We start from the raw sequence: 57,671 nt of genomic DNA, 5'->3' as shown, positions 1-57,671 counted from the left end.
CGCAGGCGGTGGGCCCGACGGGGTGCTGCAGCAAGTCGAAGACCTCTGCGGCGGAAATTTCGGGGATATCAGCGAAGTGATCCCGCAGGCGGAGCTGGCCGCCCATGCCGCCAAATACAAATCCATTGCGGGTTTCTCCATCGAGGGGCTGAACGCCCGCCCCGCCACCATCCCGGCAGGCGCCCGCGTCAGCTAGGGCACGCCTGCTGCCAGCCGCGGGTCAAGGGCGGCGCAGCCGCCGTGCCGCAGGCACGGTTTTCCCTTGAGGCGCGGATGGCCGCAAACACACTCGAAAAGGCGCGTTTAGGTGCAGGCCTGCACCTAAACCGCTTCTCAGCAGAAAGAAAAACGCCGCGCGAAGCGCGGCGCCACGCCCAACTGTGAGGCGCATTCTGCGAATGCGGCGGAACAGGCGGGAGTGCCCCGCCCTGCCCCGTTTTCCTGCATTCAGACGCCAATCACCGCCTGCACCGCGCGCTGCCAGCGGGCATAGGCCGCCTCGCGCGCGGTCGGCTGCATCAGCGGCACGAACTGGCGGTCGAGCTTCCAGGTATCGGCAAAACCGGTCTGATCCGGGTAGATCCCGGCCTGCATCCCCGCCAGCCAGGCCGCGCCCAGTGCCGTGGTTTCCTGCATAACCGGGCGGTCGACGGCGGCGCCCAGGAGGTCCGACAGGCTCTGCATGGTCCAGTCGCTGGCGCTCATGCCGCCATCGACGCGCAGGGTCACGGTGTGGTGGCTGTCGTCCTCCCAATCGGCGCGCATCGCCTCATAGAGGTCGCGGGTCTGGTAGGCGACGCTTTGCAGCGCGGCGCGGGCGAACTCCGCGGGGCCGGAGTTGCGGGTGAGGCCAAACATGCCGCCGCGGCACTCGGGCTCCCAGTAAGGCGCGCCGAGGCCGGTGAAGGCGGGCACCAGGATCACGTCCTGGCCCGGGTCCGCCCGCAGCGCCAGCTCGCCCGATTGCGACGCGTGCTCGATGATCCCCAAACCGTCGCGCAGCCATTGCACGGCAGCGCCGGCGATGAAGATCGAGCCTTCCAGCGCATAGGTCGGCTTGCCGTCCAGCTGATAGGCGATGGTGGTCAGCATCCGGTTTTTCGACACGACGGGTTCGTCCCCGGTGTTCAACAGCGCAAAGCAGCCTGTCCCGTAGGTGGATTTCATCATCCCCGGCTGGAAACAGGCCTGGCCGATGGTGGCCGCCTGCTGGTCGCCGGCCACGCCCAGGATCGGAACCGGGCCGCCCAGAATTTCCGGGTCGGTGGTGCCGAACTCCGCGGCGCTGTCCTGGACCTCCGGCAGCATCTGCTGCGGCACGTCCAGCAGATCGCTGATGGTGCCGCTCCAGCGGCCCTTGCGGATATCATACATCAGCGTGCGCGCCGCGTTGGTCGCGTCCGTCACGTGGGAGGCACCACCGGTCAGGCGCCAGATCAGGAAGCTGTCCACGGTGCCGAACAGCAGATCCCCTGCCGCGGCCCGCTCACGCGCGCCCGGGACGGTATCCAGGATCCACTTCACCTTGGTGCCGGAGAAATAAGGATCCAGCAGCAGCCCGGTGCGGTCGGCCACCATTTCCGCGTGGCCGGCCGCGCGCAGTTCCTCGCAGATGGCCGCGGTGCGGCGGTCCTGCCAGACGATGGCGTTATGGATGGCCTTGCCGCTGGACTTGTCCCAGACCACCGTGGTTTCACGCTGGTTGGTGATGCCGATGCCGGCAATATCCTTGGCCGAAACATCCAGATCCGCCATCACCTTGCGGCAGACCGCGACAGTGGTATCCCAGATCTCCTCCGGGTCGTGCTCCACCCAGCCTGCCTGCGGGTAGTGCTGGGTAAACTCCTGCTGTGCGGTACCCGCGACCTGCATCCCCGCGTCAAACAGGATTGCCCGGGTTGAAGTGGTGCCCTGATCAATCGCCAGAATATAGGTCATCCGTTGCCCTCCAGTCTCCTCTGACCGGGGACAATAAACGCAAAGGTGCTACCGCTACCAGCCCCTACTAAGAATTTAGTTGAGGAACCTCGATATTGTCGATCAGCCGGATGCCGTCCATCCAGGCGGCGGCCAGCAGCCGGGCGGGCCGGGAGGGGCTGTCCAGCGCCTCCAGCGTCTCCGCACAGCGCAGGTCGAAATACTCCACGTCTCCAAAACCTGCCTCTGCCAGCGCCTGGCGCGCGGCGGCTTCCAGCGGTGCCCAGGGCGCGCCCGCCGACGCCTTGGCGGCGGCCTCCCGCATTGCGGCGTTGAGGGCGGCAGCCTTGGCCAAAGCCTCCGCAGATAGCCGCAGATTGCGGGAGGACATGGCGAGGCCTGAAGCCTCCCGCACGGTCGGGCAGCCGATCACCTCGATCGGGATATCAAGATCCCGCGCCATGCGGGTCACCACCATCAGCTGCTGGTAATCCTTTTGACCGAAGAACGCCTTGTCCGCGCTGGTCTGCAGGAAAAGCTTGGCGACCACCGTCGCCACCCCGTCGAAATGGCCGGGGCGGAAGGGGCCCTCCATCACAGCCGTGATGCTGCCGCCGACCGAGACATTGGTGGCATAGCCGTCGGGGTAGATCTGATCCGGGTCGGGGACATAGATCAGGTCCGCCCCATAAGGCGCAAGCTTTTCCGCGTCCTCGTGTTCGGTGCGCGGGTAGTTCGCCAGATCCTCGGGGTTGTTGAACTGCTTGGGGTTCACGAAGATCGTCACGATCACCCGGTCGCAAGCCTGCTTGGCTGCTTCGACCAGCGACAAGTGGCCGGCGTGCAGCGCCCCCATTGTCGGCACCAGGCCGATGGTTTCCCCGGCACGGCGCCATTCGGCTGTCTTGGCACGCAGGTCAGACAGGCGGCGCAGAATAGGAGCGGTCATTTCAGCAGTCATCCTTTGGAGGGCGCCTTGGCGGCCGGAGCCTGATCGGCAAAAACATGTTCGGCTGCCGGGAAGCTGCGGGCGCGCACTTCGGCGGCATATTCGGCGATGCCCGCCTCGGCCAGCGGGCCAAGATCGGCGTAGCGTTTCACGAACTTCGGCTTGAAGGCGGTGAAGAAGCCCAGCATGTCATCGACCACCAGGATCTGCCCGTCGCAGCCCGCGCTGGCGCCGATGCCGATGGTGGGAATCGCCACCTCGGCGGTGATCTTGTCGGCCAGTTTCTGCGGCACCTTCTCCAGCACCACCGAGAACGCGCCGGCCTCAGCCACCGCGCGGGCGTCTGCCAGCACCGCCTCTGCCTGTGCATCACGGCCCTGCACCTTGTAGCCGCCCAGCGTGTTAATCGACTGCGGTGTCAGGCCGATGTGGGCCATCACCGGGATGCCGCGCTTGACCAGGAAGCGGATGGTCTCCGCCATCTCGACGCCGCCTTCCAGCTTGACCGCTGCACAGCCGGTCTCGGCCATCAGCCGCGCGGCGTTGCGGAACGCCTGCTGCGGGCCTTCCTCGTAAGATCCGAACGGCATGTCGATGACCAGCATCGCGCGCTCAAGCCCGCGCGCCACCGCCTGGCCGTGCAGGATCATCATCTCCATGGTGACGCCCAGGGTGGAGGTCAGCCCATGCAGCACCATGCCGACGCTGTCGCCGACCAGCACAAAGTCGCAATGCTTGTCCATCAGCCGCGCCATCGGTGTGGTATAGGCCGTCAGGCTCACCAAAGGGGTGCCGCCCTTGCGGGCCCGGATGTCTTCGGCGTTGGGCGCCTGTTTCTTGGCTGTTGCGCTCATGGCTTCCTGTCCGCGGTTCAAGAGTGGACACGAATTACCAATTAACGCCGCGTGCTTCCAGTGCGCGAAATGTCCCTCACCCTTGATTACGCTTGGGAATCGGGGAAACTCGTTTCCAATAGGCGCCGAACACGGCCCGCATATTGTACACGGGGAGTTTTCCAATGGCATTGAGATCACTTGTTTTAGCGGCCGGTTCCGCGCTTGCACTGGCCGCGGGCGGCGCCTGGGCCAAGGACAGCGTCACCATCGCCATGCAGCTGGAACCGCCCCACCTGGACCCAACCAGCGCCGCAGCCCAAGCCATCGACTCGGTGGTTTACAGCAATATTTTCGAGGGGCTGACCCGGTTCATGGGCGACGGGTCGGTGGTTCCCGGCCTGGCTGAAAGCTGGGAGATTTCCGAAGACGGCACCGTCTATACCTTCAAGCTGCGTGAGGGAGTCACCTTCCACGACGGCAGCACAATGGATGCGGAAGACGTGAAATTCTCGCTCGACCGCGCCCGCGCCGAGGACAGCACCAATGCCCAGAAGGCGCTGTTCGAGGGGATAACCGCGGTCGACGCGGTGGACCCGCAGACCGTCCGGATCACGCTGGACGGGCCAAACGGCAGCCTGCTGTTCAACCTTGCCTGGGGCGATGCGGTGATCGTGGCGCCGGAGAGCATCGAAGACATCAAGACCAACCCCATTGGCACCGGCGCCTATACCTTCCAGGAATGGGTGCAGGGCGACCGCATCACGCTGGCGCGCAACCCGGATTACTGGGGCGATCAGCCGGCGCTGGCCTCTGCCACCTTCAAATTCATCTCCGACCCGACCGCTGCGTTCGCTGCGATGATGGCGGAGGATATCGACGCCTTCGACAACTTCCCTGCCCCCGAAAACCTGCCGCAGTTTGAGGCCGATCCGCGGTTCCAGGTGCTGGTGGGATCGACCGAAGGCGAAACGATCCTGTCCACCAACAACAAGCAGCCGCCGTTCGACGATATCCGGGTACGGCAGGCGGTTGCCCATGCCATCGACCGGCAGGCGATCATCGACGGCGCCATGTTCGGCTATGGCACCCCGATCGGCACCCATTTCGCTCCGCACAACCCGGCCTACATGGACCTGACCGGCAACTCCGCCCATGACCCGGAGCAGGCCAAGGCCCTGCTGGCAGAGGCAGGTTTTGCCGAAGGGTTCGAGACAACCCTGCACCTGCCCCCGCCGTCCTATGCCCGCCGCGGTGGCGAGATAATCGCGGCGCAGCTGGCCGCGGTCGGCATCAAGGCCGAGATCATCAACGTCGAATGGGCCCAGTGGCTGGAAACCGTGTTCCGCGGTAAGAATTTCGGCCTCACCATCGTCAGCCATACCGAGCCGATGGACATCGGCATCTACGCCCGCCCCGAGTATTACTTCCAGTATGACAGCAAGGCGTTTCAGGAGCTGATGAACCGGCTGAACGCGACAACGGATCCGGACGCCCGCACGGCGCTGCTGCAGGAGGCGCAGGAGATGATCGCAGCGGATTACGTCAACGGCTTCCTGTTCCAGCTGGCCAAGCTGGGGGTGGCCAAGGCCGGGCTGCAGGGCCTGTGGGAAAATGCGCCCACTGCCGCCATCGACCTGACGGCGATCAGCTGGGCAGAGTAACAGCACTGCCGCGAAGCCCATGCCCGCCGGGCTTCGCGGTTTCACCCTTGTGAAGCGGCAGTTTGAGTATGGTGTTTTCAGGTATCTTTCGGCCTCTCGGCCGCCTTGTGGCTCTGATCCTGCTTGGATTGGCCTGCCTTGCCTGGCCGGCCTGGGCCCAGGCGGAGCTTTCGGGCGGTCTGGAAGGTTTGACCGGACAGTTGGATACCCCGCTGGAAGTGGGCATCGGCATCAAGATCGACCAGATCGTCAACGTCGATCAGAAAGCCGAAAACTATGCTGCTGTTGCGGTCATCCGGGCCGAGTGGACGGATCCGGCGCTGGCTTTCGATGCCGAGGAATTCGGGCGCGATGTCCGCATCTTCCAACCCGATGCGCTGGCGGACTATGCCAAGTCTGCCGGCGCGGTCGTCCCGGTGTTCGTCATCATGAACCAGCAATCCAACCGCTGGATTCACCAATCCGCGGCCGGTGTGCGCTCAGACGGCAGTGTGGTCTATGTCGAAAAATCCTCGCTGACGCTTCAGGCTCCGCATTTTGATTTCAGGAAATACCCGTTCGACACCCAGCGGTTCCAGTTCGAAGTCGCGTCAGTACTGCCTTCGTCATACGTGAACTACTATCCGCTGAACGAATATTCCGGGCTGGGCGGCATGCTGGGCGAGGAAGAGTGGATTCTTGGAAACGCACACCTGATCCAGACCAATACCGAAGGGATTTCAGGCCATGAGAGTGACCAGATCACGCTGGTTTTCGAGGGCAAAAGGCACATCACCTATTACCTAATCCGTGTGTTTCTCCCCATGCTCGTCCTGATCACGGTAAGCTGGTCGGTCTTTTTCCTCGACGAGTACCGGAAGCGGATCGAGATTTCGGGAGCGAATCTTCTGGTCTTTGTTGCGTTCAACTGGGCGATTTCGGCGGACCTGCCCAAGCTGGGATACCTGACCTTCCTCGATTTCATCCTGCAGTGGATGTTCCTCGCCACCGGTGCGATCATCGTCTTCAACGTGGTGCTGCGCAAACTCAAGCTGGCCGGGCGCGAGACCCTGGCCCGGAAGCTGGACAACTATGCGCTGAAGTGGATCTATCCCATTGGCTATGCCGCCATCGTCGGCTTTGCGGTGCTGAAGTTCCTGGTTACATCTTAGGGTCAGGGCCCAGCGCAGCGCTGTTGCTGCGCTAGCCCCCGAGACGCCTGCGCAGCAGATAGGCCACCCGCTCCCGGACCGTCTGACGCACCGGCCCGCCGCGCGGCTGGTCCCTGAGCGTGGTGAACCAGTGCTCCGGCGGGTTGCGGCCCAGCCGGTTGCCGTTGAATTCCAGCCCGCGCAACACCTCTTCGCCTTCTGCGGGCAGCCGCTCCGGCACCTCAATGCCATTCAGCGTGGCCCAGACCCCGGTCCAGAGCCGCCCTACCGACCACGGGTTATAGCCGCCCCCGTCCAGCACCAGATACCGCGGCGCCATCCCCATCAGCGCCCGCACTACCGCCCAATGGGCGTTGTTCGACAAATCCAGATGCGGCAGCGGGTCTTCGGTCACTGCATCCGCGCCGCATTGCAGCACGATGGCGTCGGGCGCGAAGTCTTCCACCACCGGAAGGATCAGCGCGTCGCGGATATGGGCCATTTCATCATCGTTGAATCCGCGCGGCACCGGCAGATTCAGAGCAGAACCACCCGCATCCTCCGTCAGCGTCCCGGTCTTGGGCCAAAGGTTTTCCTCATGCACCGAGATCATCAGCACGTCCGCGTCGCCGGCAAAGCCATGCTCCACCCCGTCGGCGTGATGCGCGTCGATGTCGACATAAGCGATCCGCCGTGCGCCGTGGTGGCGCAGCGACAGCATCGCCAGCACCGGATCGTTCAAATAGCAGAACCCATTGGCCCGGTCCGGCATCCCGTGATGGGTGCCGCCTGCGGGGTTGTAGACAATGCCGCCCTGCGCCAGCAGCTCCCCCGCCAGGATCGACCCGCCCGCGGCGGTGGCCGGGCGGCGGAAGATCTCCGGGAACACCGGGTTGGAGAGGGTGCCCAGATGATGCCGGGCGCGGACCTCATCGCTCACGGCTTGCGTCGCCTCCGCGGCCTGCAGCGCGGCGACGTAGTCCGGCGTGTGCCAAACGGTCAGCGCCGCAGGCTTGGCGCGGGGAGAGTTCACATAGACTTCCTCCGGCAGCCAGCCCAGCGCCCGGGACAGATCCATCACGGTCGAGACCCGCGGCACCCGCAAGGGATGGGTGCGGCCATAGGAAGATCCGCGGTAGATTTCCGATCCGATGAACAGGGGGCGGGACAGCATGGCACAGTGATAGCCTGCTCAGGCCTGCATGCGGAAGCCCCCGCCCGCTGCCATAGCGCCCCGCTCCGGACAATTCCGGCGCAAGCCTTTGACGCTGCGCCTTTTTGCACCCTGCTGCCGTTTTGCCGCCGCGGCCCTCTGGACCGCTGCTTTGTGCGCACCTAACGTAGCCCTGATGCTGCGCTATGCTCTGAAACGCCTCCTGTCGCTGATCCTCAGCCTGGCTGTTGCCTCGCTGGTGATCTTCCTTGTGGTGGAGGTGGCACCAGGCGATCCGGCATCTTTCATGCTGGGGGTCAATGCGCAGGCAGACACGGTGGCTGCCCTCAAGGCAGAGCTGGGGCTGGATCAAAGCAAAGCCGCCCGCTACCTGAATTGGATCACCGGGATGCTGGCCGGTGATTTCGGCACCTCCTACACCTACCGCACACCGGTTGCGGGGATGATCGCAGACCGGATGTGGGTGTCGCTGCCCCTGGCCCTCTATGCGCTGACGCTCTCGACCCTGATCGCCTTTCCGGCAGGCATCTATGCCGCCGCCCGCCGCGGCAAGCCGGGCGACATGGCGGTGATGGGCGCAACCCAGCTGGGCGTCGCGGTGCCGAACTTCTGGTTTGCGATGATGCTGGTCCTGATCTTTGCCATCAACCTGCGCTGGTTCGGCGCAGGCGGCTTTCCGGGCTGGGAGGCCGGGCTAGGCGCCGGGCTCCATGCGCTGACCCTGCCCGCCATCGCGCTGGCGCTGCCGCAGGCGGCGATCCTGACGCGGGTGATGCGGTCGGCCCTGCTGGACATCCTAGGCGAGGATTTCATGCGCACCGCCCGCGCCAAGGGGCTGACACAGCGCCAGGCGCTTTGGCGGCACGGGGTGCGCAACGCGCTGATCCCGGTGCTGACCATCATCGGTTTGCAGTTCTCCTTCCTGCTGGCGGGCGCCATCATCATCGAGCAGGTCTTCTACCTGCCCGGCCTCGGGCGGCTGGTGTTCCAGGCGATCTCATCCCGCGATCTGATCGTGGTGGAATCGGTGGTGATGCTGCTGGTCTTTGCCGTCATCACGGTGAATTTCCTGGTCGATCTCGCCTATTCGCTGGTGGACCCGCGCCTCAGGAGCCGGACATGAAGACAGATGCAACCGTGCAGGCCTGCCGCCAAGGGCCGCGCCCGAGCCTGGGGCGGCGCAACGCGCCCTCCCGTGGGGAGGGTCGGGCGCGGCCCGGCCTTGCGGCCGGACGGATCGTCACAAAGGGTTGCCGCTCATGACCCGCAATCTGATCCTTGGTGCCGTTTTGTCCTCGCTGGTGCTGCTGGCAGCGGCGGTGTCCTTCGTCTGGACGCCCTTCGACCACACCGCAATGAACATCCCCGCCAAGCTGCAAACCCCCAATGCGCAGCACTGGCTGGGCACCGATCATTTCGGGCGCGACCTGATGGCGATGATCATGGTCGGCGCGCGCACCTCCATCGCCGTGGCGCTGGTGGCTGTCGGCATCGGCATGGGCGCGGGCGTGCCGCTGGGGCTGGCGGCGGCGGCGCGCAAGGGATCCTGGCTGGATGAGCTGATCATGCGCGGCAATGATCTGGTCTTTGCCTTCCCCTCGCTGGTGATCGCCATCCTGATCACCGCCATCCTCGGTGCCGGCGCCATCAACGCGATCATCGCCATCGGCATCTTCAACATCCCCGTGTTTGCCCGCATCACCCGCGGCGCGGCGCTGAGCCTTTGGGAACGGGAATTCATCCTGGCCGCCCGTGTGGCAGGCAAGAACGCGGCGCGCATCTCGGCCGAGCACATCCTGCCCAACGTCACGAACCTGCTGATCGTGCAGGGAACGATTCAGTTCTCGCTGGGGATCCTGGCCGAAGCCGGCCTCAGCTATGTCGGCCTCGGCGCGCAGCCGCCCACCCCCAGCTGGGGGCGGATGCTGGCCGATGCGCAGACCATGGTGAGCTTTGCGCCGCATCTGGCGCTGGTGCCGGGCACGGCCATTATCCTCACCGTGCTGGGGCTGAACCTGCTGGGCGACGGGCTGCGCGACTATCTGGACCCGAAACTGCGGGTGGCGCGGACATGACCCTGCTGGATGTGACCCGCCTGTCGCTCAGGATCGGCGCCTTTCAGGTGCTCAAGGACGTGTCGTTCCATATCGAGCCGGGCGAGATCGTCGCCGTCACCGGTGAAAGCGGCTCCGGCAAGTCGATGACCGCGCTGGCGGTGATGCAGCTGCTGCCGGAGCGGGCCGAGGCCAAGGGCTATGTCACGCTGGACGGGATTCAGCTGCTGGACCAGTCCGAAGCGCAGATGTGCGCCCTGCGCGGCCAGTCGGCCGGGATGGTGTTCCAGGAGCCGATGACCGCGCTCAACCCAGTCAAGACCATCGGCGAGCAGGTGATGGAGACCATCCTGATCCACAAGGCGATGCCGCGCGACAAGGCCGAGGCCCGCGCTCGCGAGGTGCTGGAGCGGGTCGGCCTGCCCGAGGACCGCTTTCCGCTCAGCCGTTATCCGCATGAGCTGTCGGGCGGCCAGCGCCAGCGGGTGGTGATCGCCATGGCCATCGCCCTGCGCCCGAAACTGCTGATCGCGGATGAGCCGACCACGGCGCTGGACGTAACCACTCAGGCGCAGATCCTCGACCTATTGAAGGACCTGGTGCAGGACTACGGTATGGGCCTGCTGATCATCACCCACGACCTGGCGGTGGTGGCGGATCTAGCCGACCGGATCGTGGTGATGCGCCACGGCGAGGTGGTGGAGACCGGCCATACTGACTGGCTCTTGCGCAATATGCGCCACCCCTACACGCGAATGCTGTTTGCGGCTTCCAGCCACCAGGTGGCCTTGCCCGAGCCGCCTGCGCCGGCCCCGCTGCTGGAGGTCAAGGGTGCTGTCCGCGACTATAAAACTCCGCGCCCGTCGCTGTTCTCGAAACCCGGACATTTCCGTGCGGTGAATGATGTCTCCTTTACCCTGAACCGCGGTGAGCGGCTGGGTCTGGTGGGGGAGTCAGGTTGCGGAAAATCGACCCTAACAAGGGCGATTCTGGGTTTGGAGCCTCTGCAAGGCGGAGAGATCCTGTTGGACGGCGAACCCGTGTCGACCCATCTTGCGCCAGCACTCCGCCGCAAGATGCAGGTGGTGTTCCAGGACCCGTACGGCAGCTTCAACCCGCGCCACCGGGTGGACCGGCTGATCACCGAACCCTTCCACACTCTGGAGAAGCCCCCGGCCGGAAGCGAACGCGCCGATCTGATCGCCGAGACCCTCACTGCCGTCGGGCTGCAGCCCGGGGATGCACAGAAATACATCCACCAGTTCTCCGGCGGCCAGCGCCAGCGCATCGCGATTGCCCGCGCGCTGATCACAAGGCCAGAGCTGATCATCTTTGACGAGGCGGTCTCCGCTCTCGACGTCTCGGTGCGCGCCCGCATCCTGGATCTGCTGGCAGAGCTGTGCGAGGCCTACAGCCTCACCTATCTGTTCATCAGCCACGACCTGAGCGTGGTGCGGACGATCACCGACCGCTGCCTGGTGATGCAAAAGGGCGAAATTGTCGAACAGGGCGGGACCGAAGAGGTCTTTTCTAATCCCCAGCACCCCTACACACGGCAATTGATCGCCGCTGCGCCGGTGCTGCCCGATCTGGATCAGGGGGCCGCATGACGCTGTCACTGGCGCTGATCATGCCGCGGGAGCAGGCCCTTCTGGCAGCAGCGCTGGCGCCGTATTTTGCCAAGGTGGCCCCCAGTGCCGCCATCGACCCAACGGGCCGCGCGGGCCAGATGCTGCACCGCAAGGACGTGACCGCCTTCTGGATCCGCAACGGCACCGCCCGGATCGGCTTTGCCATCGTGCTGAACCTGCCCGATGACCGGCGCGAGCTGTCGGAGTTCTGCATCCTGCCGCAGCACCGCCGTCAGGGCTGGGGCCATCAGGCCGCCCGGATCATCCTGCGCGAGTTCCCGGGCCGCTGGCGCATGGGGCTTTCGAAATCCTCAGCCGAGGCGGTGGCTTTCTGGGGCACCTGTCTCAGCGCGATGCCCGGCATCCGGGACTTGCGCGAGGGCGCCCCCTTCACCGAACATCAGATCAAAAGCTACAGCTTCGACATCGCAGGAGCGCATGATGACTGACACTTCCCCGCTTTGGTTCGACCCCGCACTTTGCCTCATCGGCGGCGCATGGCAGCCTGCCGCCGGCGGCGGCACCCTGCCCCTGGTAAATCCCTCGGATGGCAGCGAAATCTGCCGGATCGCGCGTTGCGGTGCTGCCGAGATCGACGCAGCCGTGCAAGCGGCAGAAGCGGCGCGGGACGGTGCCTGGGGCGCTATGACCGCTCTGGAGCGGGGCCGCATCCTGACCCGGATCGGTCAGTTCGTGCTGGAACGGGTGGACCTGCTTGCCGCGATTGAAGCGATGGACGTGGGCAAGCCGCTGACCCAGGCGCGCGCTGATGCCGTGGCGCTGGCGCGCTATTGCGAGTTCTACGGCGGCGCGGCGGACAAGGTGATGGGGGAGACCATTCCCTATCTGGACGGCTACACGGTCTATACCCTGCGCGAGCCGCATGGGGTGACCGGCCATATCGTGCCTTGGAACTACCCTATGCAGATCATCGGCCGCTCCGTCGGCGCGGCTCTGGCGATGGGCAACGCCTGTGTGCTGAAACCAGCGGAGGAGGCCTGCCTGACCGCCTTGGCCTTTGCCCATATCGCCATGGAGGCCGGATTGCCTGCGGGTGCGCTGAACGTGGTGCCGGGACTGGGCGCCGAGGCCGGGGCGGCGCTGGCCGGGCATCCCGGCGTGCATCACATCTCCTTCACCGGGTCAGTGAGGACCGGCGCGCTGGTGCAGCAGGCGGCAGGCGCCAATGTGGTGCCGGTGACGCTGGAGCTAGGCGGCAAGTCCCCGCAGCTGGTGTTTGACGATGCCGATCTGGACGCCGCCCTCCCCTTCCTGGTCAACGCGGGCATCCAGAACGCTGGCCAGACCTGTTCCGCGTCCTCGCGCATCCTGGTGCAGCGCGGGGTCTATGAGGAGGTGAAAGCGCGCATGGCCGAAGCCTATGGCGCCCTGACAGTCGGACCGGCGGCAGAGGATCTGCGGGTCGGGCCGCTGATCTCTGCCCGGCAGAAGCAGATTGTCGAGGGCTATCTGGCCAAGGGGGCGGACCTGCCCGTCGCGGCGCAGGGTGAAATTGCCGCCAACGCGCCGGCGAGCGGCGCCTATGTCCGCCCCACCCTGTTTGCCGATGTGCCGCCGGGCCATGCCCTCGCGCAGGAGGAGATCTTTGGCCCGGTGCAGGTGCTGATCCCGTTCGACACCGAAGAAGACGCGCTGCGGATTGCCAATGCCACCGAATACGGCCTGGTCGCCAGCGTCTGGACCCGCGACGGCGCCCGGCAGATGCGGCTGGCGAAGAAGCTGCGGGCGGGCCAGGTGTTCCTCAACAACTACGGTGCCGGCGGCGGGGTGGAGCTGCCCTTTGGCGGCGTCGGAAAATCCGGCCACGGGCGGGAGAAAGGCTTTGAAGCGCTTTATGGATTCTCGCAGCTCAAGACCGTGGCGGCGCATCACGGCTAGGGCGGAGATTCAGGTCAGCAGCTATTACCCAATGTTTCGCGCGCGAAACATTGGGGCATAAACTCTGCCACTAATTGTATCCTCTGCAGGGAAACCCACCCCAAGACCGGCGAAGTCTTATCAAACGATTACCGCCTGACGCTCCTGCTTGCCGACACCGAAAACGCGCTTGTAGCGTTCGATTTCCTCGGCCGGACCCATCGCCTTTTCCGGGTTGTCGGACAGTTTCACCGTCGGCCGCCCATTGGCCGCAACCGCCTTGCAAACCAGCGAGAAGGGAGCCAGCGCATCATCCGGCACCAGCCCGCGGAAATCATTGGTCAGCAGCGTGCCCCAGCCAAAGGACACTTTGGTGCGGCTGGAAAACTGCGCGTGCAGGTCCTGGATCTGCTGCACGTCGAGGCCGTCGGAAAAGATCACCCGCTTCTCCGCCGGATCCTCGCCGCGGTCCTTCCACCAGTTGATCGCCACTTCCGCGCCCTTGACCGGGTCGCCGCTGTCGATGCGGATGCCGGTCCAGCGCGCCAGCCAGTCCGGGGCGCGGTCCAGGAAACCCTTGGTGCCGTAGGTGTCCGGCAGAATGATGCGCAGATTGCCCTCATGCTCGTCGTGCCAGTCGGACAGAACCTCATAAGGCGCCCGGGCCAGTTCCGCGTCGCTGTCCGCCAGCGCCGAATAGACCATCGGCAGCTCATGCGCATTGGTGCCGATCGCCTCCACCTCGCGGCGCATTGCAATCAGGCAGTTGGAGGTGCCGGTGAACTTCTCTCCCAGCCCCTCGATCATGGCCTGCACGCACCAGTCCTGCCACAGGAAGGAGTGGCGGCGGCGGGTGCCGAAATCGGCAATCGTCAGCCCGTCGATATCGCGCAGGCGCTCGATCTTCTCCCAGACCCGGGTCATGGCGCGGGCATACAGCACCTGCAGCTCAAACCGGCCCATCTTGTCCAGCACCGCACGCGAGCGCAGCTCCATCAGCACTGCCAGGGCCGGGATTTCCCACAGCATGACCTCGTGCCACTTGCCCTCGAACGTCAGCTCATACTGATCGCCCTTGCGCTCCAGATGGTAGGGCGGCAGGCGCAGGCCCTCGAACCACTCCATGAAATCCGGGCGGAACATCTGGCGTTTGCCATAGAATGTATTGCCGCGCAGCCAAGTGCTCTCCCCGCGGCTGAGCGACAGCGAGCGGATGTGGTCCAGCTGCTCGCGCAGTTCGCCCTCGTCGATCAGCCGGGCCAGCGGCACATGGGTGGAGCGGTTGATCAGCGAGAAGGTCACCGTGGTGTCCGGCTTGTTGCGGAACACCGACTGGCACATCAGCAGCTTGTAGAAATCGGTATCGATCAGCGACCGGACAATCGGATCGATCTTCCATTTGTGATTGTAGACGCGGGTTGCAATATCCACCGGCGGCCTCGTGCTTAAGGAGTCACTGATTGATAGGATAGCCCGCCAGCGGGGGCAAAGGAAATCAGCCCGCGCGGCGGGCCTGCGCCCGGGGCGCCAGCTGCATCAGCAACTCCAGCAGCTTGCCGCGGTTGATCGGTTTGCTCATGAATTCGTCCATGCCTGCGGCCAGACAGGCCTCCCGGTCGGAGTCGAAAGCGTTGGCAGTCAGCGCCACAATAGCGGGCTGCCGCCGCGCCAAGGTGCGGATCGCGCGGGTGGCTTCCAGCCCGTCCATCTCCGGCATCGACATATCCATCAGGATGATATCCGGCGCAAATTCCTCGAACCGCGCCACCGCCTCGCGGCCATTCTCGGCAAAGGCCAGTTCCACCGGCGTCGGCTGCAGAAATTTCTCTATCAGCACCTGGTTCACGGCGTTGTCCTCCGCCACCAGCACCCGCAGCCCCTCCAGCGTGGCAAAACCGCCCGGTTGCGGTACGGCGCCCGGCACCGCTGCCTGCTCAGCCCGTGGAGGATCCAGACGAAGCCGCACAGTGAAACAGGACCCCAGTCCCAGTTCGGAATTCACCGTAATGCTTCCGCCCATCGCCTCTGCCAGGCGGCGGGAAATGGCGAGCCCCAGGCCGGTGCCGCCAAAGCGCCGGCTGATTGCGGCATCCGCCTGGGAGAAACGTTCGAACACCTTGGAGAGCATATCCCTGGGGATGCCGATCCCGGTGTCCGCCACCGAAAAGACCAGGTCGAAACCCTGCTCTGCCGGTTCGGCATCCAGCGTCACCAGCACCCGGCCTTGCTCGGTGAACTTGATGGCGTTACCGGCGAGGTTCAGCAAAATCTGCCGGATCCGCCGGTCGTCGCCGCGCAGCTGTGCGGGCGCACGATCCTTGATGTCCAGCAGCAGCCCCAGCCCCTTGGAGTCCGCCTGGGCCTTCAGCAGGCAGATGGTTTCCTCGAAACAGGTGCGCGGATCGAAGTTGGTGCGGCTGAGGGTGACACCCTCGACATCCATCTTGGAAAAGTCGAGGACGTCATTGATCAGGGCCAGCAGGGTATCCGCCGAACTGAGAATGGTCCCGGCATAAAGCTCCTGTTCTTCGTTCAGGCCGCTGTCGCGCAGCAGCTGGGCCATGCCGATCACCCCGTTCATCGGGGTGCGGATCTCATGGCTCATCGTCGCCAGGAACTCCGCCTTGGCACGGGCGCCTTCCTCGGCGGCGATCCGCGCCTGCTCCAGCTGCCGGGCGTGTTCCTTGGCGGCGGAAATGTCACGCTCCACCGCGATCAGGGTTTCCAGCTCCCCGGCGCTGTTCAGCATCGGCACCTGGCTGGTCTCGAACCAGATATGCCGCCCGTCCTTGCGCCGGTTGCAGATCTCCACCCGCACCGGACGGGCATCACGGACGCTGTCCTGCAGCAGCCGGATGGTTGCAGGATCGGTCCTGCCGCTGTTCAGCAGGTCACCGGGCAGCTGGCCCAACGCCTCGTCAAAGGAATATCCGGTGAGGCGGGTAAAGCTGTCATTGACCCAGGTAATCCGCCCCTCCCGGTCCATCAGCATCACGCTGTCATTGGCGTTTTCCGCCACCAGCGCCAGGCGCTTGGCCTCCATCTGCTGATCGGAGAGCTCTGCATAGGCGGCTTCCAGCTCCTGCTGCTGCAGGGCCTGGGCCAGCATGTTGCTGCGGGTCCGGCTGAAGTTGCGCCTGACGAAAGCGAGAAACCACAGATAAGACGTATACAGCACCACCAGCCCTGCGAGGTGCAATTCGTACATTGCCGCCGCCGCCGGGGTTTCAAGAATCTCCACCGCCAGAGCCGCAACTGGCAGCACTGCATAGGTGACGAGTTTTGCGATGACGGCCCGGGGGTGATACGGCAGGACCAGCCCGGCATTGATCGCCGCCCCCAGGAGCAGGCTAACCGTAAACAGCGGTTCATTGTGCGCATGCAGCTCCAGGGCCGGAATCTCGATCCAGAAGGGAACCGACGCAGCAGCACAGAGTGTCAGGGCGTGCAGGAAAGCGGTCAGCGCTGTCAACAGCCGCAAAGCCCCCTCGCTCATCCCGCGGCCGGCCAGGCGGTCTGCCCGGCGCAGCAGCAGGCAATCCGCAGCATCCCCGGCAAACGTCACGGCAAAGGCCAGCAGCGCATATTGCAGCGGAATGACCAGCCCAAGAGCAATAAACGCCAGAGCCATGAACAGCTGGCGGCCCCAGAACAAACGCACGCGGCCGCGGGCATAGCGCAGCAGCAGCTCGAGTGAGCCGTAACGCTTGTAGTAACTGGCCAGAGGGCCGGTGGCGGCCCCGTCGGAAATATCCATCAATGCGCCTTGCCGTCGGTGAGTCCGTACAGCTTAGGCAGGCTATTGTTAATAATTCGGCAATTCAACTCAAGATTGAAGAGCAACGCCTGCCTCTTTCATTTGTTCGAGCGCTGCCTGCAGCGAGCCGTTCAGATCAATTGCCCGGCACGCAACCAGATCAACCGTCACTTCAAAGCCAAGCCGCGCCGCGTCCAGCGCGGTGAAGGCAACGCAAAAGTCGGTGGCCAGCCCGGCCAGGGTCAGCCGGGTGATGCCGCGGCTGCGCAAGTATCCTTCAAGCCCGGTGGGCGTGGTCCGGTCATTTTCGAAGAAGCCGGAATAGCTGTCGATCCCGGGGCGGAACCCCTTGCGGATGATCAGGTCGCCATCTGTGCGCAGGTCCTTGTGAAACGCGGCCCCGCTGCTGCCCTGCACGCAATGATCGGGCCACAGCACCTGGGTGCCATAGGGCATCTCCACGGTATCAAACGGTGCCTTGCCCGGGTGCGCGGAGGCAAAGGAGGAATGCCCTGCCGGGTGCCAGTCCTGGGTCAGAATCACCGCGTCAAAACGGTCCATCATGGCGTTGATGGGGGAGACCACCTCATCCCCGCCAGGCACCGCCAGCGCCCCGCCCGGGCAGAAGTCATTCTGCACATCCACAACGATCAGGGCCTGGGTCATCGGCAACTCCTTTGCTGGCTTGCACAATTTGTAACGGGACAAGTGCCGCTTGGGAACTCCCGCTGGCCGGCGGCAGGCGGCCGCAGCTGAACGCAGGCATGCAAAGCCCTTGTTTTATTGGCTCCCCGATGGCGGTTCTTGCTCTTGAAAACCGTGCGCCATGGTTCTAAGGCCGGGGCATGTACACGATTGCTGCCCTCTATCACTTCACCCGTTTCCCCGATCCTGCCGCGATCAAGCCGGCGCTTCTGGACCTGTGCCAGGCGCAAGACGTCAAAGGCTCGCTGCTGCTGGCGCAGGAGGGGATCAATGGCACCATCGCCGGCCCGCGTGCCGGCATCGACGCGGTGCTGGCGCATATCAAGGCGCTGCCGGGCTGTGCCGGGCTGGAGTGGAAAGAGGCGACGGCTGCCGAGCCGCCCTTTGGCAAGATGAAGGTGCGGCTGAAGAAGGAGATCGTGACCATGGGCCAGCCGGACGTGGATCCGCTGGCCTCCGTCGGGCATTACGTCGAGCCGGAGGAGTGGAACGACCTGATCCGGCAGGACGATGTAGTCCTGATCGACACCCGCAACGACTATGAGGTGGCGATCGGCACCTTCGAGGGTGCCATCGACCCCAAGACCGAGAGTTTCCGCGACTTCCCGGCCTGGTGGGAAGAGAACAAGGACCGCTTCCACAACAAACGGGTTGCAATGTTCTGCACCGGCGGCATCCGTTGTGAGAAATCCACCAACTACCTGCTGGGCCAGGGGGTGGAGGATGTCTATCACCTGAAGGGGGGCATCCTGCGCTACCTGGAGGAAATGCCGGCCGAGAACAGCACCTGGGAAGGCGAATGCTTTGTCTTCGACAACCGGGTGTCGGTCGGACACGGGCTGGTCGAAGGCCCGCATGAGCTGTGCCATGGCTGCCGCCGCCCCATCCTGCCGGAGGACAAGGCGCGGCCCGAGTTCGAGCAGGGCGTCAGCTGCCACCTGTGCATTGATCAGACCTCGGAAGAAGACAAGGTCCGGTTCCGTGAGCGGCAGAAGCAAATGCAGCTGGCCCGCGAGCGCGGCGAGGACCACCTGGGCAGCATCCCGCTGTAAGCCCGGGTCAGGACCGTTTCCTGCCGCTCCACCAGCGTAGGAAACGGACACTAAAACAGACACTAAAAAGGCCGCTGCCCATCGGGACAGCGGCCTTTTCTAGTGTTTTTCGGGGCTGGCAGCGTCAGTCGCTGCTTATGCCCAGATAGCTGCGGGTGCTGGCCAGCAGTCCCTCGCCATGGGCCGGCGCCAGCAGGCCCGCATGATCCTCGCCTTCGGCTTCGGCCATGTCTGGCAGCTGGTGGGCAATGCCCTTGTGGCAGTTGATGCAGGTCTTCTCGCCGGTGAACAGGAAGCGCTCATGCGCCTCTGCCGCGCGTTTGGACTGGCGGGTGATGTCCATGGACTCGTCGGAGTGGCAGTTACGGCACTCCAGAGAGTCGTTGGCTTCAAGCCGCGCCCATTCGTGCTGTGCCAGCTCCAGCCGGTGCTCCAGGAATTTCTCCCGCGTGTTGATGGTGCCGAAGATCTTGCCCCAGACCTCCTTGGAGGCCTGCATCTTGCGGGCGATCTTGTTGGTCCAGTTGTGCGGCACGTGGCAGTCCGGGCAGGAGGCCCGAACGCCGGAGCGGTTGGAATAGTGGATCGTCGGCTTCAGCTCCTCGAACACGTTGTCGCGCATTTCGTGGCAGCTGGTGCAGAAGGCCTCGGTGTTGGTGACCTCAAGCGCGGTGTTGAAGCCGCCCCAGAAGATGATCCCCATCACAAAGCCGCCCATGGTCAGGAAGCCGAGCGAGAAGAAGGTGCTGGGGCGCCTGATGATCCACCAGACCCGTTTGATGAAACTCCACATCAGTCCGCCCCGCCCTGCTTCGAGTGCACATAGTCGAGCACCTTGTCCACATCGACGAACTCATTCTCGACCAGCGGCCGGGCGTTGGTCTGCACCACGTGGCACTGGTTGCAGAAATAGCGCCGCGGGCTGACCGCGCCGAGGGTCTGGCCCTCGCGGTTCATGAAGTGGGTGACCGAAATCATCGGCGCCTGGCTGACTTCCACAGCCGTGCGGCTGTGGCAGGTCAGGCATTTGTTGGAGTTCAGGTCGACCTGATAGTTGTCGGTCTTGTGCGGGATCAGCGGTGGCTGATCCGGGTAGTTGCGTACCTGGCGGATGTCGGTGTTGACGACACCGGGGATCTGGGTGGCTTCGCCCTGCTCGTCCAGCGGCGCGGTGTTGCGCAGCGTGGCGACCTGGTTCTGGGCGAAAGCGGCCGAGGCCAGCAGGATCGGTGCGGCCAGGATGGCGAGACGGAGATGTTTCATGACGGACCTCACACTGCTTCGATACGGACTGCGCATTTCTTGAAGTCCGTCTGTTTCGAGATCGGATCGGTGGCATCCAGCGTGACCTTGTTGATCAGCCGGCGCGCATCGAACCAGGGCACAAAGACCAGGCCTTTGGGCGGCTTGTTGCGGCCGCGGGTTTCCACCCGGGTGCGGATTTCACCGCGCCGCGAGATCACCCGCACTTCGGTGCCGCGCCGGAAGCCCATGGCCTTGGCATCGTCCGGATGCATGTAGCACAGCGCGTCCGGGATCGCCTGGTACAGCTCCGGCACCCGCTGGGTCATCGAGCCGGAGTGCCAGTGCTCCAGCACCCTGCCGGTGGTCAGCCATAACGGGTATTCCGCGTCCGGGCTTTCCGCCGGCGGCTCGTAAGGCAGCGCAAAGATCACCGCCTTGCCGTCGGGCTTGCCGTAGAACTCGAAATCGGTCCCCGGGGTCACATAGGGGTCGGAACCTTCCTTGAAGCGCCACTGGGTTTCCTTGCCGTCCACAACCGGCCAGCGCAGGCCGCGTGTTTCGTGGTAAGTTTCGAACGGCGCCAGGTCGTGGGCCTTGCCGCGGCCGAATTCGGCGTATTCCTCGAACAGGCCCTTCTGGATGTAGAAGCCGAAGTCCTCGGATTCGTGGTTGCCGTATTCCTTGGCCTTCTCGGACAGCTCGTACTGGTCGACCTTGCCGTTGGCGAACAGCACCTCGAACAGGGTTTTGCCCTTGTAGTCCGGATTGGCGTCCAGGATTTCAGCGGGCCAGACTTCATCGGTGGTGAAGCGCTTGGAGAACTCCGCCAGCTGCCACAGGTCGGACTTGGATTCGCCCGGCGCGTTCACCAGCTGGTACCAGAACTGGGTGCGGCGTTCGGCGTTGCCGTAGGCGCCTTCCTTCTCCACCCACATGGCGGCGGGCAGGATCAGGTCGGCGGCCTCGGCCGTCACCGTCGGATAGGCGTCCGACACCACGATGAAGTTATCGGGGTTGCGGTAGCCCGGCAGCCCTTCCTCCATCATGTTGGGGGCGGCCTGCATGTTGTTGTTCACCTGCACCCAGTAGCAGTTGATCTTGCCGTCCTTCAGGTCGCGGTTCTGCTTCACGGCGTGGGCGCCGACCCAGTCCGGCACAGTGCCTTCGGGCAGCTTCCAGATCTTTTCGGCATAGGCGCGGTGCTCGGGGTTCTTGACCACCATGTCGGCGGGCAGACGGTGAGCGAAGGTGCCGACCTCGCGCGCAGTGCCGCAGGCCGAGGGCTGGCCGGTCAGCGAGAACGGCGAGTTGCCGGGGGTGGAGATCTTACCGGTCAGCAGGTGGATGTTGTAGATCATGTTGTTGACCCAGACACCGCGGGTGTGCTGGTTCACGCCCATGGTCCAGAGCGACATGACCTTGGTCTCCGGATCGGCATAAAGCTTGGCGATCTTCTCCAGCGTCTCAGCCGGGACACCGGACATCTCCGCCGCCTTTTCAAGCGTGTATTCGGAAACGAACTCGGCAAATTCCTCGAAGGTCATCTCCGAGGCGCCGCCGGCCTTTCCGGCGTTCTCGGCCATCTGCTCGAGCGGGTGCTCGGGCCGCAGGCCATAACCGATGTTCTGGTTGCCGCGCTTGAAGTTGACGTGCTTGGAAACGAAGTCCTCGTTCACCGCGCCGTTCTGGATGATGTAGTTGGCGATGTAGTTCAGGATCACCAGATCGCTGTGCGGGGTAAAGACCGCCGGGATGTCGGCCAGATCGAAGCTGCGGTGGGTGAAGGTCGACAGCACCGCCACCTTCACATGCGGATGGCTGAAGCGGCGGTCGGTGAGACGGGTCCACAGGATCGGGTGCATCTCCGCCATGTTCGAGCCCCACAGCACAAAGGCGTCGGCATTCTCGAAGTCGTCATAGCAGCCCATCGGCTCGTCGATGCCGAAGGTGCGCATGAAGCCGCCCACGGCGCTGGCCATGCAGTGGCGCGCGTTCGGGTCGATGTTGTTGGAGCGGAAGCCCGCCTTCATCAGCTTGGAAGCGGCATAGCCTTCCCAGACGGTCCACTGGCCGGAACCGAACATGCCGATGCCCTCGGGGCCTTTCTCGGCCAGGGTCTTCTTCCACTTCTCGGCCATGATGTCGAAGGCCTCATCCCAGGAGACCGGGGTGAACTCGCCGTTCTTGTCATATTCGCCGTTGGTCTTGCGCAGCAGCGGCGTGGTCAGGCGGTCGGCGCCATACATGATCTTCGACAGGAAGTAACCTTTGACGCAGTTCAGGCCGCGGTTCACTTCGGCCTGGGTGTCGCCATGGGTGGCGACCACGCGGCCGGCCTTGGTGGCGACCATGATCGAGCAGCCGGTGCCGCAGAAGCGGCAGGGCGCCTTGGACCATTTCAGTTCGGTCAGGCTGGCGTCGGTTACGAGGTTCTGCGCTGCCGCGGGGATCGGCAGCCCGGCAGCAAGCGCCGCGGCGGCGGCAGCCTGCGCCTTGATGGCGTCACGGCGTGTAATTCCGGTCATTGGGGGGTTCCTTCTTGAAGGGCGAGTTCCTGGGCATCGCAGGTCTGATGGAAGACAAGCGCCGCGCTGGCGACGCCGTCGAGAAGCTGGATTTTGGCCAGGGCATCGCCAATGGCACGATCACTGTCCGCTTCGAACAAAACGACAATTTTGCCCGAGGGATCCGTTTGCGAAATTTCGGCGTTCGGCATGGCTTTGATGGTGTCCAGCACGGCCTCCATGCAGGCCGGGTCGCTGCGCACCAGCAGGCTGGAAATATGAAGCTCTTGTGTCACCCGGGGCTCCTTTGCTGGCGGGGATCGCGGATCGCGATGGCATTGTTGGGACAGGTTGCAAGGCAGGCACCGCAGCCGGTGCAGGCCTCCGCATCAACCTGGATGGCGCCTGCCGGACGGACCGACAGATCCATCCGAAGGGCGCGCGGGTCGCAGATGTCGGTGCACAGCTGGCAGGTGATGCCCGCGGACAACAGGCAGCTGCTGCCGATTTCCACACTTACCGGCCAGGGTGCGGGCTGCTCCAAATCGAAGACAGGTTCCGGGCAGGCCTCGGCGCAAGCTGCACAGAAAGTGCATTCGCCGCCCCGGAAGCTGATCCGCGGGCGGTTGCGGCTGTCGAATTCGATGATCTCTTCCGGGCAAGCCTCCACGCAGGCATTGCAGCTGGTGCAATGCGCCTGCACCCGGGCCTCATCGGTCCAGGGCGGACGGAACTCCGGCTCGGGCCTGGCGACCCGTCCGGTCAGGAAGGCGCGCCGGGAAGGGGCTGTGCTGGCATGAGCTGGCATCGGCCTGGCCTCTTAACCGGCGGGCGGGCCCAGGAAGATCTGGGAGATCCAGATGATCAGCCCGTAACCGCCGACAATCCCCACCGCCAGAACCGGCGCCAGGATGACGGCGAGAAACAGGAAAGTATTCCGCTCTTCGGCTTTGGTTGGCTGTTCGGACATATGCGTCCTCCTTGGCTCTCACTTTCTCAGCGGAGCAAGCCAGGCAGGAATCGGCTGTGTCTGTGTCCGGTTTTCCAGGTCAGCTTCACTTCGCTGGACGGGAGAATGCGAGGGACCGAAGCCCGTCACATTGATCTGAGTCATTTTACAGCCGGTTGATTTTGAAAATCAAAACATTCAAAAAATCAAAGGTAAGAGTTTGTTGAGCTAACGCAAACTCGCGGGCCGCAAACTGTTAAAAAGGTGAAAAACAATCACTGTTCCCAGCGGTGCAATTTGACCGGAGGCGCACGAAGAGATCGAAGCAAAGTAAAGAAGCAGGCCTTGCAGCCGTCAGCCGCACCGCCGGCGCAGGCCGGTGCTCAAAGGTCTTCTTATCCGCCATCGCCCTCGCAGCAATCGTCATTTATTGCTGTGAGACGCTGCAAGGGAACCTGCGTTGCACACTGCCCGCTACCGAAGTCCTGAGCCTAACCGCTGCGACGGGGAAAGGCTGGGCACATCAGGCCTCGGCCAGCCGGTTCCGGTACTCCGTGATCTGCCGTGCGGCGGCCGCGTTTCTCTGCTCCGGCGTCCGGCCCTTGTACCATTCCGCGGTCCAGGCCGTCATCTGACCGGCATCAAGCAGCGGCTGCCAGCCCAGCAGCTGCCGCGCGGCGCTGCAGTCCAGCTTGAGGAGATTTGCCTCATGCAGGGTGCCGTCCGGCTGGCAGCTCCACTGAAACTCCGGGCCAAGGGTGTCCGCGAAACCGGCGATCATTTCCCCAACGGAGAGATTCATCTGGTCCGCAGGGCCAAAATTCCAGCCCCGGGCGCAAAGTTCGGGCGCTGAAAACCCCATTTCGGCCAAGCGGAGATAGCCCGCCAGCGGGTCGAGCACATGCTGCCAGGGGCGCAGAGCCCCGGGGTGGCGCAGGCGCAGGGTGCTGCCGCCGGCCAAGGCCCGCATGGCATCCGGAACAATCCGGTCCGGGCTCCAGTCGCCGCCGCCGATCACATTGCCGGCCCGTCCCGACGCAAGCGCCACACCATGCTCCTGCAGGCGGTCGGGCGGGAAATAGGAGCTGCGGTAGGAGGCGGTGACCAGCTCGGTGCAGCCCTTGCTGTTGGAATAGGGGTCATGCCCGCCCATGGCGTCGGTTTCCCGGTAGCCCCAGATCTGTTCGCGGTTCTCATAGCATTTGTCGCTGGAGACCACGACAACCGAACGCAGCGACGGCGCCGCCGTGCGGCAGGCTTCCAGCAGATGCACGGTGCCCATGACATTGGTCGCATAGGTTTCCACCGGCGCCGCATAGGAATAGCGCACCAGCGGCTGCGCCGCCATGTGGATGACAACCTCCGGATCAAAGGCCTTCACCGCCTGGCGCAGCGCAGTCTGATCGCGCACGTCACCCGGCACATGGTCGATCTGCGCCGCCAGCCCCAGCTCTTCAAAGAAGCTCTGCCGCCCCGCGGGCACCCCGGTCGTCGAGGGCGGCAGCGCAAAGCCGCGCACCTGTGCCTGCATCTGCAGCAGCCAGGCGGTCAGCCAGCTGCCCTTGAAACCGGTATGTCCGGTCACAAACACACGGCGCCCCTGCCAGAACGAGGGCGCACTGCGGAAGTCACTGTTGCTCACGTTGGTGCCTTTGCTGTCTGGGTCAGGAAACATGCTTGAGCTGAAGCCCGCCGGCGGTTTCATTCAGCACCGCGATCTCAACGGACCAGCCCATCCCGGCAATCATGTCCCGGATCTCCGTTTCGTAGTTCGGGTTCATGATCACGATGGTCGCCACCCCCATCTGCCTGGCCTCCTCTGGCGGCACAATCGGGATGCCGGTGACGGGCATGTAGCAGCCTTGCTTGGCCTGATTGAGATCGATGCCCGCAGAAATCATCTGATGCGCGCGGGCGTTCATGATCAGCGAGAAGGTCACCCCCTTGGAGGCAGCGCCCCAGATGGCAACCGGGCCTGCGCATTTACGGCGCTCCAGATAGGCCGACCATCTGTCCAGCAATGCGCCGCGATGCGCCTGATAGGCCCGCCCCAGTTCCTGCGGGTCCGCGGTCGGCGGCGGCACCGCGGGCAGGCCTTCTGCGGATATTTGCGCCTGCACCCACATGTACTGGCCGTCATAGACAGGCACCACCTCGCATTGCAGGCCGTGCTGCGCCAGCAGCAGGCTGATCGAATGCGGGGTGTAGAGCGCGCAATGCTCGTAGAAGAAATCCTGGAACGCACTATGGCGCAGGATCCAGTCCGCGTCGGGCGTTTCGACAAACAGCTGCCGCCCCGGCGCCATGACCGCGGCCAGGTTCGCGGCAAAGCCCTGCACATCGCTGACATGCTCGATGGTATGGCGGGAGCAGACGACATTGGTCTGCGGCGGAATCTTCGCGGTCTCCGCCGGGGTGAAATAGCAGGGGTGGACGACAACCCCATCCGGCAGCTGCTCCGGCGCCGTGAAAGAAGGGTCGAAGCCAACCGCCGAGACCACCCGCCCCTGGCCGCGCTCATGCAGCAGGCGCAGGAAATCCCCCTCGCCGCAGCCGATCTCCACATAGTGGATATCCTCCCCCGGCGGCACCGAGGCCAGGATCCGGTCCGCCATGGCGCACAGATGCGCCTGATAGAAGCTCGAGGCGGTGACATCATTGTTGTAGCCGCCGTCATAAGACATGAGCTCCGGGTCAAAGGCGGCGTTCCAGACAAAGCCGCAGCCGCAACACTGGACCATTTTCAAGGTGCCGCGCCGGGCCGTTTGCGCCGCTTCCCGGGTGGCCAGGGTGACATTCTGCAGCGCCGGCACGTTGAGCCGCCGCTCGATCACCTGGCCGCCCCGGCAGGCCTGCACCGCCCGGCGGCCCTCCGCCTGCGGCTGACACACGGGACACGGGTAGGGCGGGGTTTTGCTCATGATCAACCTCGGGCAGGGCTTCCAGCAGGGGCGCTGGTGCCAGAAGGCCTAATAGAGAATGGTTACCAAACCTGAAACACCTGCTCCGGTAAAAGAAAATTAACCGTGCCCGCGTATCGCTAAATTTCAAGTGAGATTGTAATTGATGGGAGCAAGCACATGAAAGTTGTCATCCTGGCCGGCGGTCTTGGCACCCGGATCAGCGAAGAATCCCATTTGCGGCCAAAGCCGATGCTGGAGATCGGCGGCAAGCCCATCCTGTGGCATATCATGAAGTCCTACAGTGCCCACGGGCTGACGGATTTCGTCATCCTCTGCGGCTACAAAGGCCATATGATCAAGGAGTACTTCACCAACTACCTGCTGTATAATGCAGACGTGAGCGTCGATCTGGGAACCGGCGACTTCAATATCCTGAACCATTCCGCAGAGCCCTGGCGCATCACCATGCTGAGCACCGGCGAGCTGACCCAGACCGGCGGCCGCCTGGCCTATGCCCGGCCGCATCTGAACGAGACCTTCTGCCTGACTTACGGCGACGGGGTCTCCGATGTCGATCTGACCAGCCTAATCGGCTTCCACTTTGCCGAAGGCCGCCAGGCGACGGTCACCGCGGTGCAGCCCACCGGCCGCTACGGCAGCATCGAGATGGACGGCAGCGCCGCCAGCGGTTTTGTGGAGAAACCGGCAGGCGACAACAGCTGGGTGAGCGGCGGCTTCTTTGTCTGCGAACCCTCGGTTCTGGATCATATCGAGGGACCGGAGACGGTCTGGGAAAAGGAACCCCTGCAGCGGCTGGCGAAGGACGGGCAGCTGTCGGTCTACCAGCACCGCGGCTTCTGGAGCGCGATGGATACGCTCAGGGACAAGAATCAGCTGGAAAGCCTGTGGAGCAGCGGCAGCGCGCCTTGGAAGACCTGGGGCTGATCCATGTCCGCCCCGCTCCTGTCCGCCCTGTCCCTGCCGGGCGTGTTCCACTGCCGGCCGCAGCTGCACGAAGACACGCGCGGCAGTTTCTGCCGCCTGTCCTGCGCGGAAATGCTGGAACAGGCCGGGCTGAACAGCACTTGGGTGCAAAGCAACCTGTCGCGGACCGCCGCCAGGGGCACCATCCGCGGCATGCATTACCAGACGCCGCCTTTCGCCGAAATCAAGCTGCTGACCTGCATCACTGGCCGCATTTACGACGTGCTGGTCGATCTCCGGCCGGAATCCCCCGCCTACCTGCAGTGGACCGGCATCGTCCTGGACGGGGCCCGGGCGGACACGCTCTATATCCCGGCCGGCATCGCCCATGGGTTTCAGACCCTCAGCGATGACGTGACCCTGCATTACAGCCATTCGCAGCCCTTCAGCCCCGCCCATCAGGCCGGTCTGTCCTACCGGGACCCGCAGATTGCAATCCAGTGGAAGCTGCCGGTGACGGTGCTTTCCGAACGCGATGCGGCCCTGCCGTATCTCTCTGACATAAAGGAGGCCTCGTGATGCAGTGCCGACATTGTTCAACGCCGCTTTCGCACAACATCCTGGACCTGGCGCATGCGCCGCCCTCCAATGCCTATCTGGAAGCCGGCCAGCGCCTGCAACCGGAGGTTCACTTTCCGCTGCGGCTGTTCTTCTGCCCCTCCTGCACCCTGGTGCAGACCGAGGATTTCTGCCGCGCCGATGACCTGTTTGACGCCAACTACGTCTATTTCTCCTCCACCTCCAGCAGCTGGTGCGCCCATGCTGCACGCTATGCGGAGGCCGCAATCGGGCGCTTTGGCCTGGATGCGGACAGCTTCGTGGTCGAAGTGGCCTCCAACGACGGCTACCTGCTGAAGAACTTCGTGGCGGCGGGCATCCCCTGCCTCGGCTTCGAGCCGACCGCCAGCACTGCCGAAGCCGCCCGGGCCCTGGGCGTGGACAGCCGCCTGGAATTCTTCTCCGAAGCCACCGCCCGGGCGCTGCGCCAGGAAAGGGCGGCGCAGGGCCGGGGCGATGGCGGCGCCGATCTCATCGCCGGCAACAACGTCTATGCCCATGTGCCCGATATCAATGATTTCAGCCGCGGGCTGTATCAGCTGCTCGCCGCAGAGGGCGTGGTTTCGCTGGAGTTTCCGCATCTTCTGGAGCTTGTCAGCCACGGCCAATTCGACACCGTCTACCACGAGCATTTCTCCTATCTCTCGCTGACGGCAGTAGACAAGATCTTTACCGCGGCGGGCCTGCGCATCTTTGACGTGGAGACCTTGCCGACCCATGGCGGCAGCCTCCGGGTCTGGGGATGCCGGGCAGAAGCGTCGCACACCCGGATGACTGCCGTCAGCGAAGTTCTGGAGCAGGAGGCGCTGGCCGGTATCAAGACGCCGGAGTTCTACCAGACCCTGCAATCCCAGGCAGACCACGCCGCAAACAGCCTGCTGTCGTTTCTGACCGGCTGCAAATCCCGCGGCGAAACCGTTGCCGCCTATGGCGCAGCGGCTAAAGGCACCACTTTGCTGAACTATGCCCGCATCAGCCCGCGCCTGTTACCGTTTGTCTGCGATGCCGCGCCATTCAAGCAAGGCCGGTACCTGCCTGGCTGCCACATTCCGGTCCGCCCCGTTGAAGCGCTGCGCGAAACGCCCCCGCAACATCTTCTGATTCTGCCATGGAACATCAAGGATGAGATCGCCGAGGATCTCGCCTGGCTGGCCAGGGATCACGGCACCGCGTTCTGGACCGTCATGCCGGAACCCCTCCGCCTGGAACTGCCGGCGTTCACACACGCGCTCTCCGCCTAGGCCGCACCTCACATTCAAACAGGATCACCCCTCATGTCAGAACCCAAGCTCAGCATCTGCATTCCGACCTACAACCGATCCAGGTATCTGGGAACGGTGCTTGTGCATCTGGAAGACATACTGAAGCAGCTGCCCTTCGAAACAGAAGTCATCATCTCCGACAACGCCTCCACCGACAACACGCTGGAGCTGCTAGAGGCTGTGCAAGACCGTCTGCCCCTGACGATCCTGCGGCAGGAAACAAACCTTGGGGCGGTATCCAACATCAACGCTGCCCTGCGCGCGGCCAAAGGGACTTACGTCGTCTATCTGGCAGATGACGACCGGCTGCGGCCTGAAGGCGTGCTAAAGTCCATTGAGATGCTGGATGCCAACCCAAACGCCTGCGGCCTTTATGCGCCTTGGCAAATCAAGGATCTGGTCGCCAATAGAGTGATCAAGCAGTTCTACAGCCAGCCCCGGGACGTCACCATTGCGCAGGGTAACTATGCACAACTGTTGGAGCATATTGCTGAATTCAAAATCTACTCCGAAATCTGCATCCTGCGGCGGGACGTTTTTAAGTCCTTGCACCCTATCCCCACCGACATTGCATTCTGGGCCTTCACCACGCCGGCCGAATATCTGGGGGCAGGTGACCTGATCTATGCGCAAGAACCGTTCTATTGCTCCATCAGCCGCCATTTCGAAGGCGACGCACGCATGCAGCTGGGTTTTCGCGAAGTCATGAATGCCTGGGACACCTACCGCGGCGGCCTTGAGTATCTGCACGGTCTTGCCATTTCCCATGGCGGCCTCACAAAACCGGATATGGTGGCCCGGTTTGTCCAGACCCATCCAATCGAGCGTATGTATACTGCACTGAAGCTGCGGCTGCAGCTGGGGGGTGACCCGCTGGAGAACTATGCACTCGCGGCACGATTAAGGGGTCTGGGCCTAGGAAGTCAGTTACCGGCCCCGATGGAGCAAATCCGGACCACCGCCGCGCTTTACTTTGCCTGTGTCAAATTGCCGGAAACGCTGCAGGCAACCGGCGTTGCGGTCATTGGCAATTGCCCCGAAGAATCCCTGCAGCAGCTCAATTCCGTCACCGACCTGCCTGTCCACCATGCGGAACATGCAGACGACATCGGCTCAGGCGACGTGGTCCTCGACTTCGGCAGCCAGGATGACGCTCTCCGGAAACGTGCCCGGGCAACAGCACTGGCGCATATCACCGAAGCTCAGCTGCAGCAGAAATTCGTATGAGAACAAGGCGCAGCCTGACATGACACGCATCCTCCTTACAGGGTCCACAGGATTTGTCGGCCGGGCCGTAACCCGGCAGCTGCACAAGGGCGGCCATGTGCTGTGCCACGTGGTGCGCCAGGGCACCGCGGACCGCATCGGCGAACGGAGTGAACAGGACAGCATCATCGAGGTTCAGGATCTGTTTTCCTTGCCAGCCAGCTGGTGGGCCGATACCGCCAGAGGCTATGACCTAGTGCTGCATATGGCTTGGTATGCCGAGCCCGGAAAATACCAGACTTCACCAAGGAACCTGCAGTGCGTCGCCGGAACGATGGCCCTGGCAGAGGGTGTCCAGCAGGCCGGAGTTCCCCGTTTCGTCGGCATCGGCAGCTGCTTGGAATACGACCTGAGCAGCGGCCTTGCCGCACCCGGCACCCGCCTGGACCCGCAATCCCCCTATGCCGCGGCCAAGGCTGCTTGCGCAATGGCTTTGCAGGCAACCCTGCCGCTGGCGGGGGTGTCCTTTCTATGGGCGCGCCTGTTCTACCTCTACGGCGCAGGCGAAGACCCCCGGCGGTTGATTGCCTCCCTGCATGCCAACCTCGCAGAAGGAAGGCCGCTTGAGCTCAGCTCCGGCAGCCAGATCCGCGACTTCATGGATGTCGATGACGCCGCCGCGCTGCTGGTGCAGGATGCCCTCTCTTGCCGGACCGGCATAACAAACATCTGCAGCGGTTCCGGCACCTCGGTTCGGATGATCGCAGAATCCATCGCCGATCAATACGGCCGCCGCGACCTCCTGATCTTTGGCGCCCGTCCCGACAATCCGGACGACCCCCCCTGCGTGATCGGGCAACGCCCCGAACCCCTGCTTCAATCGTAATTTTCCCCATATGAGCAAAAGAGTGACGCAATGAGCTACTTCAAAACCGAAATTGCAGACCGGACCCGGGACATGCAGGCAGACGTGGAACTTCAGAAGGTATCACTGAACTTTCTGCGCAGCTCCGCCAAGGCAAAGTATTCCTACAACTTCCATTGGATGGACCGCCCGATTATCCAGTACCCGCAGGACATTGTTGCCATGCAGGAGCTGATCTACGAGGTGAAGCCGGATCTGATCATCGAAACTGGCATCGCCCATGGCGGCTCCCTCGTCCTCTCCGCCTCCATACTGGCCATGCTGGATATGGTGGATGCCATAGAAACAGGGGAAAGCTTTGATCCCAATGTCTCCAAACGCAAGGTCCTGGGCATCGACATCGACATCCGCGACCACAACCTCGCTGCCATCGACGCTCACCCCATGCGCTCCCGCATTGAAATGATCCAAGGCTCCTCCGTGGATACGGACATCATCAAGCGGGTCTACGACTTTGCCGCGGACTACAAAAAAATCCTGGTCTGCCTGGACAGCAACCACACCCATGACCACGTTCTGCAAGAACTGCGCGCCTATGCTCCGCTCACCTCCGTGGGCAGCTACTGCGTGGTTTTTGACACCCTGATCGAGGAGATGGAGGAGGACACCTATCCGGACCGCCCCTGGGGCAAAGGAAACAACCCCTATACCGCCATCCAGTCCTATCTGAAGGAAGCCGGGAACTTCGAGATCAACAGCCAGATTCACGAGCGTCTGCTGATCACCGTCGCACAGAACGGTTTCTTGCGGCGCGTTAGCTGAGGTTGAAACGTAACCGTCCAGTGCAGACGCAAAGCGCGGTGCTTTCTGCCAGTTGAAGGCTTGATTGGCATTCACACTGCCGCACCGCGCAACTTGGGTGGGTCCGTTGCATCGGCGCGCTTTGCTGGCGAGAGCCTGCGCCGCATCGAGGGTTAGCTCCGCGGGATAGGACCCGGCCAGCGCCTGCCGGCCCGGCAGGCCCGCACTGCGCCGCTGGCCGCCAAGTCCGGGGAATGGCTGCAAAGCCAGCGCCACGCAAACCCTCCAGCACGATGCGGGTTCGCAACCTCTCTCGAACACATGGCGTTCGATCGCTCACTCTCCTCCGCCGAATGGTGCTTGCGCGTCTTACGGCGGATGTCCTTGACGACCCGACCGGCCGTCGGTTTGCCGGTTCCGGCTTTCCGTCGTGCAAATCCCACAATCAGGCCCACAGGTGCGGATGTCAGACAATACAACCGTCTGTCACTGTTGTGCCGAGGAACTAGTAACATAAGAAGCTGCTGTTTTTCCGCCCCAACGTTGACTGAGCCAGTCTCGGCGCAACGCGTGGATATCACGCTGTCAGATGAGCGGCGGATATTGGTGGAGGGCAGCACCGAACCGTCGGCTGTCTTGGCCTTGGTAGAGGGGTTGATGCCGTGATCCCAGTGCCATCGAACACACGGGTTTGGCTGACGGCTGGCGTGGCGGATACCCTGCAGCGCCTTCTTCAAGAAAAGAAACATGCCTTTCGGCAACTCACCTGTCCTCCAAGGCTTGAGAGAGTTAAAATTCTCCCTTTTATTTTAACACGTTATTATCCTCCGTCATGCATATTGCGACTGCTGGCAGCCGCGATATCAAAGTGCTCTGCGGCTTCCTGAGTTCTCAGTTAAACAGGATGGCGGTATGACTTACAAAATTTCCAAATTTGTGTTCTTAACCGGAACGTTGCTTTCAACAGCCGCTTGCAGTGTGAGTGAAAAGGCAAGCGACCGGCTCAAAGGCATGCACAGCACCCGTCTCCTAGTTGACGAAGGTGTGCCTGGGGAGATTGGCGGAAGTTCTGCATCCCAAAAAGAACAAATCATGAACGTATTCTTAACCGGCTACAGCTACTGGGACAACACTCCCCGCGGCTCGGCACAGATTGCCCGGCCAGTGATCCACCGGCAGGCTGGTGGAACAGGAACCTACGAGGACCCGGTCACTCTTGCAGTCGGGCATGTGAAACGAAACGGCCGCAGCTACATGGACTACCCTGCAGGCACAAAGTTCTACGTCAAAAATCTGCAAAGGTACGCAATAGTCGAGGATCTGTGCGGCGATGGACCGAAACCGCAAGCGGGCCCATGCCACAGCGGCTACCAGGGGCATAACTGGCTGGATATCTACGTTGGCGGCCGAGGGATTGACGAAAGCTGGGTCAACCGCTGTATGAACCGTATCACCGGAATTCAGCCGGTTATTCTGAACCCTGGCCCTGGCTACCCGGTTTCACCAGGGGAAATTGCAGCCAGCGGGTGTGCAACCTTTTAACACCAAGCTGCAGTTAAGCTTTTCTGTAAATCCATGTCTTGCCGACTCTAACCTGTCAGTCTGAGCTGGCAAGACGATGGGCAATAGCCTGAAGAATAACGCCATTGGTATTCAAGTCTGTGTAGGCCTCGGTTGGCCGACCGGTCTTCAGATAGATGCTCGAAGCAAACCCGTTTCTTGTTTTTGCTACGCTTCTGGTAAACCCAAAAAGTTTCTCAGAGTATTCATGCGGTTGGTAGGCCGACCATAGAAAGGCAGCCTTACTGCTGATAACCAGGTTTTCCTCGCGAAACTCCGGCGCTCTGTACTCAGGCTCCTGCCCAACCGTGTCGAAGGCCCATGTGCGCTCCTGTGCGTCCAGTTGCAGTCCCTGATAGAGGAACCAGGGAGACTTGTCGATTGGCCCTTCCGAGACGCAGATGAGCCGGCCGGTTTCGCGGAAGTCCTCCAGTTGAGCGGCAAACAGTACATCAGCCAGATAGGCGCTTTCCTTCGACATCCCCATTTCCATAGCCTCAAGCAATAGGGGTTCTGCGCCGAACGGCCCAATTCTCGCCGCAGCTTCGAGCAGTGCCATTTGCCCATCGGCTGCCGACCGGTTTGCAAAGACCTCATATGGGGACTTTGCAGGCACCCCCCACCGTCGGAACGCCAATGCCGAGTAGTGGGCGCTATGTGACACATATGAAGTCTCTAATTCTCCATTCGTGACCGAGTGAATTTCGCCCTCAATGATCACTTTCTGAAGGTCCCAGGAGGAGACAAGCTCAGCCAGTTGTTCACCAAATTTGCTGTATCGGCGCAGGTTGTCCAAGGCAGCAAGCAGCCGGCCTGCGTCGGATCCGTCGAAGTCCCTGTTGCCCCATTTGCGGCGGTCGGTCCGTATCCATCCCTGCGGCAAGTGACGGCCCTTGGACGTCCTGCCCGTGATATTGGGCAGAATCTTTCGGATAGCGGTGTCAAAGTTCGCTTGGCTGATCAAGCCAATCTGCAAAGCGGCCACTAAGCCATTGATGTGGCTCCCTACGTCCCACATAGTGACGGCCTCGTGGTGCCTCCCTCCCGGCGTAAAGTCCACTGTCGCTGGGCACAACCCGGTCCTTGGGTTAGTGAATTTTTCGAAATACTGCCAAGCCACACGGGCATCTTCCAAAAGCTCTTGCCGCCCAGCGTTCGAGAGGTTCTGGCGTGTCTTTATCAACTCCGGCATGGCGGCAGCCGTCTTCCTCAGGCGGGCCGGCAATGGTCCAGCCGGGGCAACGGCTCGGACGAACTCTTCAAGAAGGAGAAACTTCGTCCCCTGGTCCCTGAGCATGTCCTTCAAAAGGCTTTCCAATGCCTTGCGTTCCGGCGGAAATGCAATCGCCTCTGGCTGTATTAAGACCACCACATCCCCGGTTCCCGCCGTTGCAGACCGAAATGCTTCCGCTGCGCCGCTGTTGCTGACGACCCGTTGCGGGAATTGCAGGAAACCCGCACCCTCTAACCCTTGGGTTCCGCCCGTTTCTGCTAAAAAGGTAACTCCGATACCAGGCCCCAACGGCCTGACCGTGCGGACTTTGGCCTCACTCCGGTTTTCAATTTCTACAGGGTACATGCTGGATGGTCCGGAACTGGCACCAGCGTTCCCTCGCGGAAATTCGGTTGGAACCCAAAAGCCGCTGCCGACCTTACTTGAAAACTGGCCTCCGCTAGAATGGGGGATTCCGGCTGTCTGGAGAAACTTTGTAAATGCTGAATACCCGGATAATTGATCTCGATCATACTCCTGCGGGTGCAGTATATGCAGGCACACCATCCGCTTGAACCCGTAGGTGTCGCGCAGTTGAATGTCCGTTACCGGCAACAGGGACACATCTCCATCCAGCTCCTGTTGCGACAGCCCGCTGGCAAACCGAACCGCGGCTGCCTTCAGCTGTTTCAAGCCTATTGCAGAGAAGTCCTTGGCCGAGAAGTAGACAATGTTCTGGCTGGCAGAAGGTCCGGCGGCTTGCACTTTCCCTTCAAGGTCTTTCAAGGATAGCAAGGTGCCGCCATACAGCCTCACCACACCATTGTCCCAGGTTTCGGACCGGACCGGTGCTGACTGTGCTGGAACCGACAGGAGATTGAGAATGCCTGCGGAACGCACCCCGCGCGGAGCAGCCGGTTTTTCCAGATCCGTACACGCGATTGCCTGCAAAACGCTTGCAGATTTTCGAGCGGCCTTACCCGAGCGCAGCATTCCTTGCATGGCAGAGACTGCGTCATGAGCGGCCCGGGCTTGAAAATACTCGGACAGCGACTGCAAATCCGGAACGTAAGGCACAACATCCAAACCGCTGTTGCCAATCAGATATCCGTTCAGAACCTGCGCCAGCTTGCTTCTTGCAGTATGCGCGCGGCCGTGTTTATCAAAGGGGTTCACAACGCAGGACAGCGGAATGTTCCGGTCAACAAAGGCATCAATCACCGCGATGAGATGCGGGATTGAGACGTCTTCATTGATATCTGTCACTACGGGAAAAGTTTGCACAGGCAGCTTCCGCAACCCGGAAGCTGATCCAATCCGTGGGAACAGAGCCAACCCAGCCGCAGCCGATTTCAGAAATACTCTGCGTCTCATGTGTTACCGACCACCAAACCGTAGTCTCGTCCCTGGCGCTTTACGCTTCCCCAGCTGGCCAAACGTCCAGTTACGGCACGCAAGACCGAGCGTATCACCGAAAAATACATGAGCGGGCGGTAGACGAGGCGCTGAAGCGGGAACAGCAGCAAGGACCATTTGCTTTCATCTTCATCGGACGTAATTGCAACAGCAGCAATCAATAGCTCCAATGCTGGGAGTGCAAGGTAGGCCCACAGGTACTGCGCCGACTGCGAGTGCTGGGAACTTCCAACTTCGCCGGCCCAGCCGCCGGCTATCAGCTTGTACAGCATCAATATCACAAACAGATCTGCGATAGGGGCCAACAGCGGGAAAACATAGCCAAACACAAACATGTCGGAAATTGATACCAGTCCAACCGAACGCCTCTCAATGATCGCCCGTTTATGCTTCCAGGCGCTTTGGAACATTCCAAAGGACCAGCGGAGCCTCTGTTTCAGAAGCTGTCCCACTTTTTCCGGCACTTCGGTGTACGCCTTAGCCTTTGGCTCAAAGACTATATTATACCCTGCCCGGTTCACTTGGATCGTCAGGTCAGTATCTTCGGTCAGAGTTTCTTCGCTGAACAACCCCGCTTTCTTCAAAGCCTCAACCCGCCACGCCCCGATGGCTCCCGGAACCACCAAAATGCCGTTGATCAAATCAAAAGCTTTCCTTTCGACGTTCTGGGACGTTGCATACTCAAAGGCCTGAAGCCGGGTCAGCAGGTTTACGCGGTTGCCTGCGATGATTTTACCTGCCACTGCTCCGGTATTCGGGTCCGCAAAGTGCCTGACAAGGTGTGTAATTGCGTTTCTGCAAATTTGCGTATCCGCATCAATGCAGACGACAAACTCGGCATCGGTGCTCAAAATGGCCCTGTTAAGCGCACTCCACTTCCCTTGGTTTGGCTGTGAGATGAGGCGGACTTCGCTCTTGTGGCCAAACTTGAGAACCTCAATCAATGTGTCATCAGTGGAGCCGTCGTCCACCACGACGACTTCTATGTTCTTGTAGCCGCTGGCGCGCACGCTTTCGATGCTCTGGGAGATCACCTTTGCCTCGTTGTGGGCAGGGATAATCACCGCAACCTTCGGCTGCCTTTGCAGGGGGGTAAATCTTTCACGGCGGTTCAGAAGCGCCAGGATCAGAATGCCGGCTGACCGGACTAAACCAATTGCGAGCACAGTCCAGAAAACAACGACGACAGCTTGTTGCGCCATCCAGACAATGGAAAAGGAAACCCTGTCAAAGACCGGAGATCCACCCTCGGCAACCGGCATCAACGCAGCCCGGCTTGTGCCAAGAAGGTCCGCGAGTGTCGTGAACTCATAACCTTTTGCCCGCAACGAACGGATAATCGGTCGGACTGCGTCTACCGTGGCTGCTCGGTTCTGGCCGCCGTCATGCAAGAGAATGACATTGCCGCTCCCCTCTTCCACCTGATCAATTACATAACTTGCGATTTTCCCACTGTCCCAACCTTCCCAGTCCTTGGGAACAATTTCCATACCGGCAATGGCGAACCCCCGGGCTTCTGCCGCCTCCAGCGAGGCCACCCGCTCTGCACTGATCGGGCCGCCGCTGCGCTGGAAGGGTTCGCGGTAAAGCATAGTCTTCCGGCCGGCGGTCCCAGCCATGATCTTGTCTAGAAGTGAAAATTCCAGATCAACACGTGTATTGGATATCTGGTCCATTCTGGGGTGAGAGAAGCTGTGCGCACCAACCTCGTGCCCTTCGTCAACCATCCGGCCAACCAGGTCGGGAGAGTTCATGACACTGGTGCCGACAACAAAGAAAGACCCCGGAACATTCTCTTCCTGCAGAATATCCAGGATTTCCTTGGTGTATTTCTCATGCGGACCGTCATCAAAGGTCAGAACAACCTTGCGCCTGTCCGGTTTGCCGTACAGCTCTATCGAGTATGGTTTGGGCAAAAGGCTATAGGTCTGGTTGCTGACCAAGCCCGTCCCCGCCTCGAAAAAAAGTTGACGGGCTCCTGCAGATGCGCGCTGGTCTATGCGGATAAACGCGCCCTGCCCCTTGTAATCTACAAAGTTGTTGAGCTCTACGACACGAAGTTCTGCCCCTAGAACTTCTTTGGAAGCATCTTGATGCTGCAGGACTTTCCAGATCCCGGGATCCTCTTGCCCAAGAGACCACACGGCAACGTTGGCAATGCCAAGTTCCTTTAGGCGGACAAGTTGGTTGTGAGCTGACGCGGCATCCAGCATCCAGATCTTGCGCTGACGCCCTTGGGCGTCACGGTAGCGGCTAAAGCTATTGTGGGCTTTGGCGCTGAATCTCAATTTTCCTCCGGAGGAGCTTATTCTCTGCATAGCCTCCGAGTAAGAAAGGACCTCAGGCTTTGATACACCAGAGGTCCACTCAACGGAGAAATTGCCGAGCGCAACAACCAGCTTGTCTGCTCCGACAGCCTGGACTGCCTCAGCGGACAAGTCTGCTGTCCAGTTGAAAGGTGCAAGCGGGCCTGGCACGGACTCCACCCAAGGCTGCTGAAAGAGCTTCAGGATAATCTGGTCAAACAGATCACTCAGATCCTCTTCCTTCCAGTGGGGCTGCTGGCCCGCAAGGATAGTACAGGCTTTCAGCCCTCGGGAACGGAACGCTTTTGAAAAGCTCGACATCAGCGGCTTGAGGCGACGGAATGCGTCTGGCTTCAATCCGGTGAAGTCCAGGCATGCACCTTGGGCATTCAATGCCGTCACTTCGGCGGCCATCTCTTCGGTCAGCGCCGCCACTCGCTCTGCATCTGCGAGGCTATCGAGAAAGACCTCTTTCTGCCTTGCCTCACCGAGCAAAATGACCGGCAGAAGCTGCGGACGCAAAGCCGTCCTGGCGATGTACTCTTCAACAGCAATCCGGGTATCCTTGCTGATAACGGAGACTGCAGGTCGGCCTCCTTTCTCGACGATGCTGATCCATTCAGGCACGATCACGCTAATCTGGCCGCAACTATCATCCAGCGACAAGAATGCTTCTTCAGATGACACAGGCACATGGCCAAAAACCTTGGGAACTGCTGTGTTCGCCATAGCCGAAAACAGGGGCTGCCTGCGCCTATCTTCACAGAGGATTTCTGATTTCGGCACCGATAAAGCCGAAGCCAAATGAACTTGGTCATGATAACTGGAACCCTCCACATTAAAAGAAGCATGACCATGCTTTTGATCGTAGAATGGATTCAGCTCCCGCAGTGCAGACTGCAAAGAGAAAGAGCCGTCAAGAAACAGCACAGCCCAGCAAATGACAGCCGTTACCAAGGCAACAAGAACAGCCCTTACCCGGCGAACGCGGATCCTTTTGGGATCGGCAAAGACCCTGCCGGATGACGAAACGGTTTCAAGCCTGTCCTGGTGAAAGGAAAACCGCGTCAAACGCCCCCCCTCCGAACGCAGCCGTACTGCTCTTCGAAAGCTGCGAGGCACAAACCCGCAAAGCAAAAATCAACACTACTGTCAGCCACGGTCCCCCGACCCCTTTGCAGGCCAACACTGCTGTCTAGATTGCGCGGTGCCCGTCCCCACAAAGTTCCACGCATGACAAGCAGATCAGGCTACATGGCCTACAATGTCCCCATTGAGGCAGAGCTTGTCAAAATTTCCTCGAATTTTAACCGAAATTCCGCTTTGAACACTAAATTCAAGCGACAATTCCATAGATTTGTGAGGCACTGTTGACACCAGCAGCATAACAAACGTTTGCGCGGAAATCGGTCGTAAAAACTTGGAGACTGGTAACACCAGTTCTTACAGGAGGCCGGCGTCGCACCGTCAAGATTTGTTGACAATACAGAAACAATGGCGGCCACTTGCAAGAATTAAATGAGAAATCCGGCTGGTCGCGCGAGGTTTGCTTCAGATTCTACAAAAAGGTTGTTGTTTCTCTCTGGAAGCGCTCTATCACCTTAATCCCAAGGAAGTTTCGCCCGAATGAATATCCAAGATTGGGCTCGTGCGCTTAGTGGGGTTCACATGAAGACTGCTGTAAAACTGATGGCCGCCGTACTTTTGGGCACCATTCCATCTCTTGTTCTTGCGGACCCAAAGCCCCACAGCGCAAAGCCTGCGCCCCCACAACTTGTAGCGAGTATCTATGCTGGGAAAACTGATATCTGGGCCGAAGGGTGCAATGGCGGTATCTACTACTCGCCCAACCAGCAAGCCCGTGCTTGGTGCGGCGACAACAGTGACAGCCTCGGCGCCGGGCAATGGGAAGTCGACGCCCAAGGCCGTATGTGCCATCAGCTGTCCTGGTACTGGCCCAACGGCAGCCGGGCAGGAAAAAGCCTTGGCGATCAAACGTGTATTTCTCATGTTGTCGACCGCTGGGGAACAGTTTGGCGTAGCTGGCCGAATGACACAGAATGGTGGCCGCTGGCTGGCAAACACTCTGGAATTAAAGAATATTCCGGGATGAAAGAAGGTTACAAGTTCCATTCCAATGTTATGGCAACCCGATCAAAACTGGGGCTGTAACGGCTGCTTCTATGGTTAGCTTGGAGTTTGCATCGAGTTCATAAGTAGCGCCACCGTTATCAGGTAGGCCCGGTCTGCACATATTACATAGCGATCATAAAGCACTTCTTCCTTTGCATGTCCTCACCGAAATTGGGCAGGTTGAATCTGCATGCCCGCGTTAAAATTACCTATCCAAAGATGGTTTTTCTGGTCGGGCTGACGGCGCCAGCTAGGCGAACTCTCGCCCCGGGAGACGGCGCCGATTCCTTCATCCCATGTTTGCGACAACTACAAGCCAGTGCCATTGCATTCAGCAATCTCCCGCAGTCAACGGCACCGGCTCGCCATTTGTCATTTCCCTTGAGCCGCCTGGCCTGCAAGCACACAGAGCAACTCAAACATGATTGACACGCCAACCCATGCGGTTCCCCCCTCCGGGTCAAATGGCGGCGACACTTCGACAAGGTCCGCGCCGATCAGGTTCAGGCCCTGCAGCTTGCGGACCATTCTCTGGGCTTCAAACGTGGTGAAACCGCCGATTTCCGGTGTGCCAGTGCCGGGTGCAAAGGCGGGATCGATGCAGTCGATGTCGAAGGTCACGTAGGCCGGCTCCTGGCCGACAATGCCACGTGCCTCTTCCATGATGTGATCCAGGCCGACGTCGTGGAACTCCTCGATGGTGACGATACGGATGCCCTGCTCGATGCCCCATTCCACGTCATCGCCGCCGCGGGTGCCGCGGATGCCGATCTGGATCATCCGCTTGGGGTCCAGCAGGCCTTCCTCGATGGCGCGGCGGAAGGGGGTGCCGTGGGTGTATTTGCAGCCGTTGAAATACTCGTCGAACAGATCCGTGTGGGCGTCGAAATGGATCATCCCCACCGGCCCGACTGAGGCCAGCCCGCGCAGCACGGGAAGCGAGATCATGTGATCGCCGCCCGCCGTCAGCGGCACCACGCCCTTGGCCTTCACCTGGTGAAAGTAATCCGTCACCCGCTGGAGCGTGTCCATGGTGTCGGCCGGGTTCACTGGACAGTCGCCCAGATCGGCGCAGTTCGCGGCTTCGAAAGGCTTTATCTTGGATACCGGGTGCATGGCGCGGATCATAGTGGAATAGTCGCGCAGCTGGCGCGGGCCGTGGCGCGCGCCTGGGCGGTTGGTGGTGCCACCGTCCCAGGGCACGCCGACAAGGCCAATGTCCACTTGCGAAATTGCCTCGTTGCTCAGTTCCACATGCGGCAGCCGCATAAACGTGGGGATGGACGCAAACCGCGGCACTTCCATCGCCGAAACCGGCTGGAAGGACATCTCTTTAGTGCTCATTTCAACTCCGATAGTTATCCGCCCTCTTCCGGGGCATGTTTTGGTCAGACCGGCGGGCGTCAGCCGCCGGAGCGTTCGTTCCAGGTTTCCAGAAACTGCTTCAGGCGTGCGCTCTGCGGGTTCTCGAACAGTTCCGCCGGGGGGCCGTGCTCGACCACCACACCCTGGTCCATGAACACCACCCGGTCGGCGACACGGGCAGCGAAGCCCATCTCATGCGTCACGATCACCATGGTCATGCCGTCCTTGGCGAGCTGCTGCATCACGGTCAGAACCTCGCCAACCAGTTCCGGGTCCAGGGCCGAGGTCGGTTCGTCAAAGAACATGATGCGCGGCGCCTTGGCGGTGGCGCGGGCAATGGCGACGCGCTGCTGCTGGCCGCCGGACAGTTGGCTGGGGTAGTTCTGCGCCTTGGCCTCCATGCCGACCTTGGCGAGGTTCTCCAGCGCGATCTTTTCGGCCTCGGCCTTGCTCATCTTCTGGACCACGCGCAGTGCTTCGGAAACATTGCCAAGCGCCGTCATATGCGGCCAGAGATTGAACTGCTGGAACACCATCCCGACGCAATCGCGCACCGCGTCGGTTTCTTTTGGAGAAGCAGGTTTTCGCCCTTCCGGGCCGTCCTTGTAGCCCAGAAGCCGGCCCTCGATCAGCACTTCGCCTTCGTCATAGACCTCAAGGAAGGCCATAGAGCGCAGAAGCGTGCTCTTGCCCGATCCAGAGGGGCCTATGATGCAGATCACTTCCGACGAGCTGACCTCCAGGTCGATGCCCTTCAGCACCTCCAGCTGGCCAAACCGCTTGTGCAGCCCCTTGACGGAAACCGCGGGAGTGGCTGTAACAGGTTGTTCAAACATCAGTGTTTCACCTTCTTTTCAACCCAGGCGCCGGCGGCGGCAATGCCTTCGATCAGGATCCAGTAGATCGCGGCGGCGGTCAGATAGGGTTCCATGGTGGCAAAGGTCTCGTTGACCATTTGGGTGGTGTTCTTGGTCAGTTCGGCCACGGTGATGATCGACAGCACGGCCGATTCCTTCACCAGCAGCACCAGCTGGTTGGTCAGCGGCGGCACGATCAGCATCAGCATTTGCGGAATGCGGATGCGCAGAATGACCATGGCGCGGCCGATGCCCAGCATCCGGGCCGCTTCGATCTGCCCGTGCGGAATCGACTGGAAGCCGGAGCGGAAGATCTCGGCGAAGTATCCACCCGCGTAAATTCCCAACCCGCCTACGCCGACCACCTCGGCCGAGAACGTGAGGCCGATGGACGGCCCGCCGTAGTACATCAGGAACAGAAGAATCAGGATCGGCGTGCCGCGCATCACCTCCACATAGATCCGGCAGGCAGCGCGCAGCACGGCCCAGCGGGACAGGAGCCCAAGGGCGGCAAGCAGGCCCAGTCCCATGGCAAGGACGGACGCCAGACCGCAGATGAACAGCGTGGTCATCGCCCCCTGCAGCAAGAGTGGCAGGTATTTCAGCACAAGGTCGAATTCAAACTGCATGGGCCAGCTTCCTTTCGCTCTTGCCGAGGTGGCGTTCGAAATAGCGGCCCAAGGCAGCCAGGCTGACGGTCATGATCAGAAACATCAGCATCGCCAGGAAATAAACTTCGAACGGGCGGTAGGTGGTGGCGACCACCTGCTGGCTGGTGCGCAACAGCTCGGTCACCGCGATCACTGAGATCAGCGAGGAGTTTTTTAGGATCGAGATGGTTTCATTGACCAGCGAGGGCAGCACCAGGCGGAACATCTGGGGTACCAGAATGTTCTTGCGGATGGTGAAGGTGGAAATGCCCAGCATCCGCGCGGCCTCCACCTGGCCCCGAGGGATGGCCGTCAGCCCGCCACGGTAGATCTCGGCCTGGAAAGCGGCGGTGTTCATGGTCAGCGCAATGACGGCTGCGCCCAGGGGGGGCACGTCGATACCCACCATCGGCAGGAAATAGAAGATGATCAGCAGCTGGATCAGAAGCGGCGTGCCGCGCCAGACGCTGCGGTAGATTTTCGAGGCGATCCGGATCACCGGATTTACCGAGATCAGCCCGAAACACAGGGTCAGGCCGACAAAGATCCCCAGCACTATGGAGACCAGAGAAAGGGAGGCGGTATAGGCCGCCCCCCTCAGGAGGTCATCCCAATGGTCGCTAAAGATGGACAGGAGGGAGTTCATTATCTTGGAGTCCTAGGGCCCTAGGCGATCAGTGCTCGGGGCGCTGCGGCGCGCCTTCTGGCAGCGACATCGGGGCGCCGAACCATTTGGTCTGCAGCTCGGCCAGCTTGCCGTTCATCTGAAGTTTTTCGAGGCCTGCGTTTATGAACTCCGCCAGCGAGGCGCTGTCTGCGTCCTTTCGGGCCACCCAGCCGTAATAGCTTTTGGGGCCAATTGTGCCGTCGACCACCTGGAACAGCTCGGGCCGCGCGCGCTGCGCTTCCAGCAGGTTCGGCAGGCTGTTGGCCACCGCTTGAATGCGGCCCGCCGCAAGGTCGGCATAGGCCTCGTTATAGTCCACGTAGGTCTTGATGGTGATCGGCGTGTCCAGCGTCTTGGAGTATTCCTCCAGCGTCGCCTGATGCACAGTGCCCGCCTGGGTGCCGACCGCAAGGCCTGCGATTTTTTCCGGGGATTCAATTCCGTCGGTACGTTTCAGCTTCATCACCGCCATGGTGGCGTCGGCGATGGGGCGGGACATGTTGTAGCGGTCCCAGCGTTCAGCGGTAATCGTCACCGAGGTCACCACGTAGTCGAACTTGCCGGCTTCCAGACCGGAGAGGATACCCTGCCACGGCAGGTCCAGGCGCCTGAAATCAACACCCGGCAGGTCCTTCATGATCTCTGTCATGATATCGGCGGAATAGCCGACGATCTTGCCGTCTTCGACAAATTCAAACGGCGGGAAGCGGCTTTCGGTGCCAGCCACGAACTCGCCGCGCTCCTTGATGTCGGACAGAAGGTCCGCCTGCGCTCCGGGCGCAAGGGTAAGGGCCAACGCTGCGGCGCCGAGGATGGATTTGAAAGTCAGTGCTCCAGTACGCATAAATATCTCCCTGCTGCTGGAAAGCCGCCCCGGTTTTCCGGGTCCGGCATGAGTCTGCCTCAGTTCTATGCGCGCCAGAAATATTGACATATCCCAAGTTAATGAAGTTCACTCCGGAAATTCTGATATGAAGGGAAGGGCGGGAGTATGCGCGTCAGTAGCAGTGATATTAACAGCCTGAACGTCTTCCGCGTGGTTGTGGAAAGCGGCGGCTTCACCGGTGCACAGCATTCGCTCAATATCAGCCAATCTTCGGTCAGCGCACATATTGCCGGTCTGGAGGAACGGCTGGGCTTCCGGCTGTGCGAAAGGGGCCGCAGCGGGTTTTCGGTGACGGAGAAAGGCGCGCAGGTATATGCCCAGGCCCGCAAGATCTCGCATCTGATCGACGAACTGTCGGACGAGCTGGGCGAGATGCGCAACCAGATCACCGGACATCTGAAATTCGGCATGATCGACAACACGATCTCGGATCCGGGCCTGCCGCTCTACCGCGCCGTGCGCAGTTTCGTGAACCGGGCCCGCAGTGTGGAATTCGACCTGCGCGTCGGCACGCCCCGAGAGCTGGAGGCTGCGTTGCTGAGCGGCGATCTCAACATGGCCTTAACCTCTACCGGACAGCAGGTGGAAAGCCTGACTTATGAACCTGTTTATGAGGAGATGCAGTCGCTCTACTGCAGTGTTGATCACCCGCTGTTCGACATGCCGGAACCGAAGCTGGCGGATGCCGAATGCCACGCCTTTGTCGCCCGCCGCTTCGGCCAACTGATGGAGCTGCGGCCGTTTTCAAAGCCCAATGTGGCGGCCAATGCCTCCAACATGGAGGCGCTGGCGGTTTTCATTCTCAGTGGCCATTATATCGGTTTCCTGCCACGCCATTACGCAGAGCGCTGGGTGCAGGCGGGCAAGATGCGCCTCTTGCTGCCGGAAGAGACGTCGTTCAATACGTCATTCTTCCTGGTCACTCGGAAGGACGCCCGCATGTCGCGTCTGTTGTCTGCTTTTGCTGATGACCTATTTGCGTGCATCAAAAATGCGGCGGGCTGATACCTGAAGGCTGCACTTGGTAGTGGCCGTTTCGTCCCGCTCCTCGGGTGTTGCCCATAGAAACATTCCCGCACCGTGCCTGAACGCCCGCGCCTCCTTCTGCCATGCTGCGGGCTGTCGTGCCGCGAGCGTGCGCAGCGAAAATTTGGTACTTCTTCTGTGGGCTCAAATCAGCTGCTACCTCGGTGCACCAAGCAGTTGTCTGAGTAAGATCTTCCAAGCTGGTGCTACCTAACGGCAGACCAGCCTCGCCAGCCCAGCCGTGCCACCCGCGGGGCGACGTCCAGACTTTGACTCTAAGACGGCATGTCGATACCCATTTATCAGTTCAGGAGGCGAACATGGTTCAGTCCGTAAAACTTGCCGATGACATCATGGCCTTGGTCCGCCGTGAAGCACAACTGAGTGGTCGCTCATTGGCTGGTCAGATTACCCACTGGCTGAAAATTGGCCGGGCCATCGAGCGCTCCGGCAGTTTCGACTACGTCCGCATCACCGCCGTGCTCGAAGACGATCATGCCTCCACTCGACCGCATGATGATGAGGAAGATGCGTGGCTGGATACATTCACCGAAGAGATGGGGCATCCGACGGAAGCTGAAGAGGACTTCTTTGGCCGACGCCAATCACTCGGCCGCGGAGTTGGCCTCGATGCTGGAGGCAACCTCGTCTACGCCAAGCACGGCACTGCCGGTTGAGGCCGTACCTTACCTTGCATGGGAACGCTTGTCGGCCTGGTCTGGTTGCCTCTTGGGAATCGAACCCATCCTAGCCCATAGCAGCGGTTCTGTTCACATCTTCCAATCTTCGCTATTTAAGTCACGAATGTAACGAGCGACACGGAACACTTCACCACTGTTACAGAGGTCAATCGGCCGTCTGCCGTTGAATGCCTGGTGCTTCTTTATCAGCCAATTTTGAGCGTACTTAGAGCTTTCGGACCATGCCACGAGCATCTTGATGATTACACGCTCTTCAGCCGTCATTACGCCCACTCCCAGAGTGTCCACGCTTTGGATGAGCCATTGATTTTTCGATGTAATTCACGCGGGCACGCAGCATGGAGGTCGCATCAGAGATACCAAATGGGCGATCCGCATTCAACGAGCGATGATGTAGAGACAGCTCAGCTTCGAGCCAATCTGACGCTGCTTCCACCAGCTTGCGATGCTCCTGGTTGGACGGCTCATGCTGAATGTCCGGGAACAATCTTGACCAGATGAAGCCGCCGGGATCTGAGTGTGTTTCCCTCAAACGGGAACTGATCTCCTGCAAGAGCTCTCGAGCGGTCGCGCTTCTCAATTCGTCTCGTGACATACCTCTTCCCTCCAATGAATCTTGGTGGAAACGCCGGGATTTGCACCCGGGGGTACACTCTGATCTGGAGCTACTGGGGGTATAAGGCCCGTCCCGCACTACGCCGCTTCCGCTGTCTGAAGTTCAGATCAGGCGGATATTCGTTGCAGCGTGTGGAAGGCATAAGTCATGCCTTCATCGTAGGTCGAGTCGGTCAGCTTGGTCAATCGCCCTCACCCAGCGAATTCTCGATCCAACTGAAGGAAGCTCGAATGGTCGTATGAAGTCTGGACCAGTTTCACAGGTCAAGACCAGTCTGCTTCTAGCCACCCGATCCAAAAGCTTGATAAGGGAACCTATCCAATCGGGGAAAACAACGTTCCGCTGGCCTGACTATTTCAGCAACCTGTCAAACCCGAAAAACGGGTGCCACGGACATCGAAATCGCCTTATGCTTGACAGCATGCCCCAGCAGACGCCACCATTAACCGTTGCTCAAGAAATTTGGGGGGCTGCTTGATGGAGCGTTTCACCTACAGCTATGGCGGCAGGGGTAAAGCCACACGGGAACTTGAAGTCAGTGACGATATGATTGCGTTGCGGACCCTTAAGCCGGGTCTTCTGGATGAAGTCATCACAACCAAAACTGCGCGCAAGACACTGAGTCGTTTCACCCAAAGGATGAGCTTGCCGGATATCGGCGTAACAGTGTTGCAGGTCAAATCAGAGGAACAGAATCGCGCACTTGAGCTTCGCGACGGGGCGCGCAAAGCCCTATCTCGTCTCAAAAATTTTCAGTTTGCAGGCCGTGCGCTGCGCGATCCCATCACCAAAGAGCCAGTGCTCTACACCGAAAACCTCTTCGTGAAATTCAACGACTCCCTGAACGCTGCGGCCTGTGAGGCGCTGCTGGAAGCCGAAGGGCTAACCATCAAACGCACCCTGCCCTTTGCCCAAAACGCCTATTTTGTCGGGGCTAACGGCCGCGGGCTTGAGGTTTTTGAGATTGCCAACCGTTTGGCGGCGCATGGCGATGTGGAGGCCAGCCATCCTGAGCTGATCCGCGAGCGCAAATTTCGCGGCGCACATGATCGCCAATGGCATCTTAAGCGTAGCATCGTAAACGGCCAGGTTGTAGACGCTCATGCCAATGTTGTGGCCGCGTGGCCCTATGCCACAGGCGCGGGCGTCACTATCGCCGTCATTGATGATGGCGTAGACATTGATCACGTTGAATTCGCTTCTGAGGGTAAGATCGTCGCGCCGCGCGATGCGAGTCTGGGAACTAATGATCCTCGGCCGAAAGATCCTTATGCCCAATGGGACGTCTTTGATGATCACGGCACTGCCTGCGCGGGCGTTGCCTGCGCCGATGGTGTTGACGGGGCGAGTGGTGTGGCGCCGGACGCCAAGCTGATGCCAATTCGTCTGTCGTCCAATTTAGGTTCGATGGAAGAGGCCGAGGCACTCTATCACGCTGTCAGCAATGGCGCGGACATCATCTCCTGCAGTTGGGGTCCGCCCGACGGGGAATGGTGGAACCCTGCCGATCCCACTCACACGGCCCCCTACGATCTGCCCTATAGTACCATGCTAGCGCTGCAATATGCCGTCGAGCATGGCCGCGGAGGAAAGGGGTGCGTGATCCTTTGGGCCGCGGGCAACGGGAATGAAAGCGCTGATCTCGACGGCTATGCAAGCAGCTCAATGGTGGTCGCCGTTTCCGCTTGTAACGACACGGGAAAACGCAGCGTTTATAGTGATTTCGGGAGTTGTATCTGGTGCGCCTTTCCCAGTGGGGATGTGGGCCACGCGCCCTTCGGCCACCCCGAACCGCTCACCGATGGCATCTGGACGACCGACCGCTCCAACGATGCGGGCTACAACCCCGGGCGACAGTTCAGCTGGGAGCCAACACCGCAAGGCGATGAATTAGGCAACTACACCTCGACCTTCGGTGGCACCTCAAGCGCAACACCCGGCGTGGCCGGTCTGGTCGCGCTCTTGTTGGAACGCGAGCCAGACCTAAATTGGACAGAGGTCAAAGACCGGTTGCGCCAATCCTGCCGGGTTATAGATCCTTTGGGCGGGAATTACGATACAGACGGACACTCGCCCTATTACGGCTATGGTCGGCCCGATGCGCTGGACTTGCTGCAAATAGGGGCGACTCCTTCCGGGCGCTTGCCCGCGACCGCCCTGGCCGGAGATCTCGCCGACATACGGGACGAAGCGGATCGCCTTTTTGCGCGCATGCGTACTCCTGCAGCATTTGCTCGCTCTGCGGCCGCACGACACCCCACGACGCGTCGCTTTTCGCAATTTGACGAGGTCAACAAAGCTGAAAGCATGTGGCTGCAAATGGGTCTGCATCTATCGATGGACGCTTCGGATGGATCGGAACCCCAAAAGCTGCGGGCTGCTTTGGGATTTGCCGACCGCCAGATGCGACGGGTGGACCCGGAATCGGTGCGCCATGCGCTATCGGTCTTTGTCACACACAACCCGCTGGGTCGACTCTTGTCACAACCGCGCGCTGTGCACAGCGCCCCGTCGCGCTTCTCGCCCAGCAACCTCAGAACCCGCGGGACCATCTCCCCCCATGCTGAAGTGGCGATGGATTACTGGCGCGAAGATGCGCTGGCCAACGAACATCACGAACATTGGCATCAGGTCTATCCCAACCAAGGGATATTCGACCAAGCCAACGCCCAGGCCGTACTTGGTCCTGCAGGCTGGCAGACGGTGGTCAATAAGTTCATAGCGGCAGACGGCGACGGGCGGGTATTTAATGCTAGCCTTACAGGTGCGGAATTGCGCGCGCTCTTTGTCCTCAACGACCGGCATGGAGAGCTCTTCATCTACATGCATCAGCAAATGCTCGCCCGCTACGACGCCGAACGCCTCGCGGTGGGGCTAGGCCCTGTGGAGGCGCAGGAGCTTGACACCGGTAAGATTGACGTGGGCTATCACCCCCCTGACGAGGTGGCTATGGCAACCGGGTTTAGCGGCCGCCCTGCCAACACGACGATGGGAGAAAATGGTCGCACAACGCTGAAGTCCTGGGTACTGGGGCTGGAAGACGCGATTGAAAACGGCGTGCCCGACGCGGTCACCGGCGCGCTGACGCCGCTGACTATCGAAACCCTTGGCCGCGCCATCGAGGCGACCGATCCACGCCAAACGGCGTCCGTGGATCTGGCTCAATTGGGCAATCTGCACAACACCGGCCACGGGGTTATCTCTGATCTGTCTGGGCCCAATGGGGGCGTCATGAGTTCCACTGAAACCGCCATCCGAGACCCCGCCTTTTGGCGGTGGCACAAGCTGGTCGATGATCTGGCGGCGGGATTTCAAGCGGGCCAAGCACCCTTCACCTATGAAGACCGCCCGCCCGTGAGCTTTGCCAACGGCGCGACAGATCTCGGCGTGATCCGCATGCCAGATGACCATGACGGACTCGACCGCGACGCGTTGGAAGCGGCTCTTGCCACCCTGGACGTAGAAGCAAATCTTGGCGACGGGACTCTCGATTTGGGTCTCGGCTTGCAGTTGGGACGGACGCTCCAGACCCAGTTCAAAACCCGCGAGATGGAGATCCCAGCGCCGCAAGAGGGGCTAGCTGTGCCGGGCGGGATGAAAACGATCCACTATATGACACACGAACCCTTCGGCTATGTAATGCGGGTTACCAACTCCGCGGACGAAGACGTTACCTGCACTTTCCGTGTCTTCCTCTGCCCCACCGGGCGTCGTCATGATCCAAGATGCTGGATTGAGATGGACAAGTTTGTCCGACGGCTGACTCCCGGCGTGAATGTTCTCTTCCAAGCAGATGCGGCCTCCTCGGTCATCAACAAACCCGCCGAAGACCCGGCTGATCCAATACCCCCAAGCCCACCCGGCGTAACCCCGGGCGCGATCTGCGATTGCGGCTGGCCCTATACGCTGCTGGTGCCGCGTGGGGCTGCGGGAGATGGGGCGGCCTACACACTGGCGGTCGTGGTGACAGACACAATGGTCGATCTGGTCGAACAAGACACGTCCTGCGGCTCCATGAGCTTCTGTGGCGCGACGGATCGCTATCCTGATGCGCGTGAAATGGGATATCCTTTTTCACGCCCATTTTCTGCGCCCTTGCTAGAGGTGATTTCAAATGAGCCGCAGATGGTCTGGGCAGATTTCCGGATCGTGCATGACTCTTCCGAGGACCCTGTCGACTGAGGAGCGCTTGGGAGAGATCGGTTGCGCATGCGCTCGGATGCAACAGGTTACCACAAACCTAACGGACTGAGGTGGCGGTCGAGTAGCAACCTTATCGCCTAACTGCTCTGTACTCATGGCAAAAAAGCGGCCAGCTTCGCCCCAGCTAGGCGCTAGCCTCCATCTCCAATGCGGCCGGGGTGACGAGTGACCTACATCCGCTAGAAACCGTGGACGCCGGCTTCCACTTGATGGGGGCTTCCGGTCCATATTGAAAAATCAAAGGGATCTTCGATACTGCAATACTGCTTCACTAAAGTGGGCATCGACGTAAGCACTGTCCTAGCCTCACGTTGTAGAGTTTACTCCCTGCTGCGAGATCTTGGACATCTCACAGTGGAGAGTGCGTTTCGCAATGTGCGCTACAAATTCGTTTCTCAAATCGTTGGTTGTTGAGATCTACGCTTCGCGGCGCCGGCGGTGGCCCGATGACGTCAAAGCTCGGGCAGTGGCGGACACGCTCAAACCGGGCGCGACGGTGAAAGTCGTGGCCGTGTGGTATGGGGGCTTAGCGAACCAGCTGGCGGCCTGGCGCCGACTGGCAGAGCATGGGAAGCTGGTGTTGCCAGCGGCGGAGCTGGACGAACCGTTCTTCGCGCCGTTGGTGGTTTGCGATGTCCCAGCGGCGCCAGACCCGGATATCGCCGCGTCAGAAGAGGTGATCCGGATCGTCCCCAATTCGGAAAGCAGAGATCGTGCATGCGCTCGGAGCCACGCCATGCTGATGCCCTCGCAGGGTGTCCGGATACGGTGCAATCTTGGCAGCAATCACGGTATAGGCCTTGCGGCGTAGATGGGCATTGTGCCGGCCCTTGGAGATGTATCGCTCGAACTTGTCGCGGCAGCAGCTCGTCTTCTTCAACGCGGCCGTCTGGCCCGCCATCTAGAGCGAGCGCCGGAGCCGGGCATTGCCAAACTTGGAGATCTTATTTTGTCCGCGAAACATCCCGGGTTGCACGGTGGCGAGATCCATGCCGCAGAACTTAGGAAACTGGTGGTGATGCCGGAAGCGGCGCAAATCACCTGCTCCAGCCAGGATGTCATGGCATTGATCGGGCCGATGCCGGGGGTGATTGTCAGCAGCTGAAAGTCAGGTCGACCTGACAGGAGCTCGACGGATCTGGCCTCAATCTCATCGTGCTCCCGGATCAGGCTGCGGTCTTCGGCGTGAACAAGGCGGAACATACGCACGGCGTCTGAATCCAGCCTGACAGGAAGCCCGACTGAACCCGCGGAAGTCGTATAAATATCTGAAAGTAATCGTCCTTTGGCAACCTTGCGGTCAACGACTTGCCAAGCATCGGCCCTGAAAGCCTGCCGCCTCATGATCGAGATCATGTGAGGGGACCGGTACTCCTCGAGAAACGCCAGGAACCAATCTGTCCGGGAGCTTCTGTGAATCCGCTCGGCTTCGGGAAAATACAGAGGCAGGTAATGAGTCGGTATGCGGTGCCAGAGCTCGGTCTTCGAGCTCGAAACGATCTCATGGGTTTTCGACAATTCCTGAATATCGGCGGTGCCCGATGCAACTGGATCATGGACGAACTGCACGGCCCCGATTTCCAGCATGTGAAGAATAATCTGAGCGTCCTTCGGGTCGTTCTTTTCCCAGCTGTTATGCAGGGCCTTGCGCGTCCGGGCCAAGCCCACGGAGGACAGGAGCTTAAGTTCGAACCCCGCCTGGCCGAGATGATGTGCCAATGTCCGGTGATAGTTTCCGGTTGCTTCGAAACCGATCCGAACCGGCAGGCCGTAGCCAGAAAGAGTAGCCACGAAACGTTGAAAATCGCCCAGGGTATTGGTGATGGTCTTGCGACGCCTTCGCTTTTGCCAGGAGCGCCAATCAGCACTTCGTGGCGGTGTTTGGAAATGTCGATGGCGACCAATAAATAAGGACGAGACGATAGTATCAAAAGCGGTCATAGCCGGTCTCCTCAGCGGCGTGGTCTACGCAAAACCACTGTTGAGACCTGTGACCCGGTTTTGGCCACCCGCTGCGCGATTTGATGGCTGCGTGCGTGGCCATTACTTCGCTGCCGCTAATCTTCCCTACGTGCTAGGTCGTGTTGACAAAAGGGATTCACAGGCAGCGCTGTACGTGCTTCAAGCTGGTATCTGCGATGGAGACTAGCTTGGCACGAGACCTAATGACGAACGAAGAATGGGCGTTCTTTGAGCGTTTCATCCATTCTGCCCGCGCCCCGAATGGCCGCAAACCTACCAATCATCGCCTTGTTCTTGACGGGATATTCTGGATTGCCCGGACCGGCGCGCCATGGCGCGATCTGCCGGAAGAGTTTGGCAAGTGGTCGAGCGTCTACCGCCAGTTCCGGCGCTGGACGCTCGCGGGGCTATGGGAGGAGATCATGGAGGCCCTGAACGAAAGCGGGGCCGTGCCAGACGCTCTGCAAATGATCGACAGCACCGTGATCCGGGCCTATCATCAGGCAGCGGGTGCAAAAGGGGGACTCCGCGACAGGGCTTCGGCCGTTCTAGAGGTGGCTTCACGACCAAGATCCACCTCCTCGTCAACGCGCATGGTCTGCCCATGAGAACCGAAATCACGCCAGGGCAAACGTCCGACTATCTGGGCTTTGACCTGTTCATGGCAGAAAATCTGCCCCAGCCTAAGATATTGCTGGCCGGCCGCGGCTATGACGCTGACGGCATTCGTAAGTCTATGAATGACCGTGGCGTTCGCCCCGTGATCCCCATGCGCCGGTCCCGCAAGAAACGCGTCGGTTTGGATCGTTCCTTGTACCGGCTTAGAAACCTGGTCGAACGATGCTTCAACAAGCTCAAGAACGCCCGCAGGGTCGCAACCCGCTACGACAAGACAGCCGAGAGTTTCCTTGGCTTCGTCGATATTACGTCTATCCGCCTATGGCTGCGCCATTTGTCAACATGACCTAGGGAACCAAAAGGAAGTTCTGTTCTTAACTAAACTCCCATCCGGGATTGCATACGTGCCATCTAGCCTTCAGAATTCCCATCCAGACATGTGAGTATCGACTAAGGTGCATGGTTCGTCGACTCATGATTTGGAGTTTTGCGATGAGCTCAAAAGGACGAGCACCTCTGTTTCATCATCCCGGTGTTCCCGGGCCTGGGCAGAACAACTTGTGGTATTTCTTCGACGACTCGGAGACCGTTCTCGTCTTCGTTCATGGAATTTTTTCTGATAGCCGTGGTTGTTGGCTCCACCAAGACTCTGAAGACGCAGCTAAACGGACTTATTGGCCTGAACTTGTACTTGGTGATCCCCGTATTTCGGATACCTGTATCTATCTTGGAGGATACTACACAGGGGTAGACGCCGGACCCTATGAAATCCGGAACTGTGCGGATGAACTGCTTTCGGCCCTAACGACAAAAGATACCCGTCAGCGCCCCCCTGTTATGACAAAAAAATATCGTGTTTGTCTGTCATAGCACAGGCGGAATTGTCGTGCGTTATCTTCTCGAGAAAAACTACGAACGCTTTGCTGAAAAGAATGTTGGCCTGGTACTGCTAGCTTCCCCATCATACGGTTCTGACCTCGCAGACAAGCTTTCCGTCCTCGCCAAATTCTATAAGCACCGGTTAGGACAACAGTTGCAGTGGGGCAATTGGAGTCTCAGAGACCTTGATGCCCGGTTCAAGGACGTATTGAATGATGGCAAGATCCCCAACATCGCCGGGGTCGAAGCATATGAGAACCACTTTGTGTTCCATCGAAAGTGGCTCCCGTCGAAGCGTCTAGTGGTAACCGATGAATCTGCCGGTAGGTACTTTGGCGCTCCAATATTACTGAGAGGAACCGATCACTTCTCCGTGGCGAAACCGGATGGCATCAACCATCCAAGCCATCAGTTGCTGGTCAAGTTTCTTGACTCGAAATTTTCATCAAAACTGGGTACCTTTGATCCATCTGATGTTCAAGAGGACGAGAACTTAAACGAACCGAAAAACGGGAGGAATACATTTACTGTTGATCAATCGGAAGATGGAGATTGCCGACGAATTGGACAAGCGATAAGCATGGCCTCACTCGGCGACCAAATCATAGTAAGACCTGGTCTCTATGTCGAACATTTGGTGATATCCAAGGACCTTGATATTTCAGGAGAAGGCAACCGGCAGGAAATCCGAGTTGAGAGCGGCGAGTTCCCGGCCTTAGTTGTAGATTCTAAAAGAGTCAGTATTTCGAACATGTCATTTCTAAGAAATGAGAGGGGTATCGGACCGGCATTACTGGTATCATGTGGTATAGCAACTATAGAAAATTGCTCAGTTTCCTCAAAGAGTGACGTAGGTATTGAAGTATCTGGCAACACATCGTTGAGCGTTCTCCACTCCGAAGTACGATTTGCTGCAAGAATTGGAGTTTCGGTTAGCGCGAATGCCATTGCTACTCTGGAACACGTGGCTGTTTGGGACTGTCAATTTCACGGTCTAAAAGCTGTATCCGGCGGCTCAATTTCTGTTTCAGATTGCAAATTCAGCTCTAACGGCCAGTGCGGAATTCTACTTGAAGATCCGGCAGAAAGCCCAGTACGAGCAACGCATCTGTCGGGAAACGATCTCTCGGGAATTCAAATCACTGGTGGTGATAGTTGTAGCCTTAGTGATTGTATCATTGATGACAACCAGCAAGGGATTCGGCTATCAGGACAATCGAAATGCATGGTTCGAGGAAGCAAAGTCTCAAATAGTGAATTTGCCGGTATACATGTTGTGGACTCTTCTAGTGCTGACATTGTTTCCAATGACTTTTTTGACAACAAAACGAACGGATTGTACCTCGCCTCAACGGGACAGATTCAAGTTGAAAGCAATGCGGTGTATGGCAACCAAATGGCAGGAATGGATGTCTGTGGTGGATCTCGCCAAAGGGTAGAGGAAAATTCGCTTTTTCTGAATGGTGAAGCTGGCATCCGGATCTACGACGAAGCCAAGCCAGTAGTTGTTTCAAATGAGGTTCGGCAAAACCGACTTGCAGGTTTCATCGTTTGCGATGGCGGAAATCCGGAAGTTCGGAACAATCGAATTTTTCAGAATGACGACGCTGGGGTCCATTGTTTTAACGGTGCCAAGGGGGAAATAAAAAATAATGATATACACGGAAATCGGCTATCCGGGTTAATAATTTCGAGGACCTCACGTCCGACGGTATCGGGGAACCGCATATTTGGCAACAGAGAGCATGGGATATACTGCCTGAATGATGGGAAAGCAATAGTGATGGAGAACCATATACGGCAAAATGGATACTCAGGCATCGCTTCAATAGGCGCGAATTCGACTTGCACAGGTAACATAATTGAAGGAAACCAAGAGGCTGGAATTTTGGTCGCTAAGGAGGGGTCAGGCCTATTTGAGAAAAACCGCATCATGAAGAATAGGGTTGGAGTTGGGTTGGAGAACGCTGGTGCTGTAGTGTTGCGATCCAACTTAATATCAGAAAACGAGACTGTGGGGATTGAGTCAATAGCGACGCCTGCAAGGATAAAGGATAACGAATTACGCGAAAATGTTGAGGGCTCACTAAGGATAGTCGGGGAGCCGCACCAAAAAATGACTATTGGAAAAAATGCTGGGATAGACTGAACTCCAAGTGTCGTTTTCAGAAATAAAGGAGTCAACACGCTAAAAACTGTCAAGCAACATGTTGTAGCAAGAGGGGTCTCGTGCTCACCCGAATGGTCGCTTCCGGGGTCAACTTCTATTTTGTTCGTCAAGGCGGAGAAGGTTAGGTATGCCGCCATACCGGACCTTTTCTTTCGAAAGCGAACAGGTCCATTTTGGGCTCACTGCTGTTTTTCGGCAGTGCTGAAAAGAACGGGACTCAATGAACGCTGGAAAGTCAGCTTCCTTAAATGGCTCCTCGAGATCTTGCACATGCGGAGAAGATCCGCAAACCGCCGACCTGGATGTGCTGGCTGACCTGACTGGTCAACAGGCATGGCGGCCGCTTTGGGCTGAGGCTGTGTGGAAACTCTCTGGCATGGTAATCTCCAGACGGGCAGCGGGAGATAATCATGGCAGGCTTT

At 60.4% G+C, this 57,671-nt stretch carries 47 protein-coding genes and 1 pseudogene (1 of these 48 running past the window's edge); 23 read left to right on the top strand and 25 right to left on the bottom strand.

The genetic code is table 11. The features are described from left to right. On the top strand, positions 1-196 hold the 3' portion of the coding sequence (locus ACFMBG_RS13600) for a flavin-dependent oxidoreductase (protein WP_421055238.1). Its footprint begins 1,061 nt before the window's first position; 196 of the gene's 1,257 nt are visible here — the last part of the coding sequence; its start codon lies off the left edge, out of view; the stop codon is at positions 194-196. A gap of 251 nt (positions 197-447) precedes the next feature. On the opposite strand, the gene glpK is transcribed toward ACFMBG_RS13600, so the two are convergent. From glpK to panB, 3 genes are all read right to left on the bottom strand, one after another. Continuing rightward, positions 448-1,938 (bottom strand): glycerol kinase GlpK, encoded by a 1,491-nt coding sequence (glpK, locus tag ACFMBG_RS13595; protein ID WP_421055237.1) that lies wholly within the window; start codon positions 1,936-1,938, stop codon positions 448-450. A 67-nt stretch (positions 1,939-2,005) separates the two neighbouring features. Next, positions 2,006-2,866, bottom strand: a complete 861-nt coding sequence (gene panC / locus ACFMBG_RS13590; RefSeq protein ID WP_421055236.1) for a pantoate--beta-alanine ligase — start codon at positions 2,864-2,866, stop codon at positions 2,006-2,008. A gap of 8 nt (positions 2,867-2,874) precedes the next feature. Further along, entirely contained in the window at positions 2,875-3,720 is an 846-nt protein-coding gene (gene panB, locus ACFMBG_RS13585; protein ID WP_421055235.1) for a 3-methyl-2-oxobutanoate hydroxymethyltransferase, read from the bottom strand. A 164-nt stretch (positions 3,721-3,884) separates the two neighbouring features. On the opposite strand from panB, the gene ACFMBG_RS13580 reads away from it, so the two are divergent. Then, positions 3,885-5,363 (top strand): ABC transporter substrate-binding protein, encoded by a 1,479-nt coding sequence (locus ACFMBG_RS13580; protein ID WP_421055234.1) that lies wholly within the window; start codon positions 3,885-3,887, stop codon positions 5,361-5,363. Between the two features lie 107 nt (positions 5,364-5,470). Beyond that, a complete protein-coding gene (locus ACFMBG_RS13575; protein ID WP_421055233.1) occupies positions 5,471-6,514 on the top strand; it encodes a ligand-gated ion channel in 1,044 nt (347 codons plus the stop codon). 31 nt (positions 6,515-6,545) lie between these two features. On the opposite strand, the gene ACFMBG_RS13570 is transcribed toward ACFMBG_RS13575, so the two are convergent. Beyond that, on the bottom strand, positions 6,546-7,667 hold the full coding sequence (locus tag ACFMBG_RS13570; protein WP_421055232.1) for an acetoin utilization protein AcuC: 1,122 nt from the start codon (positions 7,665-7,667) through the stop codon (positions 6,546-6,548). Positions 7,668-7,842: 175 nt separating this feature from the next. On the opposite strand from ACFMBG_RS13570, the gene ACFMBG_RS13565 reads away from it, so the two are divergent. The 5 genes from ACFMBG_RS13565 to ACFMBG_RS13545 all read left to right on the top strand — a co-directional run bounded on the left by ACFMBG_RS13565 (position 7,843) and on the right by ACFMBG_RS13545 (position 13,251). Continuing rightward, positions 7,843-8,790, top strand: a complete 948-nt coding sequence (locus ACFMBG_RS13565; RefSeq protein ID WP_421055231.1) for an ABC transporter permease — start codon at positions 7,843-7,845, stop codon at positions 8,788-8,790. A 136-nt stretch (positions 8,791-8,926) separates the two neighbouring features. Further along, on the top strand, positions 8,927-9,742 hold the full coding sequence (locus ACFMBG_RS13560; protein ID WP_421055230.1) for an ABC transporter permease: 816 nt from the start codon (positions 8,927-8,929) through the stop codon (positions 9,740-9,742). After that, positions 9,739-11,331, top strand: coding sequence for an ABC transporter ATP-binding protein (locus tag ACFMBG_RS13555; RefSeq protein ID WP_421055229.1), 1,593 nt, complete (start codon positions 9,739-9,741; stop codon positions 11,329-11,331). Before ACFMBG_RS13560 ends, ACFMBG_RS13555 begins: the two co-directional genes overlap by 4 nt. Then, positions 11,328-11,801 carry a GNAT family N-acetyltransferase gene (locus ACFMBG_RS13550; protein ID WP_421055228.1) on the top strand — a complete coding sequence of 158 codons (474 nt, stop codon included), beginning with the start codon at positions 11,328-11,330 and terminating at the stop codon, positions 11,799-11,801. Before ACFMBG_RS13555 ends, ACFMBG_RS13550 begins: the two co-directional genes overlap by 4 nt. Next, positions 11,794-13,251 (top strand): aldehyde dehydrogenase family protein, encoded by a 1,458-nt coding sequence (locus ACFMBG_RS13545; RefSeq protein ID WP_421055227.1) that lies wholly within the window; start codon positions 11,794-11,796, stop codon positions 13,249-13,251. The genes ACFMBG_RS13550 and ACFMBG_RS13545 overlap by 8 nt, the downstream gene beginning before the upstream one ends. 120 nt (positions 13,252-13,371) lie before the next feature. Here the strand turns inward: ACFMBG_RS13545 and pncB are convergent, their stop codons facing one another. The 3 genes from pncB to pncA form a co-directional block, all read right to left on the bottom strand. Then, positions 13,372-14,661 (bottom strand): nicotinate phosphoribosyltransferase, encoded by a 1,290-nt coding sequence (gene pncB, locus ACFMBG_RS13540; protein ID WP_421055226.1) that lies wholly within the window; start codon positions 14,659-14,661, stop codon positions 13,372-13,374. 64 nt (positions 14,662-14,725) lie between these two features. Beyond that, positions 14,726-16,987: an ATP-binding protein gene (locus ACFMBG_RS13535; protein ID WP_421055225.1), complete on the bottom strand. Its 2,262-nt coding sequence runs from the start codon at positions 16,985-16,987 to the stop codon at positions 14,726-14,728. Positions 16,988-17,056: 69 nt separating this feature from the next. After that, the gene (gene pncA / locus ACFMBG_RS13530) at positions 17,057-17,653 is read right to left on the bottom strand and encodes a bifunctional nicotinamidase/pyrazinamidase (protein ID WP_421055224.1); all 597 of its coding nucleotides are present in this window, start codon (positions 17,651-17,653) and stop codon (positions 17,057-17,059) included. Between the two features lie 179 nt (positions 17,654-17,832). Between pncA and trhO the strand changes: the two genes are divergently transcribed. Beyond that, positions 17,833-18,744: an oxygen-dependent tRNA uridine(34) hydroxylase TrhO gene (trhO, locus tag ACFMBG_RS13525; RefSeq protein WP_421055223.1), complete on the top strand. Its 912-nt coding sequence runs from the start codon at positions 17,833-17,835 to the stop codon at positions 18,742-18,744. A gap of 124 nt (positions 18,745-18,868) precedes the next feature. Here trhO and ACFMBG_RS13520 read toward each other — a convergent pair whose 3' ends face one another. The 8 genes from ACFMBG_RS13520 to ACFMBG_RS13485 all read right to left on the bottom strand — a co-directional run bounded on the left by ACFMBG_RS13520 (position 18,869) and on the right by ACFMBG_RS13485 (position 26,363). Beyond that, positions 18,869-19,537: a NapC/NirT family cytochrome c gene (locus ACFMBG_RS13520; RefSeq protein ID WP_421055222.1), complete on the bottom strand. Its 669-nt coding sequence runs from the start codon at positions 19,535-19,537 to the stop codon at positions 18,869-18,871. Then, a complete protein-coding gene (locus ACFMBG_RS13515) occupies positions 19,537-20,007 on the bottom strand; it encodes a nitrate reductase cytochrome c-type subunit (protein WP_421055221.1) in 471 nt (156 codons plus the stop codon). Before ACFMBG_RS13515 ends, ACFMBG_RS13520 begins: the two co-directional genes overlap by 1 nt. A gap of 8 nt (positions 20,008-20,015) precedes the next feature. Then, entirely contained in the window at positions 20,016-22,514 is a 2,499-nt protein-coding gene (napA, locus tag ACFMBG_RS13510; protein WP_421055220.1) for a nitrate reductase catalytic subunit NapA, read from the bottom strand. Continuing rightward, positions 22,511-22,789, bottom strand: a complete 279-nt coding sequence (locus tag ACFMBG_RS13505; RefSeq protein ID WP_421055219.1) for a chaperone NapD — start codon at positions 22,787-22,789, stop codon at positions 22,511-22,513. The genes napA and ACFMBG_RS13505 overlap by 4 nt, the downstream gene beginning before the upstream one ends. Continuing rightward, positions 22,786-23,301 (bottom strand): ferredoxin-type protein NapF, encoded by a 516-nt coding sequence (gene napF / locus ACFMBG_RS13500; protein ID WP_421055218.1) that lies wholly within the window; start codon positions 23,299-23,301, stop codon positions 22,786-22,788. Before napF ends, ACFMBG_RS13505 begins: the two co-directional genes overlap by 4 nt. 12 nt (positions 23,302-23,313) lie before the next feature. Next, positions 23,314-23,463: a periplasmic nitrate reductase, NapE protein gene (gene napE, locus ACFMBG_RS13495; protein WP_008553292.1), complete on the bottom strand. Its 150-nt coding sequence runs from the start codon at positions 23,461-23,463 to the stop codon at positions 23,314-23,316. Between the two features lie 502 nt (positions 23,464-23,965). Continuing rightward, entirely contained in the window at positions 23,966-25,084 is a 1,119-nt protein-coding gene (rfbG, locus tag ACFMBG_RS13490) for a CDP-glucose 4,6-dehydratase (RefSeq protein WP_421055217.1), read from the bottom strand. Positions 25,085-25,106: 22 nt separating this feature from the next. Then, the gene (locus ACFMBG_RS13485; RefSeq protein WP_421055216.1) at positions 25,107-26,363 is read right to left on the bottom strand and encodes a class I SAM-dependent methyltransferase; all 1,257 of its coding nucleotides are present in this window, start codon (positions 26,361-26,363) and stop codon (positions 25,107-25,109) included. Between the two features lie 159 nt (positions 26,364-26,522). On the opposite strand from ACFMBG_RS13485, the gene rfbF reads away from it, so the two are divergent. From rfbF to ACFMBG_RS13450, 7 genes are all read left to right on the top strand, one after another. Beyond that, positions 26,523-27,290 (top strand): glucose-1-phosphate cytidylyltransferase, encoded by a 768-nt coding sequence (gene rfbF, locus ACFMBG_RS13480; RefSeq protein ID WP_421055215.1) that lies wholly within the window; start codon positions 26,523-26,525, stop codon positions 27,288-27,290. Positions 27,291-27,293: 3 nt separating this feature from the next. Then, positions 27,294-27,848, top strand: a complete 555-nt coding sequence (locus ACFMBG_RS13475; protein WP_421055214.1) for a dTDP-4-dehydrorhamnose 3,5-epimerase family protein — start codon at positions 27,294-27,296, stop codon at positions 27,846-27,848. Further along, the gene (locus ACFMBG_RS13470; RefSeq protein ID WP_421055213.1) at positions 27,848-29,128 is read left to right on the top strand and encodes a methyltransferase domain-containing protein; all 1,281 of its coding nucleotides are present in this window, start codon (positions 27,848-27,850) and stop codon (positions 29,126-29,128) included. Before ACFMBG_RS13475 ends, ACFMBG_RS13470 begins: the two co-directional genes overlap by 1 nt. A gap of 33 nt (positions 29,129-29,161) precedes the next feature. After that, entirely contained in the window at positions 29,162-30,376 is a 1,215-nt protein-coding gene (locus ACFMBG_RS13465; protein WP_421055212.1) for a glycosyltransferase family 2 protein, read from the top strand. 19 nt (positions 30,377-30,395) lie between these two features. After that, positions 30,396-31,241: an NAD-dependent epimerase/dehydratase family protein gene (locus ACFMBG_RS13460; protein WP_421055211.1), complete on the top strand. Its 846-nt coding sequence runs from the start codon at positions 30,396-30,398 to the stop codon at positions 31,239-31,241. Between the two features lie 30 nt (positions 31,242-31,271). Then, entirely contained in the window at positions 31,272-32,042 is a 771-nt protein-coding gene (locus ACFMBG_RS13455; RefSeq protein WP_421055210.1) for a cephalosporin hydroxylase family protein, read from the top strand. An 891-nt stretch (positions 32,043-32,933) separates the two neighbouring features. Next, positions 32,934-33,563: a hypothetical protein gene (locus ACFMBG_RS13450; protein ID WP_421055209.1), complete on the top strand. Its 630-nt coding sequence runs from the start codon at positions 32,934-32,936 to the stop codon at positions 33,561-33,563. A gap of 55 nt (positions 33,564-33,618) precedes the next feature. On the opposite strand, the gene ACFMBG_RS13445 is transcribed toward ACFMBG_RS13450, so the two are convergent. Together ACFMBG_RS13445 and ACFMBG_RS13440 are read right to left on the bottom strand one after the other, a co-directional pair. After that, positions 33,619-36,060 (bottom strand): DUF3131 domain-containing protein, encoded by a 2,442-nt coding sequence (locus tag ACFMBG_RS13445; protein ID WP_421055208.1) that lies wholly within the window; start codon positions 36,058-36,060, stop codon positions 33,619-33,621. Positions 36,061-36,164: 104 nt separating this feature from the next. After that, on the bottom strand, positions 36,165-39,587 hold the full coding sequence (locus ACFMBG_RS13440) for a trifunctional glycoside hydrolase family 18/polysaccharide deacetylase/glycosyltransferase family 2 protein (protein WP_421055207.1): 3,423 nt from the start codon (positions 39,585-39,587) through the stop codon (positions 36,165-36,167). A 555-nt stretch (positions 39,588-40,142) separates the two neighbouring features. Between ACFMBG_RS13440 and ACFMBG_RS13435 the strand changes: the two genes are divergently transcribed. Next, a complete protein-coding gene (locus tag ACFMBG_RS13435) occupies positions 40,143-40,688 on the top strand; it encodes a DUF995 domain-containing protein (protein WP_421055206.1) in 546 nt (181 codons plus the stop codon). A gap of 333 nt (positions 40,689-41,021) precedes the next feature. Here the strand turns inward: ACFMBG_RS13435 and speB are convergent, their stop codons facing one another. The 5 genes from speB to ACFMBG_RS13410 are packed head-to-tail and all read right to left on the bottom strand — an operon-like array spanning position 41,022 to position 45,032. Continuing rightward, on the bottom strand, positions 41,022-41,993 hold the full coding sequence (gene speB / locus ACFMBG_RS13430) for an agmatinase (protein ID WP_421055205.1): 972 nt from the start codon (positions 41,991-41,993) through the stop codon (positions 41,022-41,024). A 59-nt stretch (positions 41,994-42,052) separates the two neighbouring features. Continuing rightward, positions 42,053-42,850, bottom strand: coding sequence for an amino acid ABC transporter ATP-binding protein (locus ACFMBG_RS13425; protein WP_421055204.1), 798 nt, complete (start codon positions 42,848-42,850; stop codon positions 42,053-42,055). Continuing rightward, positions 42,850-43,500, bottom strand: a complete 651-nt coding sequence (locus ACFMBG_RS13420; protein ID WP_421055203.1) for an amino acid ABC transporter permease — start codon at positions 43,498-43,500, stop codon at positions 42,850-42,852. The genes ACFMBG_RS13425 and ACFMBG_RS13420 overlap by 1 nt, the downstream gene beginning before the upstream one ends. Beyond that, positions 43,490-44,167: an amino acid ABC transporter permease gene (locus ACFMBG_RS13415; RefSeq protein WP_421055202.1), complete on the bottom strand. Its 678-nt coding sequence runs from the start codon at positions 44,165-44,167 to the stop codon at positions 43,490-43,492. Before ACFMBG_RS13415 ends, ACFMBG_RS13420 begins: the two co-directional genes overlap by 11 nt. Before the next feature lie 28 nt (positions 44,168-44,195). Further along, positions 44,196-45,032 (bottom strand): transporter substrate-binding domain-containing protein, encoded by an 837-nt coding sequence (locus ACFMBG_RS13410; RefSeq protein ID WP_421055201.1) that lies wholly within the window; start codon positions 45,030-45,032, stop codon positions 44,196-44,198. Between the two features lie 147 nt (positions 45,033-45,179). On the opposite strand from ACFMBG_RS13410, the gene ACFMBG_RS13405 reads away from it, so the two are divergent. Together ACFMBG_RS13405 and ACFMBG_RS13400 are read left to right on the top strand one after the other, a co-directional pair. Then, on the top strand, positions 45,180-46,079 hold the full coding sequence (locus ACFMBG_RS13405; protein ID WP_421055200.1) for a LysR family transcriptional regulator: 900 nt from the start codon (positions 45,180-45,182) through the stop codon (positions 46,077-46,079). Positions 46,080-46,420: 341 nt separating this feature from the next. Continuing rightward, positions 46,421-46,777: a TA system antitoxin ParD family protein gene (locus tag ACFMBG_RS13400; protein ID WP_421055199.1), complete on the top strand. Its 357-nt coding sequence runs from the start codon at positions 46,421-46,423 to the stop codon at positions 46,775-46,777. 93 nt (positions 46,778-46,870) lie between these two features. Here the strand turns inward: ACFMBG_RS13400 and ACFMBG_RS13395 are convergent, their stop codons facing one another. Both ACFMBG_RS13395 and ACFMBG_RS13390 read right to left on the bottom strand, forming a co-directional pair. Then, positions 46,871-47,065 carry an antitoxin Xre/MbcA/ParS toxin-binding domain-containing protein gene (locus tag ACFMBG_RS13395; protein WP_421055198.1) on the bottom strand — a complete coding sequence of 65 codons (195 nt, stop codon included), beginning with the start codon at positions 47,063-47,065 and terminating at the stop codon, positions 46,871-46,873. Continuing rightward, on the bottom strand, positions 47,055-47,396 hold the full coding sequence (locus ACFMBG_RS13390) for a hypothetical protein (RefSeq protein ID WP_421055197.1): 342 nt from the start codon (positions 47,394-47,396) through the stop codon (positions 47,055-47,057). Before ACFMBG_RS13390 ends, ACFMBG_RS13395 begins: the two co-directional genes overlap by 11 nt. Positions 47,397-47,894: 498 nt before the next feature. Between ACFMBG_RS13390 and ACFMBG_RS13385 the strand changes: the two genes are divergently transcribed. Together ACFMBG_RS13385 and ACFMBG_RS13380 are read left to right on the top strand one after the other, a co-directional pair. Continuing rightward, entirely contained in the window at positions 47,895-51,599 is a 3,705-nt protein-coding gene (locus ACFMBG_RS13385; protein WP_421055196.1) for a S8 family serine peptidase, read from the top strand. A 394-nt stretch (positions 51,600-51,993) separates the two neighbouring features. Further along, on the top strand, positions 51,994-52,431 hold the full coding sequence (locus ACFMBG_RS13380) for a transposase (protein WP_421055252.1): 438 nt from the start codon (positions 51,994-51,996) through the stop codon (positions 52,429-52,431). Here the strand turns inward: ACFMBG_RS13380 and ACFMBG_RS13375 are convergent. Next, positions 52,390-53,551 (bottom strand): annotated as a pseudogene (locus ACFMBG_RS13375) (IS110 family RNA-guided transposase); the annotation flags it as partial. The gene ACFMBG_RS13380 and the pseudogene ACFMBG_RS13375 overlap by 42 nt on opposite strands. A gap of 207 nt (positions 53,552-53,758) precedes the next feature. Between ACFMBG_RS13375 and ACFMBG_RS13370 the strand changes: the two are divergent. Continuing rightward, positions 53,759-54,546, top strand: a protein-coding gene (locus ACFMBG_RS13370) for an IS5 family transposase (RefSeq protein WP_421055195.1) whose coding sequence is annotated in 2 segments (ribosomal slippage) — positions 53,759-54,095 and positions 54,095-54,546 — 789 coding nt in all. Because the reading frame shifts where the segments join, the coding sequence is not laid out codon by codon here. A gap of 540 nt (positions 54,547-55,086) precedes the next feature. Further along, positions 55,087-57,228: a right-handed parallel beta-helix repeat-containing protein gene (locus ACFMBG_RS13365; protein WP_421055194.1), complete on the top strand. Its 2,142-nt coding sequence runs from the start codon at positions 55,087-55,089 to the stop codon at positions 57,226-57,228. The last annotated feature ends 443 nt before the right edge of the window (positions 57,229-57,671 follow it).

Origin of the sequence: Leisingera coralii, assembly GCF_049056525.1 — a bacterium.
Taxonomy (GTDB): domain Bacteria; phylum Pseudomonadota; class Alphaproteobacteria; order Rhodobacterales; family Rhodobacteraceae; genus Leisingera; species Leisingera coralii.
The sequence above is the reverse complement of the archived record's forward strand: the minus strand, read 5'-3'. Positions and strand labels throughout refer to the sequence as shown.

What these genes read in the sequence shown, in the direction of transcription:
- glpK (WP_421055237.1), bottom strand. Translation starts at nt 1,938, where the DNA reads ATGACCTATATTCTGGCGATTGATCAGGGCACCACTTCAACCCGGGCA.
- panC (WP_421055236.1), bottom strand. Translation starts at nt 2,866, where the DNA reads ATGACCGCTCCTATTCTGCGCCGCCTGTCTGACCTGCGTGCCAAGACA.
- panB (WP_421055235.1), bottom strand. Translation starts at nt 3,720, where the DNA reads ATGAGCGCAACAGCCAAGAAACAGGCGCCCAACGCCGAAGACATCCGG.
- ACFMBG_RS13580 (WP_421055234.1), top strand. Translation starts at nt 3,885, where the DNA reads ATGGCATTGAGATCACTTGTTTTAGCGGCCGGTTCCGCGCTTGCACTG.
- ACFMBG_RS13570 (WP_421055232.1), bottom strand. Translation starts at nt 7,667, where the DNA reads ATGCTGTCCCGCCCCCTGTTCATCGGATCGGAAATCTACCGCGGATCT.
- ACFMBG_RS13565 (WP_421055231.1), top strand. Translation starts at nt 7,843, where the DNA reads ATGCTGCGCTATGCTCTGAAACGCCTCCTGTCGCTGATCCTCAGCCTG.
- ACFMBG_RS13560 (WP_421055230.1), top strand. Translation starts at nt 8,927, where the DNA reads ATGACCCGCAATCTGATCCTTGGTGCCGTTTTGTCCTCGCTGGTGCTG.
- ACFMBG_RS13555 (WP_421055229.1), top strand. Translation starts at nt 9,739, where the DNA reads ATGACCCTGCTGGATGTGACCCGCCTGTCGCTCAGGATCGGCGCCTTT.
- ACFMBG_RS13550 (WP_421055228.1), top strand. Translation starts at nt 11,328, where the DNA reads ATGACGCTGTCACTGGCGCTGATCATGCCGCGGGAGCAGGCCCTTCTG.
- ACFMBG_RS13545 (WP_421055227.1), top strand. Translation starts at nt 11,794, where the DNA reads ATGACTGACACTTCCCCGCTTTGGTTCGACCCCGCACTTTGCCTCATC.
- ACFMBG_RS13535 (WP_421055225.1), bottom strand. Translation starts at nt 16,987, where the DNA reads ATGGATATTTCCGACGGGGCCGCCACCGGCCCTCTGGCCAGTTACTAC.
- pncA (WP_421055224.1), bottom strand. Translation starts at nt 17,653, where the DNA reads ATGACCCAGGCCCTGATCGTTGTGGATGTGCAGAATGACTTCTGCCCG.
- trhO (WP_421055223.1), top strand. Translation starts at nt 17,833, where the DNA reads ATGTACACGATTGCTGCCCTCTATCACTTCACCCGTTTCCCCGATCCT.
- ACFMBG_RS13520 (WP_421055222.1), bottom strand. Translation starts at nt 19,537, where the DNA reads ATGTGGAGTTTCATCAAACGGGTCTGGTGGATCATCAGGCGCCCCAGC.
- ACFMBG_RS13515 (WP_421055221.1), bottom strand. Translation starts at nt 20,007, where the DNA reads ATGAAACATCTCCGTCTCGCCATCCTGGCCGCACCGATCCTGCTGGCC.
- napA (WP_421055220.1), bottom strand. Translation starts at nt 22,514, where the DNA reads ATGACCGGAATTACACGCCGTGACGCCATCAAGGCGCAGGCTGCCGCC.
- napF (WP_421055218.1), bottom strand. Translation starts at nt 23,301, where the DNA reads ATGCCAGCTCATGCCAGCACAGCCCCTTCCCGGCGCGCCTTCCTGACC.
- napE (WP_008553292.1), bottom strand. Translation starts at nt 23,463, where the DNA reads ATGTCCGAACAGCCAACCAAAGCCGAAGAGCGGAATACTTTCCTGTTT.
- ACFMBG_RS13485 (WP_421055216.1), bottom strand. Translation starts at nt 26,363, where the DNA reads ATGAGCAAAACCCCGCCCTACCCGTGTCCCGTGTGTCAGCCGCAGGCG.
- rfbF (WP_421055215.1), top strand. Translation starts at nt 26,523, where the DNA reads ATGAAAGTTGTCATCCTGGCCGGCGGTCTTGGCACCCGGATCAGCGAA.
- ACFMBG_RS13475 (WP_421055214.1), top strand. Translation starts at nt 27,294, where the DNA reads ATGTCCGCCCCGCTCCTGTCCGCCCTGTCCCTGCCGGGCGTGTTCCAC.
- ACFMBG_RS13470 (WP_421055213.1), top strand. Translation starts at nt 27,848, where the DNA reads ATGCAGTGCCGACATTGTTCAACGCCGCTTTCGCACAACATCCTGGAC.
- ACFMBG_RS13465 (WP_421055212.1), top strand. Translation starts at nt 29,162, where the DNA reads ATGTCAGAACCCAAGCTCAGCATCTGCATTCCGACCTACAACCGATCC.
- ACFMBG_RS13460 (WP_421055211.1), top strand. Translation starts at nt 30,396, where the DNA reads ATGACACGCATCCTCCTTACAGGGTCCACAGGATTTGTCGGCCGGGCC.
- ACFMBG_RS13455 (WP_421055210.1), top strand. Translation starts at nt 31,272, where the DNA reads ATGAGCTACTTCAAAACCGAAATTGCAGACCGGACCCGGGACATGCAG.
- ACFMBG_RS13450 (WP_421055209.1), top strand. Translation starts at nt 32,934, where the DNA reads ATGACTTACAAAATTTCCAAATTTGTGTTCTTAACCGGAACGTTGCTT.
- ACFMBG_RS13435 (WP_421055206.1), top strand. Translation starts at nt 40,143, where the DNA reads ATGAATATCCAAGATTGGGCTCGTGCGCTTAGTGGGGTTCACATGAAG.
- speB (WP_421055205.1), bottom strand. Translation starts at nt 41,993, where the DNA reads ATGAGCACTAAAGAGATGTCCTTCCAGCCGGTTTCGGCGATGGAAGTG.
- ACFMBG_RS13425 (WP_421055204.1), bottom strand. Translation starts at nt 42,850, where the DNA reads ATGTTTGAACAACCTGTTACAGCCACTCCCGCGGTTTCCGTCAAGGGG.
- ACFMBG_RS13420 (WP_421055203.1), bottom strand. Translation starts at nt 43,500, where the DNA reads ATGCAGTTTGAATTCGACCTTGTGCTGAAATACCTGCCACTCTTGCTG.
- ACFMBG_RS13415 (WP_421055202.1), bottom strand. Translation starts at nt 44,167, where the DNA reads ATGAACTCCCTCCTGTCCATCTTTAGCGACCATTGGGATGACCTCCTG.
- ACFMBG_RS13410 (WP_421055201.1), bottom strand. Translation starts at nt 45,032, where the DNA reads ATGCGTACTGGAGCACTGACTTTCAAATCCATCCTCGGCGCCGCAGCG.
- ACFMBG_RS13405 (WP_421055200.1), top strand. Translation starts at nt 45,180, where the DNA reads ATGCGCGTCAGTAGCAGTGATATTAACAGCCTGAACGTCTTCCGCGTG.
- ACFMBG_RS13400 (WP_421055199.1), top strand. Translation starts at nt 46,421, where the DNA reads ATGGTTCAGTCCGTAAAACTTGCCGATGACATCATGGCCTTGGTCCGC.
- ACFMBG_RS13395 (WP_421055198.1), bottom strand. Translation starts at nt 47,065, where the DNA reads ATGACGGCTGAAGAGCGTGTAATCATCAAGATGCTCGTGGCATGGTCC.
- ACFMBG_RS13390 (WP_421055197.1), bottom strand. Translation starts at nt 47,396, where the DNA reads ATGTCACGAGACGAATTGAGAAGCGCGACCGCTCGAGAGCTCTTGCAG.
- ACFMBG_RS13385 (WP_421055196.1), top strand. Translation starts at nt 47,895, where the DNA reads ATGGAGCGTTTCACCTACAGCTATGGCGGCAGGGGTAAAGCCACACGG.
- ACFMBG_RS13380 (WP_421055252.1), top strand. Translation starts at nt 51,994, where the DNA reads ATGTGCGCTACAAATTCGTTTCTCAAATCGTTGGTTGTTGAGATCTAC.